Origin of the sequence: Photorhabdus kayaii, assembly GCF_025384895.1 — a bacterium.
Taxonomy (GTDB): domain Bacteria; phylum Pseudomonadota; class Gammaproteobacteria; order Enterobacterales; family Enterobacteriaceae; genus Photorhabdus; species Photorhabdus kayaii.
Window position 1 is genome coordinate 1 of sequence record NZ_JAJAFZ010000035.1, and the last position, 49,890, is coordinate 49,890.

Here is a 49,890-nt window from a genome sequence, read left to right on the forward strand (position 1 = left end):
ATAGAATATCAATGGAGCTGATTCTTTTTTTCTGTTCTGATTGCAGCAAGATCATCAGCATCAAAAATATGGTGCGTGCCACAATACTCACACGCCATATCAATGGCGCCATCTTTCTGCAAAATATGATTAACATCCTCATCGGAAAGTGTGACTAATGTGTCAGCATAACGTTGGCGAGAACAAGTACAACGGAATTCAACCGCTTGTGGTTCATATAATATGACATCCTCCTCATGATAAAGGCGGTGCAAGATCTCCTTAACTTCCAATGAAAATAACTCTTCACCTTTAATGGTTGCGGTAAGTTGCACCAGATGATCAAAAGCTTCTGCACTCCCCTGCTCCGCTGTTGGCAGAATTTGTAACAACATACCACCAGCAGCAACTCTTCCATCCTGAATGCCTGTACGGATAAATAGACGAGTGGGTAGCTGTTCAGACTGTCTGAAATAATCATCAAGGCAATCCGCCAGTGTTTCACCTTCCAACGCAACCACTCCCTGATAACGCTTACCATGAGTCGGTGTAATGGTAATAACCATATAGCCTGTACCCACCATCTGTTTCAAGCTGCTATTTTCAGTCACTAATCCATCAATACGAGCGAGACCACGCATTTGTTGCTGATGATTACCATTAATAACGGCTAATTTGACCGGGCCATCTCCCTGAATCTGAACCGTAATATCGCCATCAAATTTCAGGGTTGCAGTTAATAGACTAGTTGTTACCAACAGTTCTCCCAATAATTGCTGTACCGGCTGCGGGTAATCATGATTATCCAAAACATTCTGGTAAGTCTCACTGGCTAAAACCAGCTCACCACGTACAGAATAATTCTCAAATAAAAAGCGGTGTAATTGGTCTTGTTTAAACATATCTCTCTCTCATTCGAGCAGGTTATTCCTGCCCACTTAATTTATCGTTTTTAAACTTAATCAGCGTGCGTCTTTCTTTTTTATCCGGCCGGCGATCAGGATGAGGCATAGTTAATGCATTCATTTTTCGAGCAATTGCCATTTTTTCCCGGTTAGTAATACTCGCTTCCGTCTCTTGGTAAAGTTGTTGCGCCTCCGGCGCACCGCGCCGATGATTGCTTAGTGCAAGAACTTCAACTATACGTTCATCATTACCCTGACGCAGTTTAATTGCAGCCCCTAGTTCAACCAATTTACTCGGTTTACTTCTTTGACCATTATAGTGAACTTTACCACCGTCTATCATTTCCCGTGCAATAGCCCGTGTTTTATAAAAACGAGCCGCCCACAGCCACTTATCCAGACGGACAGCTTGATCGGAGTCTGAATTACCCTTCATTTTTCCTCTCACTATCAGCTTCGGCAAATAAAATAAATCCTAACATGCCATTGTCGATTATCGCCAATGCGTAGGCGGAAAAAGTGTATTAAAACAGTTATCGTAATATTGACTGATTTTGTTTATACGTTGTTTATTCTGCCGATTTTTCTTAATAACCAGCACAAAATTAATGATTAAGGTCGTAAAAAGAGCCAAGAATAAAATAGTGGTACCAATACAACGAGCAAGTGTCATGGTATCTAGTTCACTATGCAGCACAATCCGGCGGGTTCCATTACTATCTACGGACAATTCCATGACAATTCCCGTTGTCTCAAAGGGTGTTTGCAATACCATATCCGATAACCGCTGTAACTCACGCCATTGTTCCAACGCACTATGATCTTCCAACACACTATGGTCATAAGAGATGATGGCTGGCGTTATATATTCAACCAGTTGTTTGCCTTCATCACTGATAAGTAGAACACCGCCAGGAGAAGGGCTATTAAGCAGCATTGCAACTTTATCTATTTCCCGGTAGATAAATGATGATGTCGTCGCATCAACCAATTTCCCTAAAGCTTCAGCACCTGCCGGGCGCAATAAAACATGAATGCCATCCAGTTTGCCACTTTCTGCATTCTTTAACAAAGTTAGCCAATCAATAGCACTACCCAGGTTAACCAAAGCATTTTTCAATCGTAAACAGTCTGTTTCTTTTTCACATAGTTTTTTAGTTTTCAATACAATATCAGAGAAATCTTCCAATAAGATCATACTAGATTTGAAAATCTCCTGAGTAAGGTCTGGATTTATTACATCGTCATTTTCCTGTAAACGTAATTGTTTATTAACAGTCGCGATCAGTTTAGCTGCATTTTCTATAATTTCTGATTCTGGTATTGGCAGTGGATTAACCCTATTCCAATATATCCCCGAACAATCTAACGGAGAAAAATAGGTGTCGCCTTTACCGTTCATATTGTTTGGGGGCATATAACACATACCAATCCCTTTTGCTTTTAGGATATCCCCAACTCGCAATTCCATCCCTTCTATCATATCAACGTCAGTGATAACTTTTGTGATGCTGCCACGCAACCAAGCAAAACTGAGTTTCATCGGTACACTAACCGGCTGATAAAAATAGAGTAGTAACATAATAAGCAAGCAGCTAACGATCATCATGAGATTTTTTCCATAACGACGATAAGGGTAATTTTTCTCTTCATCATGCAAAGAGAGATAATGCCCTTGCCTGACTACCTGACCGTTAGTGTAAATATCAATATTGGTTTTCTGATCAAAATAGTGAGCAACATAGGGCTCCCAATGAGGAGGATAGATTAAATCAATCCCACCAAGAGAAATATTACTCATTTGTCCTTGTTCAAATTCGCCAAATAATCCCCATCGTTTTGGTATACCGGTAAGACAGTGAATATCCTGGCGCCTGCATATTGAAAGTGGGCAAAGTAATGGCCAAAAACTGACAACGACTAAACTACCTGCAATCAACATCAGCCACGGCAAAAGCAGTGCCGGTGAAAGTAACGCAAGAAACCAAATGAAAAATCCGAAACACAAAAATCCCCCCTCCCAAATACCCGATGAGTGATTCAACCGGTATTCCTCCAATGTCTCTTTACGAATATTTTGTAACTTTACGCTGGTTTCACCATTTTTTTGGATCGATGCCTGCTGATGAGATATATCTGAGATTACCGGAGCAGAAGGAAAATCCTGTTGAAAATCTTTCAGAAAGTGACCATTAATCGAAACAACCAGTGGTATTGTCGCAGTGTGAACAACATCAATAATATTCTGCTGTTTAATAAAAGGCTCAAGGAAAAACGGCAAATGAATTTCTGCCATATCAATATAATAACGCCAGCTATGTCGTTCATCTGAGGCAACAGAAAACCGGGTAATGGAATGACAGATAGTATAAACCATATCATTTTTACCCATCAGAATTGGCCAACTTGTTTTATTAATACGGTCTGTTACAACTGGCGGCAACACTCGATTCAAATAACATTCAATAGCCTGGTATTCATCAGCATTAAGTTTACGATAAGTTGGTTCAGCAACAGAAGGCAGATAACGGGCGCTATCATGTAGCTTCCATTTGAAAATCAGAAAGGAAGCCATGACAACCAGGCTAATTATCAAGATAGCCAATATAACGACTGTTACACTCATTTTATCCCTATACCTATGACAATCTTGCTATTGTTGTTTGCAAATTAGCAACTACACGTTAAGTTCTGAATTAGGTTATTTCTATTTATTTTTTTAATTTATTTTACAATGAGTTACATAATAACGCACTAAACTATATACAACATAGATCTATTTCCAAAGAGAATAAAGATAACAGTAACAACAATAACCAGCGATAATCACTATCATTTATCAAAATAATCGGCCATATTTAGTCAAGCTATGGAGTGTACCTAATTTCATCATAAAATCTAAGGTTAATGAAATAATTTATGACGTAATAATGCACAGGCACTCAACTCAACCAATATTAAATCATCAGGGGCAATTATGAATGACCTGAAAAACCCTAAAATCCTAAACATAGAGGACATTGCCCATTCACGTTTATTTCATATTCAGTCAGTTGATCTCGAATTTAGTAACGGCGTAAAACGCGTTTATGAACGGATGCGTCCGGCCAATCGGGAAGCTGTTCTGATAATCCCGGTCATTGGGGATGAATTGCTACTTATTCGTGAGTATGCAGTCGGCATTGAACAGTACGAATTGGGCTTTCCTAAAGGCGCGATTGACCCTGGGGAAAGTATCTTCGAAGCAGCTAACCGTGAGTTAAAAGAAGAAGTCAGCTTTGGTGCCAGAAAAATAGAACAATTAGCCAAACTCACTATGGCCCCATCCTATTTTTCCAGCAAAATGAACATTGTTATTGCCGAAAATCTCTATCCAGAAAGCCTGGAAGGGGACGAACCTGAACCACTACCACAAATACGTTGGCCGATAGCAGATATGATGTCATTACTGGATCACGCTGATTTCAACGAAGCACGCAATGTCTGCGCCCTATTTCTGGCACAAAGATACTTAACACACCGTTGAAGTTCACAGGCACAACAGCGCTTCGTTGTGCCTGTTTTATCATCAGAATAACTCCTGACTTTCACCATTCTCAATTAAAGTTGTGCCAACTTCTTGCACCGCACTCTCTGTAGGTTGAGTGCCGTCAATGAAGTATTCACTACGGGTATCTCCGCCGCCACCAGCAAGTTTACCTGTTTTACGATCTATCACGGCAGAAACAATCCCCGGAGGAGGTGTAACTTCTTTTTCAGGAACCCCCTCCAGCGCAATTTTCATAAAATCATCCCAAATTGGCTGTGCACTCTTAGCACCCGCCTCACCGCCACTGGCTGCTGTACGGCCAAGGCTTCTACGATGGTCATCAAAACCAATCCAAACCGTCGTGACAATATCTGGCCCATAACCTGAGAACCAAGCATCTTTTGAACTATTAGTTGTCCCAGTTTTGCCACCAATATCACGACGTTTCAGATCGCGTGAAGCACGCCAACCCGTACCTGACCAACCCGGCTCACCAAAGATATTGCTATTCAAAGCATCATGGATCAAAAATGCCAACTGAGTACTGATAACATGAGGAGCATATTCTTGCGCACCTTCACGGCTATCAATTACCGGAGCTCTTTCCAATTCAGGTAACGGCAATATCTCTTGTTGGCTGACATGAGATTGAGCAACATTCTCAATCGAGTTTTCAGACAGTTCGATTGAACGTACCGTATCCCCATAAATTACTGGAATATCGCACTGCGGACATGCAATTTTAGGTTTAGCCTCAAAGAGAACATCGCCATCTTCGTTTTCAATCTTAGTAATAAAGTAAGGATCGATCAGATAGCCACCATTGGACATAACAGAATACCCTCGTACCATTTGCATTGGTGTGAATGATGGCGAGCCCAAAGCCAGAGATTCCGTTCGTACTATATTTTGTGCCGGGAAACCAAACCGTTGCAGGTAATCAGCGGCATAATCGACTCCCATTGCTCGCATTGCTCGAACCATCACGACGTTCTTCGATTGCCCTAATCCCTGACGCAAACGGATTGGCCCAACATAAGTCGGTGGTGAGTTTTTCGGGCGCCAATCAGTACCGGCTCCTGCATCCCAACGGCTAATTGGTAAGTCATTCAGCAGTGAAGCCAATGTCAGCCCTTTATCCATCGCTGCGGTATAGAGAAATGGTTTAATATTAGAACCAATTTGACGTAATGACTGAGTGACACGGTTAAATTTACTCAAGTTGAAATCAAACCCACCAACCAGCGCCTTCACAGCACCATCATTCGGATCAATAGAGACCAAAGCAGCATTAGCTTCCGGCACTTGTGCCAACCACCAAATATCCTTTACTTTCCGAACCCAAACCTGTTCACCAACTTGAACCACTTCATTCACACTACGAGGAATCGCACCCTGAGCACTATCAGATTTGAACTTTCTGGCCCAACGGACACCCGCTATGGACAATTCTACACTGCTGCCATCAGGCAACATCACTATCGCCTGATCACTACCCGCTTTGGTCACTACTGCCGGCATTAACGACCCATAATTTGGTAAAGTCTTAAGCTTCTTGACAATCTGTTCTCGATCCCAAGCAGGTTCGCCCACTTTCCACAAAACTTCCTGCGCCCCACGGTAGCCATGACGCACATCATAATCAATGAGGTTATTACGAACCGCATCCACGGCAGCTAACTGAAGCTTACGGGTAATCGTGGTATAAACTTTATAACCGTCGGTATAAGCATTCTCACCATAACGCTCAATCATCTCCTGACGCACCATCTCGGACAAATAGGGCGCAGAGAAAGCAATCTGAGGTGCATGGTAATTAGCAACCAACTTTTCACTTCTAGCTTGATTATATTGCTGCTGAGTAATATAGCCCTCATTGAGCATACGGCTCAGAACCACATTACGGCGGTTAATCGCTCGGCCATAAGAATAAAGCGGGTTAAACGTAGAAGGTGCCTTTGGCAAACCAGCAATCATGGCTATTTCACTCAGTGTCAACTCATTGACACTCTTACCAAAATAAACTTGAGCCGCAGCCCCAACACCATAAGCCCGGTAACCAAGGTAAATTTTATTGAGATAGAGTTCGAGGATCTCATCTTTATTCAGCAATTGCTCAATCCTGATGGCCAGAAAAGCTTCCTTGATTTTACGCATCAACGTCTTCTCAGGAGTGAGAAAGAAATTTCTCGCCAGTTGCTGAGTAATGGTACTTGCCCCTTGTGATGCATGACCTGAACTCATCGCGACAGAGGCTGCCCGGATAATCCCTACAGGATCAACCCCGTGATGTTCATAAAAACGGCTGTCCTCCGTTGCAATGAACGCCTTCACCATAATGGATGGAATTTCGGACAGCTCAAGAGGCATACGGCGTTTTTCACCATATTGGGCAATAAGCTCGCCATCTGCACTGAACACCTGCATTGGTGTCTGTAATCGAACATCCTTTAATGTCGCCACATCAGGTAACTGAGGCTCGATATATTTGTACATACCAAAAATCGAGGCTGTTCCCAGAAAAATGCAACTCACGACAAAGACTAGAAAATACTTTACGAACTTCACCTGAAATTTCCCATGCCATGTTAGTCGGGTGGTTTATAAACAATCGGCGCGTAGTATAAAGGTTACACAGCACCTTGAATATGGTCTTTTATTAAAATTACTGATATGGAGATCGATAGTTATGTATTCACCAAAATGGTATGTCGGATTGGACATCCAAAATGGCATCCTTCGCGCCGTCGCAGCTATAAAACGCCGAGATGGCTGGCAGCTTCGCCACTGCTGGCAATATCTTTTATCTGACGCGGTCATGCCAGAGGGCCGTTTACAACGGCCAGAAATATTATGTGATATTTTAAATCAATGGCGCCAAGAATTACCTAAAAAAATCAGTTTCAGACTCGCCCTACCTGTACAACAAACATTGCAGAAGAGTCTGATTTTACCTCCAGATATCAATCTTAAAGAGCCGGAACAAGGCTGGTTTATCAACGCCAGTGCCGAGAAACAATTTCCCTTTAACACCCGAGAACTAGCGCTGGATTACCGTATTATTGAACAAAACGCCTACATCAGCGCCGCTCGCCAGAAAGATCTCAACCTCTGGCTACAATGTCTTGCACAAGCAGGAATATTTCCAGACGCCATTGATATTGCCCCCTGTGCCCTACGCTATATAGCGCAATATGCTGGCGTTCCCGCTGATAGTTGGCTGTTACACAGGCAACAATCTGGCTGGCTATGGGTATCTCCTGCCAATGTCCCCTTCGCTTATGATCTAGTATCAGCAAATACGGCTGTTTCTCCACAGCAGATTATCCGTCAATTATTTACTTCATCTATGGCTGAACAGCCTGTTTACTACAGTAGCTACCAACAAGAAGCCCTACCTGAAGGAACTTACTCTTGGGATATGTTGACAGCATTTCGTCACTATCAACCACCACTGCCAATCCAACTGATGAAATATGTGATAGCTGGTGGTTTAGCACTCAGACCGGATGATAAGTAACGATGTATCAGGTTAATTTTCTACCTTGGCGCCAAACCCGGCTAAAACATCGTTATCGTTGGTGGGCGATTCTTCTCTTATTGCAATTGATATTGTGGCTGACAATGCTCGTCTGGATGTTATTAAAACAACAGGAAACGATTAACCAGTATCAAAGACAATGGCAGCAACTCAACCAGCAACAATTATATTTGCAACAACAGATAACTCAGACAGAGGAGGCGGTTAATCTTCACAACAAACTGGCCTATAAATTAAAACAACAACAAACGTGGCTGAAACAGAACCAACAACATTGGCAATTATTCAATGAATTACCTGAATTATTACCGGAAGGAAGTTGGTTAACCGCTTTCGATGATCAGGCAGGTCAATTAAAACTGGTTGCTAATAGTCTGGATTATTCCAGTATGACGTCTCTGCTGGATAATCTTGAAAACAACGGGCAATTGTCTGAAATTCAACTAAAAAAGATGACCACTACCGAACAACAAATTAGACAATTTATTATTGACGCTAACTGGCAGACGGAGATATCCGATGATAAAAAGTGACTATCTATGGTGGTTTGCCAAACCAACCTGGCTGCTCTTTATCTGGCAGCAAGCTATTATCATGCCATTTCTGATTCTGTTTTATCTCTTCTTCTGGCAAGAAAGAGCTGAACAGCGAAGTAGCCTGACACAAAAAATAGCAGCTCAACAAATCAATACCAAAGCAGCTAATGAACGACTAAATCAGCTACCGCTATTGGAAGATATACAACAACACATCAACCAAATAGAAAATGGACTCAGTAAGCCGCGACAAAATGAGGTAAAAATTACCGCAATAAAACAATTACAACAGCCATTGATAAACTCTGGCGCACAAGTTCTTGAGTGGCAACGTAAAAAAGAAGGGGAAAAAACGCTCTGGCAAATCACAATTTATTTGAACTACGAACAGATGCTAAGTTTTCTTGAGGCGTTACAAGCGTTATATCCACCGCTGCTGATTAAACAGCTTTCCATTTCACCATCAGGTGAATCCCTAAACGTCAAAATCACCCTGTCAGAAACCTCACATGAGGAATTTTATGACTAAAAAATTTATTCTGTTTATCCTTTTTCTGCCCGCTATTGTTGTTGCAGAAATAAGAAATCCTTTTACTCCCCCGATGATAGAGACAGAAGAGCAATCGGTTGAGTTATTTGATCAATCAGTCAATGAGACCGAAATTCAGTCCCTCTCAACCGTATTACAATATGCAGATGCAGAAAGAATCGCCATGAATCTCAGGCAAAATACGCCCGCACTGATAACAAAAGAAGGTAAAGTTGATTTTGATCCTGAAACTAACAGTTTAATTTTACAGGATACCCCCATCGCCATCGCACAGATAAAAAGCTGGTTGAAAGAGATAGATACACCACAGCAGCAAGTGCAGATTACTGCACATATCGTGACCAGTAGCCGAGAAGCATTACATGAACTCGGCATTTACTGGGGTATGCCGATAGGAGAGCAGATTAATACATCAACTGGTATAAACCGACTCAATATCAACCAAGCAGCCAGCGATAACATGCATCGATTTGCGTTCAATATTGCCCGCATTCACACCAGTTTGCTGGAAATGGAGCTCAGTGCCTTAGAACAAGAAAACCAACTAGATATTATCGCTAGCCCAAGACTAACCGCCTCTCATCAACAGTTAGCCAGCATCAAGCAAGGCTCTGATATTCCTTACATCAGCCAAGAAAAAGAGAAAAGTACCGTGCAATTTAAAGAAGCCGTACTAGGAATGGAAGTCACACCCCATATACTGAGAAAAAACAAAATCAGGCTCTCTCTGAAAATCAGTCAAAACATGCCAGGGATCTCAATAAGTCAAGGAGGAGGTGAGAATTTAACCATCGACAAACAGGAAATAATAACTCAAGTTACTGTAAAAAATGGTGAAACACTTATTCTCGGTGGAATTTTTCAACAGAAAAAAGGCGAGCAAACCCAGAAGGTCCCTTATCTATCGGACATCCCACTAATCGGCTCATTATTCAACCAAAAAGGTCATAAACACAGCCGACGTGAGTTAGTCATATTTATTACACCTCAATTGATGGACATTTGATCAAAAATAAAAATATAACCGTTATATCAGTGAGTTGGATATAAAAAATTTAACTGTTCCGTATGATGATGCGCAGATTTTTCCAACTAATCCTGTTTATAGATTTGACGCTGAGTCCGATTTAGCATACAAGAGTTAACTAATTGAGTGGTCGGGTTTAACATCACAATAATCAGCCAATGAAACCAGAGCTTCCGTCACAAAAAGCTCGTCGTTGATTTATATAGTTGCAAAACTGGCTGATGTACTGAGATAATTTTGTTATCTGATCTCACATTACCGCTCATGAGGTTTCAGTTTAGGTCCCGCTGCTGATTTTGATTAGCGGGGCGGGTTATCATTAACGAATAGTCTTAGTAATACCAAAAACATGGCAGAGAAACGTAATATCTTTCTGGTTGGGCCTATGGGTGCCGGCAAAAGCACTATTGGTCGTCAGTTAGCTCAGCAACTCAATATGGAGTTTTACGACTCCGATCAAGAAATTGAGCGACGTACCGGAGCTGACGTGGGCTGGGTATTCGATGTGGAAGGCGAAGAAGGCTTCCGCGAACGCGAAGAAAAAGTGATTAACGAACTCACTGAAAAACAAGGCATTGTACTGGCGACTGGCGGAGGTTCTGTGAAATCCAGAGAAACCCGTAATCGTCTGTCTGCCCGTGGGGTCGTGGTCTACTTGGAAACCACCATTGAAAAACAGTTAGCACGCACTCAGCGCGATAAAAAACGTCCTTTACTTCAAGTTGATGCACCAGCACGTGAAGTTTTAGAAAATTTAGCAAACGAACGTAATCCTCTGTATGAGGAAATTGCTGATGTCACTATCCGTACCGATGAACAGAGCGCTAAAGTTGTCGCTAACCAAATCATTGAGTTACTGGAAAAAAACTGATTCAAGCAAGTCTGTACAGCGATAAATAATTAAGGCGAAGGCTGCTTATGGAAAAGATCACTGTCACTTTAGGGGAACGTAGTTACCCAATTACCATTGCAAAAGGGCTATTTGACGATCCTTCTGCTTTTGCACCATTGAAAGCAGGCCAGCAAGTTATGCTGGTGACGAATCAAACCCTAGCTCCGCTGTATTTGGCAAAAGTAAAAGCCACCTTGCAGCAAACCGGGATTCGGGTAGATGAAGTGGTTCTACCTGATGGTGAACAGTACAAATCTCTTTCTGTATTAAATGACGTATTTTCTGCCTTGCTGGAAAATAACCATAGCCGGGACACAACGCTTATCGCTCTCGGTGGCGGCGTAATCGGTGATTTAACTGGTTTTGCCGCTGCCTGTTATCAACGTGGTGTCCATTTTATTCAAATGCCTACCACCCTTCTTGCCCAGGTTGATTCCTCTGTCGGAGGAAAAACCGCAGTAAACCATCCCCTTGGCAAGAACATGATAGGTGCATTCTATCAACCAGTCTCTGTGATGGTCGATCTTAATTGCCTGCAAACGCTTCCAGCCCGCGAACTCTCTTCCGGTCTGGCTGAGGTCATCAAGTACGGTATCATTCTCGACAGCGTATTTTTTAGCTGGCTTGAAGATAATATGGATAAACTCCTGGCTCTTGACAGCCAAGCAATGACTTACTGCATCCGTCGTTGCTGCGAATTGAAAGCTGAAGTTGTCGCAGCAGATGAGAAAGAATCGAGTGGCTTACGTGCCCTACTGAATCTTGGTCACACCTTCGGTCACGCCATCGAAACAGAAATGGGATATGGTGTCTGGTTACATGGGGAAGCCGTTGCCGCCGGAATGGTCATGGCAGCAAGAACAGCTCAACTTGTTGATAATTTCTCTGAACAGGATATTCAACGTATTATCCGATTGTTGGAGCGGGCAAATCTGCCTGTACACGGGCCACAAAACATGCCACCAGAAGCCTACCTCCCACATATGATGCGAGATAAGAAAGTTATAGCAGGTAAATTACGACTGGTTCTTCCAACAAAAATAGGTAAAGCTGATCTCCGCTCAGATATTGAACACAACTGTGTTCTTGACGCTATCCGTCAGTGTTTACTATGAAAGTGTGTAAATTTTAAGTAAGTTGTATACTTATAGCATTAAATTAAATGTTTTTTTGCATCCATCTGGTTGTTATGTCATAAAATAACGACTCTATCAGACAAATTTCTATCTTCGTTAAGTCAGCCTGCCGGACTGACTTCAATTGCAATTGGCAGTATTGGCTCTGTTTGGAGGGCATATGGACGAATTCAAATCAGAAAATGAACAAAGAGCAAATAACGAGTTTAGGCCAGATACCTCAGATCGCCGTCCTTCACGCTCGCGTCAGCCATTAAACAAACCCAAATTTGCGGTTTCACGTCAGCAAATGATGCTTGGCATTGGGATTTTAGTGCTGCTACTGCTGATTATTGCTATCAGTTCTGCCTTAAAAGCCCCAACTGAACATGAAAAACAGCAATCGCCAAATGTTGCCAAGAAGAATATTGATTTATCAAGTTCATCATCCAACAACGATGACAATAAATCCATAACATCAGAGAATACCACTACAGAGACAATCAACAGACCACAGGAAATCAATGTTCCTCCTGTCAGTGGTACTTCAACTCAACCTCATCAGCTTCAAACTAACAATGGCGAAACCCAAAATCAGCGCATTGAATTATCAGGAAATATTCCTGATGCACTGACTCAACAACAAAGTAATATAAATCACGCAGTACAGAATCTGAATCAAACCCAACAATCACAGCCAGTAACACCACCACCGGTGGTACAGCAGAAATCAGAAAATATCCGTCCACTGAAATCAGAAACACCAGCTAAATCAAAACCATCGACAAGTCATGCTAGCAGTAAAAACAATGTGGTCAGTAGCACCAGTAGTGATCAATTAAAAACCCCGGCAAACCATTACACTTTGCAATTAAGTAGTGCCAGCCGCTCAGATACACTGACCGCTTTTGCTAAAAAGCATAATCTTACCCATTACAAAGTTTATGAAACTAAACGTAATGGAAAAGTTTGGTTTGTTTTAATTCATGGTGATTACCGTTCCGTTTCTGAAGCCAAACGGGCCGTTTCATCTCTACCAGCCGAGATTCAGGCGAAAAAACCTTGGGTTAGAACGATGCAGCAAGTGCAACAAGACCTAAGAAAATAAAACAATATTTATTAGGCGCTGATATGCTGTCCTAAACAGAGTACAATCTGCGGCTCTGGAATGATTGAGTAATTAATTGACAGCATGAAAAAAAAACGCGCTTTCTTAAAATGGGCCGGTGGAAAATACCCGTTGGTAGATGATATCAAACGTCATCTGCCAGCCGGTAGTTGTCTGATAGAGCCATTTGTTGGCGCAGGTTCTGTCTTTTTGAACACAGACTACGATTCTTATATCCTCGCTGATATCAACAGTGACCTGATTAACCTGTACAACACAGTAAAACTCAGGGCTGATGAGTTTATCGTCCACACACAGCCTCTGTTTACCCAAGAATACAATACAGCCGAACATTTTTATCAGTTACGAGAGCAATTTAACCAAAGCACTGACCCGTTCCATCGCAGCGTGTTATTCCTTTATCTCAATCGCCATTGTTACAACGGCCTCTGTCGTTATAATTCTCATGGTAAATTTAACGTACCTTTTGGCCGTTATAAAAAACCCTACTTTCCCGAAGAAGAATTACACTGGTTTGCTGAAAAAGCCCAAAATGCGACTTTTATCTGTGAGCACTACCAACACACGTTGAACGAAGCACATAAAGGCTCAGTTATCTATTGCGATCCTCCTTATGCTCCTTTGTCAGCAACAGCGAACTTTACGGCATATCACACCAATAGTTTTAACGTTGCAGATCAGGAAAATCTGGCAAATATTGCATTTAAGTTATCATCAGAACGTGCAATTCCTGTTTTGATATCCAACCACGATACGCCAATGACGCGAAAATGGTACTATCAGGCTTCACTTCATATTGTCAAAGCACGTCGTACTATCAGCAGGAATATCCTTGCCCGCAGTAAGGTAGACGAACTTTTGGCATTATATCGCTGATTTATCCACTCCCCTTTTGCCTGGCAATTAAGGGATGATAGAAACGATTTGGAGAAGATAATGAAAGACTTTCTGATTGCCCCATCCATTTTATCTGCAAATTTTGCGCGGCTGGGTGAAGATACAGCTAAGGTGCTGGCAGCAGGGGCTGACGTTGTTCACTTTGATGTGATGGACAACCATTATGTCCCTAACCTGACTATCGGGCCTATGGTCTGCCAGGCTCTAAGAGATTATGGTATCACTGCACCAATCGATGTTCATTTGATGGTAAAACCGGTTGACCGCATTATCCCTGATTTTGCCAAAGCAGGAGCAACTTACATTACCTTCCACCCAGAAACCAGCGAGCATATTGACCGCAGTTTACAACTGATCAAAGAGTATGGTTGTAAAGCTGGTTTGGTATTCAATCCTGCAACTCCATTGAGTTATCTTGATTATGTCTTGGATAAACTGGATATCATTCTATTGATGTCGGTAAATCCCGGTTTCGGTGGTCAATCTTTCATCCCTGGAACACTAGAGAAACTGCGTCAGGTTCGTAAAATCATTGATGAAAGCGGTTATGATATTCGTCTTGAAGTAGACGGTGGCATTAAAGCTAGCAACATTGCCGCGGCAGCAACCGCGGGGGCAGATATGTTTGTTGCTGGCTCAGCTATTTTCAGTCAGCCTGATTACAAAACTGTTATTGATAATATGCGTAGTGAATTGTCAAAGGTATCTCATGGTAAGTAAGGTATTAAAAGGTATTCGTGCTATCGCTTTTGATCTGGACGGCACACTGGTAGACAGCGCCGATGGTTTAGCTGATGCACTGGATCAAGCGCTGTTAGCCAAAGATCTCCCTGCTGCGGGAAAAGAGCGGGTTGCTGCTTGGGTAGGTAATGGTGCAGACATTATGGTCGAACGGGCGTTGACATGGGCCAGAGTCAAATTGACCGCGCAACTGCATAAAGAAACCCGTGAGCTATTTGATCGATTCTATGAAACAACTGTAACAACAGGCAGTCAACTGTTCCCAGAAGTCAAAGCTACATTGGCTGAACTGGCAAAACACAATTTGCCAATGGGTATCATCACCAATAAACCAACACCTTTCATTGCTCCTCTGCTGGCTTCTTTAGGCATCAGTGAATATTTCTCATTAGTGTTAGGTGGTGATGATGTTAAAGAGAAAAAGCCACATCCGGCACCTATTTATTTAACAATGGGTACATTCGGACTGCGTAAGGAAGAACTGCTCTTTGTCGGTGATTCCCGTAATGATATTTTAGCAGCACAAGCGGCTGGTTGCCCGTGTGTTGGTTTAACTTATGGATATAACTACGGTGAATCTATTGCATTAAGCAATCCAGATTGCATATTAACGAATTTTTCGGATCTGCTATCCATAATTGGACTCCCATATTTAAAACTTCAGGAAGCATAATAAAATGAATAAACCCACTGTATCTGAAACACTAAACTCCCAAAAACCTATTGTATTCAGCGGCGCACAGCCTTCCGGTGAATTAACCATCGGTAACTATATGGGGGCGTTACGTCAGTGGGTTAAAATGCAGGATGATTATGACTGCATCTATTGCATTGTTGACCAACATGCAATTACAGTCCGCCAGGACTCAAAAGAGTTGAGAAAACGCACTCTGGATACACTAGCTCTCTACTTGGCTTGTGGCATTGACCCAGAGAAAAGTACTATTTTTGTCCAATCTCATGTCCCACAACACGCTCAGTTAAGCTGGGTTCTAAACTGTTATACCTATTTCGGTGAACTCAGCCGCATGACTCAGTTTAAAGACAAATCAGCCCGTCATGCCGAAAACATCAATGCAGGCTTGTTTGACTATCCTGTACTGATGGCGGCGGATATTTTGGTATACCAAACAAATCAGGTTCCTGTAGGTATCGATCAGAAACAACATCTTGAATTGAGCCGTGATATTGCTCAACGATTTAATGCCATCTACGGCAATATCTTCTCTTTACCAGAGCCGTTTATCCCAACCGGTGGTGCCCGTGTTATGGCCCTTCAAGACCCAGAAAAGAAAATGTCCAAGTCAGATGATAACCGTAACAACGTTATCGCTCTGTTGGAAGATCCAAAATCAGCCGCTAAAAAGATAAAACGCGCAGTCACAGATTCAGAAGAACCTCCTCGTGTTCGCTATGATCTGGAACAAAAACCGGGTGTTTCCAATTTATTAGATATCCTCGCGGGTGTTACTGACAAAACCATTCCTGAACTGGAAGCAGAATTTGAAGGCCAGATGTATGGTCATTTAAAAAGTGCTGTTGCTGATGCAGTTTCCGGTATGTTGACTGAGTTACAAGAGCGTTTCCACTATTTCCGTAATGATGAAATCCTGCTGAACAAAATCATGGCAGAAGGTGCAGCGAAGGCAAAAGCCCGCGCTCAGATTACGCTAGATAAAGTGTATGAAGCTGTTGGCTTTATTGCTCATCCTTAATAATTAACCTGCATTCTGTTTAAGCCGTCATTGGAAAATCTTCTCCTGAGTAGAAAACTTTCAGTGATGGTTTCTTCCATTTAAGGCAGTAAGCAATCACACCACCTGAATTACGGCGAAATGTACCGATATGGTGAGCCGATTGCTTCTTCATTTGTTGAATCGACGATCAATGAAGTCATCGCTAAACGCATGGTGAAAAGCAGCAGATGCAATGGAGCCAACAAAGTGTGCATTACTAACTCCAGACATGCGCAGCGGTACTCAATGATAATTTAAAAGCCCGATTCGAGCATTGGTATCCGGGCATAAAATTATGTGAAGAAACGGATCATAATTTAACAGAGGTGGTTACCGCATAAGTGCCCCTGACTTTTTTATGTTCTCCTTAACAATAACCAATTGCCATTATTTTTTGGTAGCGTTCCGCCAGTAATGTTTCAATATCGAGCTTTTTCAATGCTGACAAATCGGCGAGTAGCTGTTGTTTTAAATTTTCACCCGCGATCAGATAATCACGATGAGCACCACCAAGTGGTTCTGGGATAATAGTATCGATAATACCAAGCTCTTTAAGTCGTTTCGCCGTCATTCCCATCGCTTCAGCGGCAACCTGAGCTTTTTGTGCATCTTTCCAAAGAATAGATGCGCAACCTTCCGGTGAAATTGCCGCATAGGTACTGTATTCCAACATATTAATGCGATCGCCAACCCCTATCGCTAACGCGCCACCAGAGCAACCTTCTCCTGTGATCACACAGACGATTGGTGTTTTTAAGCAAGACATTTCCATAATGTTTCGCGCAATCGCTTCGGCTTGTCCCCGCTCTTCAGCACCAATACCTGGATAAGCGCCCGCAGAATCAATAAGAGTCACCACTGGTATATGGAAACGCTCGGCCATTTTCATTAAGCGTAATGCTTTGCGATAACCCTCAGGGGAAGGCATGCCAAAGTTGCGCATCACTTTTTCTTTCGTGGTACGGCCTTTTTGCTGCCCTATTACCATCACAGGTTGGTCATCAAGACGAGCTAAACCGCCAACAAGGGCTTTATCATCTGCAAATGCTCGGTCACCCGCTAGCTCTTGAAACTCAGTAAAGATCAAAGAAACATAGTCGAGGGTGTAAGGTCTCATGGGGTGTCTGGCAAGTTGGACGATTTCCCAAGCGCCAAGTTGAGAAAAAATGGTTTTCGTTAATGAAAGACATTTCTTCTCAAGTAATTTGATTTCCTCGTCGATCTTAATATCCGACAGATGGCTATTTTCTTTAAAGGTCACTAAAGCGTCGATTTTTTCATTCAATTCGACGATTGGTTTTTCAAATGCGAGAAAATGAGTAGACATAGAATCCTTAACATGGTAACCATCCCATTTTTAATGGAGGTTATTAGCAGTAGAATTTTTGTTTTGTGACAGCGTCAATTTTTGAATAGGGGTTATTCCCCGCTAATCCCATGTTAGGGAGTTCGTGATTATAAGTCTATAACCATCGCGTTGTTTTATCTTGGTGACCATAGATTTTATGCTCTCGTATAGGTATACAGAGTGAAGTTTGTTATTTATTTCTGACCTTTTCATTCATCACATAAGCCCAGTCTTTCACCAACTCACTCCGATGGTAACCGGCTCCGTCAAGGATAATATGCACCTTCTGACTGACCGGATAGGTTTCACGAATGGCAATGAAGAATTCGGCGATATGATTAACTGTCGATACGGTCATACTCGCGTCCCCCCGTTTTACTGATATCGGCCAGATTCAGGGCGCCCATAAGGTTCAGACGGGGACGGTTTCCCGTTGTTTTCACCGCGGTTTTCTGGCTTTTGCACATCCAGCCATAAGCGAGTTTCGTCCCCTGCGTGGGATGGAGGTATTCAAGTTCGGCTTTTTGTTCATCGGTAATGAATATAGCAAGAAATAATGACGAAAATAGTAGTAAATGGTTAGTAGCGGGATATGGTGCGTCAAGTGACGCTTATCATGAAACATCACCAGAGCCAAATGGGGCAGGAGCCATACAGGCCATTGATGCAGCTCTATTTGCCGCTGACCTTAGTAGAAAAGATATAGATTTAATTTCTGCTCATGCTACAGGCACAAGCGCAAACGATGTACCAGAATCGCAAGCTTACGAGAGGCTGTTTGGTAACGATATTCCCGTGAGCGTAATGAAACCTTTTTACGGTCATACATTAGGAGCCTCGGGAATTATAGAACTCATCAGTATTTTGTCTCTTCTGGACGCCGGTATTACGCCAGAAAATAATCATGTATTAAAACTCAGAGAAGATTGTAGTTCTATAAATCTTAATTACAAAAACTACCCTAGCCAGAAAATTAAGACTATATTGGCAAACAGTTTTGGCTTTGGTGGAAGTAACAGTGCACTAATCGTAACCAAAAACAGTTGTAATCGAAAGGTTAAATATGAAAAAACAGCTATACCTATAATAAAAGCGAGCTCTAATGATGGTGAATTAAAAAAAATAATAAAACCCGAAGGAAGTGTTTTTGGGGAAAAGTGTAGGATTAATCAACAAAATAAAAGATTTAAACGGGATTCACCGGAGATAAAATTCTGCATAGAATCTGTAGGAGATGTGATTGATGGTTTCGAGGATGTAATACAAAGTAGTCCTAGAGCCGGATTAATTACTGGGAACTCACAAAGACCGCAAAAATGTTTAGAAACTTATTTAAAGTCTATCTATGAAGGTGATCCCAAGTTTGCGAGTGCTCGTCATTTTCCTGGGCATATCGTTAGCGCAATCTGTGGTCAGGTGTCTATCGCGCATAAAATTAGTGGACATTGCACGGTATTATGCAGTCCAACAGCTGCTTTCGAATATAGTGTAGATCTTTTAAGGAGCAATACTCAAGATTATATGATTGCTTGTTCAAGTGATGAAGTAACGCCTGCACAAGAAAGTGTTATAAACCATTTGTTTAAAGATGCCGAATGTAACCTTACTAATGGGAGTGCAGCTATTCTATTGTCCAATAGAGAAAATCTAAATAAGACTAATGGCAAACCAATAGCGTGGGTACGAAGTATACTTCATTCTTCTTATAACGGACTAGTGTTAAGGAATGACATGAAGTTCCATAGTCTTTTGGAACGTCTCATTCTTGATTCTTGTGAAGAAGCATGTATAAGCTATGAAGAAATTGACCATTGTATTTTATCTAGCTCATTGATTGATAATGATATATATGATGGTGCTCGAAGTGTGTTGACCAAATACAACTCAAATTTACTCGTTGAGATTCAGAATGAGAAAAGGCTTTCATCTGACTTTATGACCAATATTGTGGAAGCAACCGAGAAGATATCAAACAATTCTAAAAAAACCGTTTTGGTGATATCGATAGATTTATCTTCAAATATCGGTGTTTGTATTATCTCTAAAGAAGAGAGATTGTCATAACCAGATATCTTTAAATAGGTCAAAAGTAAGTAAAATTAAAAGAAATAATCACTTCTTATGTGGGTGTTGCGTTACGATAAATTTTCATTAATCATTGATAAAATTTATATCCACCCACTTTATTATTTTAAAAATAATAATTATACTCCGGAGATAACTTATTTTGAATAAAAAAAACAGTCATGGAGCTATTGTTGAAACTATTTCGAGTGAATCTTTTTCCATACTATTCCCTCATAGTTGTTCATTTTTTAATGGACATTTCCCAAACAATCCTATTGTCCCTGGTGTGCTGCTATTGGATACAATATATGACAACCTTGTCAAAATAGGTGTGCTAAATATTAATGGCATAGATAACGCTCGTTTCTATAATACTGTTCAGCCAAATGAAAAAATAACAGTTAAGTTAAATAATTTATCGAATAAGGTTGTTTGCACAGCAAAAAGTGAAAAAGGTAAGGTGTTAAAAGCTAGTTTTATGAAAAGGCTTTAATATGATAGATTATTCAACACAATCATATAATACGACACTGGGTGATTCTTTCCTTAGTATTAATACGATTAATAGTTCTCCTCTAAGTTTAGCGAGAAACTGTAGGAATATTATAGAGCATCAGAGTGGCGTCAACGCTCATAAGATCCCCTTAGCTAGACATAAGGATTATGAGCTTCGTACAGCTTCAGAAGTTCTTAAAGAGGCATATAAACGAGGTCTTAACTTAAACTCTGAAAATCCTTTTGAAAAAAAAATAATTGGAAATTGTCAAACAATTTCACTGTTATGTATAGGAATTATGCGTGAATTGGGAATTCCTTCGAGATATCGATTTTGCTTGTGTACATATTTTGAACCAGGCTCATATGTTGAACACATCGTAATTGAGTATTGGTGTTTTTCAAATAACACGTGGAAGGTTTTAGATCCAACAGTCACTCATGAGATTATTGAAAAAAACAAGACTTCTATTGATTTTGATTTTGATAATATACCTAAAGAGAAATCTAATATATTTACAGATCTATGGAAGAATTACAGACGAGGCGATTTAGATATTGATGAGTTACATCATAAATCATACAAAAAAATTGTTGGATTTGAACGATTCGTGTGGAGAACATTACAGGATATCTTAGCTTTAAATAAAGTAGAGTTGTTTTATTGGGATTACTTCGATTTTAGAAAGTATGTGAATGATCCCACGTTAGTTGATGTGCTAATTGATAATATAGATGAAAACAAGAAAGAGATCTCTAATATTAATATTAACTTTGACGGCTTTACTAATTTACACCCCTACCAAAGAGATTATAAATAATGCAAGATTTTATTAAAGGTGCACATGCTGAACCTTTTTCCTTTGTTCACTCAGTTGAGTCTATCTCTAAAGATGAAGTAACTGCACGATCTCATTTTTCTACTGAGAGTACATATAGAGAGTGCTGTCAAAATTCTTGGCATTTAATTGTAGAATCCTTAGCTCAGGCAGCGGGGATACATATAAAAAATCAACTTGATATTAACTACAATGGATATTTAGTAGGCGTGGATGATTTAAATATTGAGAATGCCAATGTACTTATGGAAGATTACTTCTTGGTGGCTAGAATGATAAGTAATATTGATAATAAGTACTTGTATCATTGTGAGGCCATGGGTGATATGCATCGCCCTATCTTAACCTGTAGGATTTTACTGTCCAACTCAAATTAAATTACAGAGTGAATAAAGTTTTCCTTATTTTTAGTTGGTTTCTTTCTCCGGTTCAGTAAATTCAAAAAAGGAGAGGTTTTTTATGGCAAAGTCTATTTTGGCTCTGATCACCTCCCTCTCTGTCAGGATTGTTTCTATCTGACGATTTACTCCTACTTTTAACCATGTTCTATTTTTAAACTGCCTTCGGTTATGAGCTAGTTTATTATTCGATTAAGTTTCATGGGCATTATTTACGCTCAGTATAAATCATTAATGGATAAAAAAATGAAAACAAAAGATAGAGTTATTAACGAACCCGTAAATAGTGATGAAGAAAACTTAGCTTCATTGAGCTTGAAAAGTTTCCATATAAAATTTAATAAGGAAACTTCCCTTGAAGATATTTCATACGCAGCTATAAATCATTTGCCAGTGACCCTAGATGATGAGGTGATCGCTAGAGTCGAAAAGTCACGTCATATTTTAGAAAGTATGGTAGAGGAAGACCGAGTTATTTATGGTGTAAATACAAGCATGGGGGGTTTTGTCAATTATATTGTTCCTATTGATAAGGCGAGTGAGTTGCAAAACAATTTAATTAACGCAGTTGCTACTAATGTAGGAAAATTTTTTGACGATACGACCGTCAGAGCAACAATGTTGGCGCGAATTGTGTCGTTGTCTCGTGGTAACTCCGCTATTTCTGTGACTAACCTCTGTAAGCTGATTGACGTTTATAACAAAGGGGTTGTCCCTTGCGTTCCTGAAAAGGGGTCTTTGGGCACCAGTGGTGATCTTGGGCCATTGGCAGCGATTGCTCTTGTTTGCACAGGCCAATGGAAAGCACGATATCAGGGGGAGCAAATGAGTGGTATCGAGGCGCTTGAAAAAGCAGGTATCTCCCCAATGGTACTGAGCTTTAAAGAAGGGCTAGCGCTGATCAATGGAACCTCAGCGATGGTAGGTTTGGGGTCGTTATTATATGACGAAGTGCAGCAGGTGTTTGATACTTACCTTACTATCAGTGCGCTGTCTATTGAAGGACTACATGGTAAAACCAAACCATTTGACCCAGCCGTACACAAACTTAAGCCACACAAAGGGCAACTCGAAGTCGCAACTGCCATATGGAATATATTAGCTGAGTCGTCTCTGGCGGTGAATGAACATGATATAGAAAAAATAATTTCTCAAGAAATGGATGGTTTGGTCAAGCCAAGCTGCCATCAGATAGAGGATGCTTACTCTATTCGTTGTACGCCGCAAATTCTTGGGCCTATTGCTGATAATCTCAAGAATATTCAACAAACTTTAAAGAATGAGCTGAATTCATCTAGCGATAACCCGTTGATTGATCAAAACACTGAGGAAGTATTCCATAACGGTCACTTTCATGGTCAATATATCGCAATGGCGATGGATCATCTGAATATTGCACTTGTCACGATAATGAATTTATCAAACCGTCGGATTGATAGATTTATGGATAAATCCAACAGCAATGGTTTACCTGCATTTTTATGTGCAGAAAATGCAGGATTAAGATTAGGCTTAATGGGTGGACAATTTATGACTGCGTCAATAACCGCCGAATCCCGAGCATCGTGTATGCCTATGTCTATTCAGTCCCTTAGCAGCACCGGTGACTTTCAGGATATTGTTTCGTTAGGTTTAGTGTCTGCTAGACGAGTCAGAGAACAGTTGAAGAACTTAAAGTATGTTATGGCTTTTGAGTTATTATGTGCTTGTCAGGCAGTCGATATTCGTGGTAACGCTGGCTTGAGTAAAGCTACCCGAGCTCTCTATGAAAAAACGCGTAATCAAGTCCCCTATTTAAACGAAGATAAAACAATCACGGACTATATTGAATTTATTGTGAAAAACGTGCTAACAAAAAATTCTGACATTTAATTGATATATATAAAGTGTCCAAGCCATAATTATCTATTAAATAGACCTATTCGGTTTTTATGAAATTCTCAAGCGAAGTAATGCTGAGTGATCTTGTAGAATTCTGGTTTAATAATAGGTTTATCTAATTTTGATGTTTTCTATGTGTATTGTTTTACCACGCTAATTACCATGTTATCTAATAATATAAATTCGCATGATTATACAGTTATATCTATATACTCAAGATACTTCAAAGTGCATGTTTGAAAAACGATTATGTTATTTAATTTAAATGTTTTTATATCTGACGACTCAAGCATCTTGAAGTTCATTCTGTATATAATAATATATTTTAAATCACTACAAATATATAATTTGGAGATTGTAAAGTGGAAAAATCGACGATTGAAAAAGAGCTTAAAAATGAAATTGACAAAATATGCAATTATAATATAAGCACTGAAATTTCAGGAGATACAAAACTAAAAAGCCATCTAGATTCAGTTGATATTCTTCGATTCATACACAAAATTAACACAGATTACAATTTGAATTTTGGTAGTAAAATAGAAGATGAGAAATACTTAGATACATTTGATTCGATTGTTTCTTGGGTTCATAGTTCTATAAATAAATAAGATAAAAATGAAAAAAAACAATTTAATATTAATGATAAAACGTTTTGAAAATAATCATAACGTGGCTTATTACGATCATAACAATGGAAAAACATTTTCAGATATTTATTCGGAAATAAAATCCATATTAAATTACTTTGATTTTAAAGGAATTACCAAAGGGAAAAAAGTAATATCATTTATGGATAAGGCGTTTTCAGAGTTTTCGCTTTTTTATGCATGTTTATTAAAAGGAGTGGCTTTTTGCCCTCTGGATAATAATATACCATCAAACAGGCTATCAATGATAATATCAGATGTTAATCCTGATTTAATTGTAGCTGATAATTTTTATATTGGTGATGAAAGTTCATTTCGAGAAGATCTGTTAATTCATAAAGATTGTATAGTCTCTAATGGGGAATTTATTTCTCCGCTAGAACATGATATATACTATGAAGATAGCTTAATCACGGATTACACTGATACTGTCGCGTATATTATTTTTACATCTGGATCTACAGGTAAGCCAAAAGGCGTTCAAATTACTCATGATAACTTCAATTCATTCATAGACGCATTATATCCTCAATACGTAAGTGAAAAACCTGAGAAATATTTATCTATTGGTCCTTTGTATTTTGACATGACCATTTTGGATAGTATTCTACCTCCACTATATGAGCATTCTGTATATTTATATAAACCACCATTTATACCCAGTATTTTCGCTAACATTATTGAAAGATATAATATAACTAGATTTAGTTGTGTCCCGTCTGTACTAAAAATTTTGCTCCCACAACTCAGTGAGGGTGGGGTATTTAATCAATTCAAATCGTTAAATCTAATTTTACTTGGTGCTGAAAAACCCAATGAACAATCGATTAAAACTTTATTGGAAAACATTCCTCAGCTTAAAGTCATAAATGCATATGGTCCTACAGAAGGTACTATGTGCTGCTTCTCCTCCGAAATTACTAGCGATAATATGACTAGAGATATAAGTATTGGCAAGCCCTTTAGAGGATTAGAATATATTTTAGAAACAAGTTATGGATATTCAAAATTTGGAGAAGGGAAGCTTTTAATCTCAGGAAATCAAATAATGAAGGGGTACATAAATCATTCGCAATGTGATGATCCATTTATTTTTCACAATGGTGTTAAATACTATGATACAAATGATATTGTTAAGGTTAGCGATGATGGTATCTTCTACTTTATAGGTAGATCAGATGATGAAGTCAAACTAAATGGATTCAGGGTACACCTTCAAGACGTTGAAATGAACATAAAGAAATTACTTAATGTTGGTAATATATTTTTGCATAAATACAGCACCAATAGTAAAGATTACTTAGTTCTATCATACGAGGAAAATTCGATAGTAGACCCGAATGAATGTTTCATTAATTTAGAAAAATTGTTACCAAAATACATGGTTCCTAATATTTTTTTAGTTTTCAAGTCATTGCCAAGGCTTCGAAATTCGAAATTGGATAGAAGTAAAATTCAATCAATAGCAAATGAAAAAATCGAATCCTCAAATAAAACTTTACCCTCTAGTAAGTTTATTACTCTAAAAATACAGTAGTTTTTATTATCTTAATGGTGTTGCTCTAATGCTTCGCCAATTATGCAGTGCCCGGCATAATTGTTGTTATCACATAGTAATCTAAAAATCATTTGGATCACTTTTACGTTTAAATATACCTTACAGAGTATTTAAAACTTAAGCTGTTTGTGATTTTTCTGGCTTATTATGCTTCGATATAATTTTTAATCAGGTGATTGTTTTGATTGATTTTAAATTTATTGTAAGTTAAATAAAGGGAAACTTAATGAAAGATGCTAACCTAAAGGATGCACTTCGTGCTGTAAGAGAGCGTTATGCAAGGAAAACTGCCATCGTATCGAATGGAGTGGTATATTCATATAGCGAGTTGAATAAATTAATCAAAATTTGTAAAAAGGCCATAGCACGTAGTGATACGACAGTTCTGATAAATGTCGATGATAGGCTGAAAGCAATAATTCTTATTTTGTCAGCAATTGATTGTGATGTAACTTTTATTCCTGTCGATAATGATCGGCCCGATTCATTTTTAAAAAATATCACAGATAACTTTGCTAAGATTCGTATAATCAATGACGTATGTCTGGAAACTGGTGAACTCTTTTTGCAAACTATAGAGCACCATGATCACACGGATTTGCCTAGGTGCTTAGGCGATGAGGGAGTGATGTCGATAATGTATACTTCAGGCTCCACTGGCAAACCAAAAGGTGTGTTGGTAAGGTCTAACTCCGTGTTTAATTTGCTGTATCGTCCTTCGTTCATCTCGCTCAGTGATGAAGATGTCGTTGCATCCTACTCCTCGTTATCATTCGATGCTTCAACGTTTGAAATTTTTAGCCCCTTATTAGCAGGTGGTACTCTAGTTTTGTTGGACAAAATGACAGTGCTTGACGAAGAGATGCTTGTCCAATTCATTGAACGATATAATATATCTTGCATGTGGATGACAGCTGGCTTGTTTAGGAATCACATGTTGTCAGGTTACTGTAGGGCGTTGACTAAGCTCAAACACCTGATTACTGGCGGGGATAGAGTCGACCACCAAGCCGCGGTTGCATTTCTTGAAAGTACATCTTTTACAAAGCTCTACCATGCTTATGGCCCCACCGAAAACACAGTGTTCACGACGATATCTGAGTTAAAACTCAGCAATATAAGAGAAGAGAAACGCCTTCCAATTGGAAAACTTGTACAAGGTGTCGACTACTTACTGTACGACGAAGATACTGGGCATTATCTTAAAACTGGAGTGGGTCATCTGTATGTCTCTGGAAAGGGACTCTCTGCCGGCTATCATAATAATCCTACCGAAACAAATAAGGCGTTCTGTACCATCGGCAACACCCGATATTACGATACGGGTGATGTCGTGGAATATACGGAGAATGGTGAATTTTACTTTTTAGGTCGGCAGGACCGCCAGGTTAAGTTAAATGGGCATCGAGTAGAACTCGATGATATTGAGAAAAATCTGGAGAATGATGAGCTGATAGTTAAAGCGTTATGCTTTATGTGGCAAGAGCACCTTGTTGCCTTGATAGAGAGCAAAAATAAAGAGTTTGAATTAGAGTCTCTGATATCACGAGCGCGTTCTCAACTGAGAGCCTATGCCATCCCCGACTTTTTTATCGAAAATAATGAATGGCCACTCAGTAAAAATAATAAAGTTGACACAAAGTATTTAATCAATAATACCATCAAGATATTGGAAAATCGTCAAAATAGATCTACTAGCAATTCGGTAAAAAGTATCGCCGAAGAGATACTAGGGAAATGTATTAATCATCGTAGCATCGGCTTATTTGATATTGGATTTGATTCTCTATCAATGCTCACATTAAGTCATAACCTAAGTAAATCATTTGATATAAAAATTACCTTACTTGACCTTTACTCTTCAGGGACATTGGAAGAAGTAGAAAATTTGGTTATGTCTAAAAAATAAAAATAGCCAGAAGCCAGTTCTATATTTCATGAGTTACTCACATCAACCTTTAGACCTTCGAATAACGATATCACTTCCTTTCGCTAACCAGTGATTTAGTGACTTTTGTCGTCGGCATATTCTTCTCAGACAATGAACGCAAGATATTTATTACTTCACCTATGAGCGTGTGGATTGACGTTACAAAAGCTATTTCATCTATCAAAAAAATAAATGCCTATTTCTATACGTCCGAGACGAGTAAATAGCAAAAACAATCAACTGATAAAAGGAGTCACATTATGCACAACTATAATGAAATTGAATTGAAAAACATTGAAATCGTGAAATCCCTGTACACGGATGTGTTTGATACTGGCAACTGTCCAGTGGTCAATAATTACTACCATGATGATGCAAAGTGTCATTTAAAAGGTAAAACACTGCTCGTTGAACAAATGAAAGGTGGGATGGCGGAGTTTGTCGAAAAGCACACATCGATTTCAACCTCGATTGAGTCGCTCTTTGCCGTCGGGGACCGTACCTATGCACGTTTGAATCGTCAGGCGACATTGAAAGGTGAAGAACGGGCTCGTGACATTGAAATTATGGTGGAGAAACGATTTGTTGACGGAAAAGTTGCCGAATTGTGGTTCATGGTTGATGACGAAATATACAGCAATATTTGGCTAAATCAGCTCTCAGCATAACCCCCAAAATCTGGGCATGGAGATCTCCCTTCATGCCTATTACATAGGTAAAAAGAAAATGGATATAGCAATTACTGGCTTCTCCTTTCGCCTTCCTGGTGCAGGTAACATTTTAGAATTAGAAGCGTTGTTGGAGTCAGGTCAAGATGCTCTTACCTTTCCTTCCTATACCCCTAACGACCGCGACGGTTGGGTCAGCCGGGCGGGCTATTTGACCGACGCTGATCAATTTGATTACGAGTTATTTGGCATTTCCCTTCGCGATAGCTATGTAATAGATCCTCAGCAGCGGATGTTCATTCAATGTGCATGGCGGGCTTTAGAACAGGCAGGTTATAACCCGAAGCGCTGTGAGCAGACTGTTGGTGTCTATTCCTCATCTTCTGACAGTCATTACCCTTCCTATCTCGCTGACAGCGAATTAGCGTTGGATAAATATGATCCCTTCGAGATAGAGATTGGCGCGAACAAAGAGCAGCAATCGTTGCGTTGTGCTTATTTATTTGATCTGAAAGGACCGGCAGTAGGCATCCAATCGGCATGTTCGAGTGGTTTGCTTTCTATCCATATGGCAATGCAAGGGATCGCAAGTGGTGATTGTGACATGGCTATCGCCGGTGGCGCCTGCCTCCCTTACCCACTCCATTCAGGTTATCAGTATCAGCCAGGTATGAACCTATCGCAAAGCGGCGTGCTGGCATCCTACTCTAGCAGTGCTGATGGCATGGTTCCGGGGTTTGGCTGCGTGGTGTTTGTCCTCAAGGCACTCGACAAAGCGCGCAATGATAAAGACACCATTTTCGGCGTGTTGTCGGCGAGTAGTATTAATAATGATGGTCGGGCTAAGTCTAGTTATATGGCGCCCTCCATTAAGGGTATTGCAAGAAACATTCAAAATGTACTGGCGAAATCTGCATTGGATGTCCATGAAATAGATTTTGTCGAAGGGCATGGCTCGGGCACCAAAATCGGTGATGTGTTAGAAACCGCAGCGTTGAAAAAAGCCTTTGAAAATAGTGGATTAGAGATTAACAGAATTGCATTGTCTTCGGTTAAAGCCAATGTTGGGCATCTTGACGTCGCAGCGGGTCATGCGGGTCTATTAAAGTCGGTGCTGCAAGTGTGGAACAGCAAGCTGTACCCTGCGGCCAATTTCTCAACACTCAATCCGAACTTGAATTTGGAGCTATCCCCCTTCTATATTCCAACGAAAGTCCATGAAAAAAATAACTTAACGGGGATAGTTAACTCATTGGGTATCGGTGGGACGAATTGCGCCATAGTGATTCGTAGTGAAGAGTTTCGTTTATCGGTGCTGCCGACGACATCGGAGCCAGTGGAAGTGCTGATTGGCGCAGAGAATGACGAGCGCCTGAAAACGTTGCTGCGCCAGTTGCAAGCGGAAATAAAAAGAGATCATCTGTCACTAGAAGATGTGACCTACACCTTAGCGAGACGTTCGATGGGGAAAGCGTGTATGGTGAAGTTTTCTGTTGAATCTCTCTCCGAACTCCATGAGCAAATCGCAGACTCAATTCGCTTAGGTATTGCCAGTCACCATTGGCCAATTTGTCTGAACGAGTACGTTGGAAAAGCAGTGTTAATTGAAGCAAGCGAAATCGATCCTGATTCTGTCGTGAAAGTCGAGTCCCACGCAATGATGCAGGAGAACGCCGAACTTGAAAAAAGGGACAGCGCCCGATCTGAACCGGCTGTTCGTCATGAAATCTTACGCACCATTTGGCTTGATAACTTGATGTTGAACGATGTTGAAGAGGAAGACAGTTTTTCAGATCTGGGCGGTCACTCGATACTAGCACTTTCGTTGGTCACGGACATTAACGCTGCTTTTGACCTCACTTTGACTTTAGATTGGGTGGAAAAATTTGACGTCTTCTCTGCACAACTGCAAGAACTTCAAAGGCTAACAAGCAGAACAAAGCAGTTTTCGTTAGTGAAACCTTTATTTTTTCCTGACCCCGCCAAACGAGCCACGCTTATCTTGATCCACGCTTCTATTTCAGGAGTGGAAATGTACAAAAATCTGTCGAAGAATATTTCTGATGTAACCGAAGTGATAGGGATAGATTCATATAATTTATACAACAAAAACAAAGTGGTTTCGATAGATAAACTCGCTGCCATCTATGCGGACGACATTTTGGGGCACGTAACAGATAAGACGACTCCAATCTTTATTGGAGGCTGGTCATTGGGCGGGTTATTGGCCAGGAAAATCACCGCTCTCTTGACGGGAAAACTACCAGTAAAGGGCAATATCTTATTAGATTCTGTCAAATATTCCCCTTGCAGCGCGCCACTGTTTTCGGATGAGAATCTGTCATATTTCATGGCCCTGGACCACTTTTCTAACACGCTTAGCTGTGACGACAGAGCGAGAGAAAATCTCAAAACAATATTTGAAATAGAAAGGCGTATGGTCAAGGACTTTCAAGATCCAGAGATCAATTTGCCAATACTTAATGTTGTCGCAACACGTTCTCTAACAAAGATAGAGAATGACAAGGTTTCGGCAACATTTGAGTCGTTGAAAAGGAACCACAATAACTGGCAAGTAAATGAATTGATGACGGTTCGCAATATTCACACTGACCATGTCGGGCTGGTTGCAGATTCAAATATCAATGAAGTGTCAAACTGTATTCGAGGATTCTTATATCAATATGTATAAACATATCATTTTATTTAAGTTTAGTGCGTCGCTGTCAACAACTGATGCACTGGACTTGCTTCGTCAGCTGGGTGAATTAAAAGCCAAGATACCCGAGATAAAAAAGTACAGCTATGGTCTCAATGACAGTGACAACCTCAATAATCAGGGTTATCAGTACGCCTTTGTAATGGAATTTGATTCAAAACAAGATCGGGACGCTTATCAAATCAACACACATCATCAAGCGTTTATCAATGAGAAACTCAATTCAGTTATCTCAGAGGCAATTGTCTTCGATATGGTTACAGCTTAGGGGGAATGATGGAACATAAAATTGCAGTTACAGGTATGTCAGGACTATTTCCAGAGGCCAGAGATTACAACGAATTTTGGGATAATCTTTGCAGCGGTCGAGTGTCATACCATGCATATACCGATGAAGAAGGGCACGTGAGATCTAAGGGAAGATGTCCCGATCCGGAAACATTCGATGCTCATCGCTATCGGCTTTCAGAAAAGGAAGCGATGGTTATGGACCCCCAAATAAGAAAATTCATTGAACTGATAGACTCGGCACTTATTGACGGCGATCACCTCGATCGTGGCGCGTTAGGTACTGTCGCGGTAATTGCTACACAAGGCAGCAACCATACTTACCATGATCAATTGCAAATAAACGTAACCAAAGGGCTCACCGAGCCGCCCAATGACCTACTCCTGAATCTGAACAAGGGCACGGACTTCATGGCCACTCGCGCTGCCCATATATTTAACTTTCAGGGACCGTGTTTCAATTTACAATCGGCGTGCTCGTCTTCACTGACAGCCATTGTTGAAGCCTGTTGGATGCTGCAAACAAAACGTTGTGATACCGTAATTTGCGGCGGAGTACATATCTCCTATCCTTTAGAAGTCGGATATAAGTATGAACCTGGATCGATCTATTCAAAAACGGGTGTGTGTCGACCATTTGATAATCATGCAGATGGTACTGTCTCTGCGGATGGGGGAGGCGTGGTTATCCTTAGGCGCCTTCAGGATGCCGAAAATAATGGGGATAATATCCACGCGGTTATCTCCAATGCGTTGAGCAACAATGATGGGTCCAAAAAAACCAGCTACGCCGCTCCCTCTGTGAATGGTCAACACCAACTGCTTGCTCAAGTGTATCGCTCTTCCAAGATAAACCCTCGCAACCTACAGTTCATCGAGTGTCACGCCACGGGGACGATAGTGGGCGATCCGCTGGAAGTTCAGGCCATCAGTCAATTAATGGACAGTTATGGGGTAGATCACGCTTTATCTCCGGTGGTTATTGGTTCTGTCAAAGGCAATATCGGGCATCTCTTTTGGGCGTCGGGGATCGCTTCCATGATCAAGTCAGTCCTGTCGCTTAAGCAAGGTATCTACCCAGGGACGTCAAATTTGACGCAACTTAATGAACTGCTTAGCGATACGGTGCAACATAATCTGTTGTATACAGCGGACAATGTTCCCTTAGATCCAGATAAGCCAGCCATCGCGGCAATCAGCTCTATGGGGGTTGGGGGCACGAATGCCCATCTTGTTATTGAGGGCTATAACACTGGACATCCTATGAAGCCTAAGAAGGCTGATAACAAGGGGGCTCAGAACAGCATCTACTCGTTCTTTACTCAGACCAAAAGCCCGGACGACTCCTCCCATGTCAGCAACCAAGTTAAGGAGAAAGACAGCATTCAACAGAACGTGTTGACCAAAGCGTCCTTATTACCCTATATACTGTCCTTCTATAAGCAGGTTCTCGGGGAAAGTGAGGTCAGCCCGGACAGTGACTACTTCGATCTTTACGGCGACTCTGTTACTGCAGTTGAGCTCATCGCCTTATTTAAATCTGAGCTTGGCATTGAAGTGACCTCAAAAAGCATCTATGACTATTCGACTCCCGAAGCATTAGCCAGTGCCATAGTCACAGCACAGTCGTCAAAGACAGGGCAAGAAGCGGATAGCCAACAGGCGAATAATCGTACGCGTCAGGATGGATTGCTTTCCCCATATCAGCAACGATTTTATTTGTTGGAAAAACTACAGCGCAGTGAGGCGAGCCAATACAATGTACCTTTGTGCTTTGAGATCCCAAAGGGCTTCCCAACAGAGCGGTTCACGCAAACTTTACATGAGATACTTACGCAGTTACCTCAGTTCAGCCAGCAATACAAAATAACGAGAGAGGGGCTTACGTTGGCGACCAGACGAGCGCAGTTGATTGAAATGACTGCGGTCGAGCTGACGCTGGAAAGTTCGCTGGAAGCGTCTTTAAAGGCAGCGTTTGAACAACGATTTGATTTGGAAAGTGGGGCTTTGTGCCGTGTGACGACTCTGACGCACAACGGACAGACATTCCTCACCCTCAACTTTCACCATATTGCGATAGATGGGATGGGTCTGCATAATTTACTGAACGCATTATCCGCTGTTAGTGAGGGGAGCTCAGCACTGAACAGGATATATATCCCCCAGCAAGCGGATCCGGAGATTTCGGATAGCAGTCGTTCATTCTGGCGAGATACGCTGAGTCATGTCCCACGCACGGTGTTATCGAGTGGCTCTAAAATTTCAGCAGGTTCAAAGGGATTGGCACCTGGTCTTCTTGTCTCCCAACTTTCTTCTGATCTGGTTGTTAGGGTTCAGAATGTGGCGCGTAGTCATAGAGTCACGCCGTTCGTCGTCTATTACGCTTTATTCAATTCTACGCTGGCAAATTTCCTGGATACCTCTGTTGTATGTACGGGCACGACACTCGCCAACAGAACAGAATCAGATAGAGAAGCCATTGACTGTCGAATTAATAATATTCCTGTTGTAGTGAATTGTGGAACGGGACCGATTCGCGCGATCCTAAGTGAGACTGACCGAGCATTAAAAACCTGTATGCCTCATGCTCATGTGCCGCTAGATGTGATTTCGTCATTAGCTACAAGTCAAGGTCAAGGACTGTATGACATTCTCTTTATGTATCAGAACCAAAATAGAGGGAACCTCTTAAGATACCGAAAATTCTCTATTCCTGAGTATGCCACTCGATATCAACCAGTCTATTGCAATTTAACGGTCAACCTGGTGCCAGAACAGGAGGGGTTAGCCATCGAAATGATGTTCAACCAGACGAATTATCCCAAGGAGATTGTGGCGAGTTTTATGTCGATGTTTCTGTCCAATATAAACAATTATTTACTAAATCCAGAAAGCCAAAACTGAACGGAGGGATGATGAATTCTACATTTATTCAAAAATTTGAGTCCTCTGCGGAAATGTTGCCTAACAACATTGCACTCATTACAGCAAACCATTCAATGACCTATTCTCAGCTGCATCAAATGGCAAAACGTATTGCTGTGGGTATTCATACTGCAATGAGTGACGATGTGGAGGGTATAGTGCTCTGTTTGCAGAGAAATGAGTCGCTCATAGCAACAATTTTGGCGTGTCATTATCTTGGTATACCTTATATCCCCGTTGATCCCAGAACGGCCAAAGAGAAAATAAACCACATCCTCTCTCAATCTCGTTATTTGTACATCAGTAATGTGCAGAAGAGTGCATGTCAGAAAACGTATTGTGTTACTGAGATCCTGAATGCTGGCTCGCAGTTTGATGGAGAAACGATGGCGCGTCCATCTAAAGAGGCCTACCGTATCTATACGTCAGGCTCGACAGGAGAGCCTAAAGGAGTGATGGTCAGTCATGTTGGGTGTTCCAACTTAATTGAGTATTTTTGCTCGTTGCTGGAATCTAAGCCAGAACACACTTGGTTATCTTCAACCTCAATCTCATTTGATATTTTCTTCCTGGAATATGCGGCCCCTCTGTCTAGCGGCGGGACGTTGATCTTACTGGCGGATAACCAGATTGCTTCACCGCAGCAGGTGGCGAGTCAATTGATACACTGGTCTCCTTCAGTCTATCAAGCCACGCCTTCTATGTTTAAAGGGCTTCTGGCTTATCTGGATAAGAGTTGGCGCTTCCAAAACGTTCTGGTAGGGGGAGAAGCGTTGTCGCAACAATTGTCCTCTTTACTATTTGAAAAAAGTGACTGGCTGTGCAACGTCTATGGTCCGACAGAAACAACGGTATGGTCCAGCGCGCATGTAATTAAACAAGCTGGTGATATGCGTATTGGGCAACCGATACGTCATACCCAGCTGTTAGTATTGAATGAGCAGCAACAAATGTGTAAATCAGGAGAGTTGGGACGCATTCATATTGGTGGAGACGGTTTGTCTATGGGCTATTTTAATAACCCTGAACTTACAGCGAGAAAATTCATTGAGGTGTGCATCGGCGGGCAGATCCAAACGCTATACGATACAGATGACATTGGGTATGTTGATGATGAGGGAATTGTCAATTTTCTCCATAGGGATGGGGGATTCATTAAGAATAATGGACATCGAATTGAACCTAGTGAAATAACGGATGCCTTTGAATCGATAGAGGGTGTCACTGGCTCCGCTGTAATTCAAATTAATGACGAAAGTTTAGACTCTTCAAAATTGATCGGATGGGTTGAATGCTCTCATATAACGGAGACGATGCTAAGGTCAGAGCTAGAGTCTAAATTGAGCTACTACTTGATCCCTCATCATATTTTCACTACCCCAAAACTGCCTTACACACTGAGCGGTAAAGTGGACTCAAACACGCTTGAAGCGATGAGCTTAGTGCAACTGACGAAACCCGCATCAGGCGTCGACACTGCTCCTGCGGGGCTGTGCCCCGAACTCTCTTCCCATCCGGCGGGTAAGATCTTGGGTCGATACTTGGATATCACTCTGATGTCAAAGGACGACAACTTTTTTGAACAAGGGTTAACGTCCATGCAAGCTATCTCTCTTCATATCGATATGCTCGACCTTTACCCCAACTTAGAGTTACATGAACTCTTCGAACGACCATCTTTCCAGACACTTATCGCTGAGCTTGAATCCGCGTAATTGTTACCCTCCTTGGTAATCTTTACCGCTTTTATGGTGTTTACGGCGACTCGAACCATTGCAGCATCTTAATATGTGAATCCAAGGCTACATTTTATTGTTCGTTAAGAAATTGTTTTATAAATAAGGTGATAATTTTGATATCTGAACATATTAAAAGATTATATACTAATCGATTGAAAACCAATTATGATTATTTTTATGAAGAAATTCCGGATTCTCTCGATGAGATATTTAAAACTGCAAGAAATATAGTAGAGCATTATAAAGGTATAAATAAATATCGGATAAGCCCTGAAAGATATCGAGATATTGATATAAGTCAACCTAATATTATACTTGAGAGATTGTATCAAGCTGATGTTACGTCACTAATGAGTCCGATTTCTTTTGAAAATAAGCTGATCGGTCACTGCTTGACCATATCAATTGTTGCACTTGATATTATGCGGTATAAAAAAATTCCATCGAGAATGAGGTATGCATATTGCACTTACTTTATCGAAGATATATTTCCTGAACAAATATTGATTGAATATTGGTGCTTTGATAGAAAAGAGTGGATTTTGGGTGATCCGTCCATAAACCAAGCAATACTTGACTATAATGGTATTTCTGAACGCTTTAATTTTTTTGATGTCGATAAAACACACTCCCAACCTGTCTATTTGGTCTGGAATAGATTGAGAAAAGGAGAACTGGATTTTAATATGTACCGTGGCATTAATAACGTTGATGACCATAATGATGTATTAAAGGAAGTAGCTCGAATTCTTATTAATGATTTAGCAATGATTAATAACTTAGTATTATCTGTTTATGACTATGTTATATCCCCTTATGAATCCGGCAACTTGAGTGATAGCTTATACTGTTTTTTAGATGAAGTTTCGGAAAAAATGATGGATTCCCAGCATTGTCTTATTAGTTATGATGACTCTAATCCCATAATGTGTAAACCGCGAGCGGTTATTCGAAAAAGTATATTTCAGAAAAGTGAACAATGCTTCAACGTATAGTCTTTCTTGACCCTGCTGTGCTTTAATAGGGGAAGTAAGCCAGAATCCCAGATTTTTCCATCACCCTAACTTCAGATCTGCGATAAGCTCATCCAGATCAATGAGTTTATTGCTGCTTTGAAAAGTGTAATGGCCATTTCAGCAAAATGTGCCACCAAGCTACCGGTGATATCCGGATGAGCACTTCAAGCGCTTTGGTATTACCCTGTGCTTCAAACTTCTGCTGCAATCGTGACAGGATGGCCGAGTTGTAATAAATGATCGCATTGGCGATCAATCGGCCGCACTGGTTGCTGATTTCGATTTCAATGTCAGTTTTTCCGGTTAATTCCTTCTTTCCACCCACTCTGGCAACGGCTGATCGTAACTGGTGATAAGGCTCAACCCGATTCTGGGAACGGTGTACGTTTCGCTTATTATGTGAATCCAAGAGGTAAAATTTACTTTTCATTTAAATAACTCCTAACTAATCTAAACCCAACATCTGGCATCACGTATCCTGAACTATGGTTATCACAATTGGACAAGCTGTTTGAATGGGAAAGATAACTTCCACCACAAAAATAATACAATTTAACTTTACCAAGCTCATAACTATCATAGACCCATTCAGAAACATTTCCACTCATATCGTATAAACCTAAGTCGTTTGGAGATAATTTACCTACAACCTGTGTTCCAAAATTACTTGTATTAAACTCTGGATACCACGCCACCTTCTTAGAATCATTGCTCCCAGAGTGATAGTACTGTCATTCCGCAGCTATATCTGTAATATACTGATTTAAAATCGTTTGTATAAAATTTATGCATTTATTAATTCTTAATTAAAACAACAAATTATGAATGCGGTGCGGAATGTCGGATAGTATCCATATCTTCCTAATCGTAAGGCAGGTTTTCCCCCCCTTGCTCTGAGGGATCCCCACAAATCGGTGCTAATAAACCAGCACCATATTTCGGTAGATTCTTGTTAAGTGGTTAAGAGCATCATTCAGTGATATTTGCTTTAAAATCAGTGGGGAGTGTCGTAAGACGTTCTCCGCTAACGTCAGATATGAGATGACCCGCCGTGATTTGATACTGTTGGCCTGATATCTCAGATGTAATCCCTTATTCTCCACGTGATAACCAATCAGCCACAGGACGATTGTGCTCAGGGTTGCCAGTAAGCTCAGTACCCGCATTCTACCCGCAGAGCGACTGTGGCTGGCACGAAGACCAAATCCGAAACGCTCACTTTTTTCATCGCGGAAGTTTTGCTCTATCTGCATGCGACGACTGTCTAACTTGATGATCTCCCGTGGCTTTAAATCATCTATACTACTGAAAATAAGCCAGGCTTCTTTTGCTGACTGCCGATACTCGTTGTCTGTTTTAGTATACATTGGCCTGCCTTTTGAACGTTTACTTTTCCGCCCTTTAGGTAATTTCTTGTATGTATAAAAATGACCATTAATACGGTTTTTCTTTTCTTTGACCAGCGTTCCCGCCCCCATGTATTTCGGCGTTATTGTTCCGGGACAGTCAGAGAGTTTCAGCCATATTTCAGGACTATCTGCCAGGTGAAATTGAACGTTATTCCTGATCCGCCCAATAAAATCCCAGCCTAATGAGGCAATATGTCGAAACCATGGACTCTTAAATCCTGCGTCTGTGACGATGATGACTCTGGCATCGGAAGAGACGGCTTTAGCGAGGGAATCAAGAAACTGATTTTGTATTAAGGTGTTATTTTGTTTTTCCGAGGATACAACCCAACTCAATAACGGAATTGCCCGACCGTCGCAAAGAAGGCTGGCACGAAGCACATGATACTCCTGCGATGGATAACCGCTCCAGTCCACAGCAATAACACAAAGAGGCAACTGACGAGTTATCATGGCAGTAATATTATTAAAAATCGCAGGAATATCGTTGTGAAGAGCGGTGTTTCCTAACAGGCGATCAACCCTTTTTATCTTGTTTTTGACCTGAGCCTGTCCGGGCAAAAAACGTCCAATACTGGTTAGCGTAAGAGAAGCGCCATTAATCAAAGCCATAGTGGCATCGATTAATGCATTCTGGCGATATTTATGAAACGGTGCTAAGGCATCTTTGAAGAAGTTGTGACATACTTTACGTGCAGGCATAGCAGTGACCTTATTGACTTGGTGGAACAATCAGTAGATCACACAACGCTATGCCTGTCTATTTTCTGGGGATTCCTCAGCCCCCTTGCTGCAACATGCCATTCGTTTAAGGTAGGTAAACGATAGCCATTAGCCTTTGTATTTATAAAAACCTCTAAGCTTTTGTCTTTTTTTCTAATAATTTTATTTCCTTTTTGAAAATATACTGGAGTGAGTTTTAATTTCTCACTTAATGCATTTGAAAAAAGAACGGTATCTAGCCATTTAATATTCGTCACAGGGTGCCTGCCTTCATCCTGTTCAGGGGAAAGACAATCTTCATAATATTCCCCATTACATCCATCATCAAAATCATAACCATTTAAATAAGATTCTAAAATAGCACTACATCTTATACCACTCATAATTCCATATATAACAATGGGTTGAAGAAGGCCATGTGTAGCAGAATTATGAAACGCTATTTAATATAGCCCATTCATATACCTCTTTATATTCTGAATAAGTAACTTCATTCTTCATGATATAAAAAGAATTTAATTTAACATTAGAATGAGATTCATAATTTTGAGTACCAAATACACTACCAACGTAAAAATCACCACCTTCAACAAAGCTAAGTTAAAGGTGTCTGAAACCACTGCCGTAAAATCCCTTGTTGAGTTCTACTAAGCTAATATAACCCAAATTCTGTTTAAGCCGTCATTGAAAAATCTTCTTCTGAGTAGAAAACTTTCAGTGACGGCTTCTTCCATTTAAGACAGTAAGCAATCAGTCCACCTTAAACGATCTCGCTGACCGTCGTTCGGTAGGGAAAAATTCGGCTAGCGAGAGGGTTACCAGCCTATCCTGTCGACACAGCCCTGACATACGGCTGTGGATGTGAGCATTCCATCACTTTTCTTGTACAGACCAATATCTGATTCACAAAAATAAGTCATTAAAAATCAGTTAACTATAAAAAATCATTTTTTTCTCATATTCACTGTAAGAAATTGATGTGCGGTGCGACTAATCGAGTGAAGCAAATGCTCGTTTCAGCGAAGCAGTAATTCACCTTCTACACCAATATAAAAGGAACGTTCTATGACTAAACAAACGACAAAAGCATTACTGGCCTTGGCTTTAGGCAGCGCACTGATTACGGTAGGCACTTCAGCAATGGCGGATTCCGGCAGCAAAATGGAGAAATGCTATGGCGTTTCTCTGAAAGGGAAAAACGACTGTAAAGCAGGTGCAGGCACCACCTGTGCTGGTACCTCAAAAAAGGATTATCAGGGTAATGCCTGGAAAATGGTACCGGCGGGTTCCTGCGTAAAAATGAAGTCTCCGACCTCCCCAACTGGTTTTGGTCAACTGGACGCATTTAAAGAAGCGTAATTCTGGCATCAGGCAGGAGCTCATACGATGACAATTTCTTTACCCTCACATAGCGTCTCTCGTGATGCTCCTGACTGTCTCATGCTAAATAGGCTTCCGACCAGAGCAGGGATCGGGTTAAAGCCGGAGCATTTTCGCGCTATCCTGCGCGATAAACCCGACATTGGTTTTTTTGAAATTCACGCGGAAAATTATTTGGTTGTGGGAGGTCCGTTTCATCAAGCACTAACCGCCATTCGCCAAGATTATCCGCTCTCTATTCATGGTGTGGGCATGTCCATCGGAGGAGAAAGTCCTCTGAATCAGACTTATTTACAACGTGTTGCTGCGCTGGTTGAACGCTACCAGCCAGCCGTTTTTTCTGAACACCTTGCCTGGTCGACGCACAACGATCTATTTCTCAATGATCTGCTACCGCTGCCTTATACCGACGTCACGCTGACGCGGGTCTGCGAACACATCGATCAGGTACAAAATGCGCTGCGTCGCCCCATTCTGCTGGAAAACCCATCTACTTACATCGAGTTCAGTGCCTCAACCATGAGCGAGACTGACTTTATCTCCGAGGTGATACGCCGCACCGGATGCGGACTACTGCTGGATGTGAACAATCTCTATATTAGTGGCGTCAACCATAATCGCTGTCCACAGCAGATGCTATTCGAACTGCCACTTCACCGTGTCGGTGAAATTCATCTGGCAGGCTATACGGAAAGCCGCGATGGGGCAAACGACCTGCTGTTGATTGATTCACACGACAGTCATGTGACCGAGCCTGTCTGGGATCTTTATAACGAGACCCTGAGTGAAACAGGGCCGATCGCCACCCTGATCGAATGGGACAGCAATATCCCACCATTAGACGTGTTACTAAACGAAGCCGGCCATGCCCAGCGTTACATTACGGAGAGCACGAAAAATGCAACAACAACTGTATCAAGCACTTCTTGACCCCGACCTCACAGTACCAGAGGGACTGACAGTCTGGAACGATAGCGATCCAGCGGTACGTTTTGCGGTTTATCGTAATAATGTCATGGCGTCTCTGATCGACGCACTGGCCGAAAACTGCCCTGTCCTTCTCGCCCAGCTCGGAGAGTGCTTTTTTCGTGCGATGGCGGCGGAGTTTATACGTCAACAACCGCCACCCTCTCCTGTTTTGGCAAACTATGGCGCACAATTGCCGGACTGGATTGCGACATTTCAGCCGTTGGCAGACTGGCCTTGGCTGAGCGATCTCACCCGGCTGGAAATGTTGTTTATCGAATCACTGCATGCAGCAGACCCTGCCGAACAGACGGCAGAAGCGGCCCCCGTTGACGATCCCGCACAGTTGCTGATGGTGCTCCATCCTTCGGTACGGCTCTTCAGTTCGGATTATGCCGTCTTCAGCCTATGGGCCTCACACCAACAAAGTGAAAACGAGATGCTGCTGAACCCATTCCAGCCGGAACATATGCTACTGTGCCGCGTTGACGACGACGTACGAATAATGTTGCTCAGCCGTGCGGAAATGCAGTTTATTACCATGCTCCAGTCCGGTCGATGTCTTACCGAAGCCTTAGAGATCGCCGCCGGAGAGGATGCAACTTTTGAACCTCAGTCGGTTTTACAACGCATGCAGCACTATGGACTGATCCTTTCTCTATACAGCAACACGGAGCGCTAAAATGGCATTACTCAAAATGTTAGCGTTAAAAGGACAACACATTGCGCAGGAAAGTGTTATTCCCCTTCTGGCGCGCATTAGCCTTGCCGCAACATTCTGGCTGTCAGGTCAAAGCAAAGTGGTGGGATTAAACATAGATATTCTGGAGACACGCACACCCTGGCAATTAGGGATTCCGCGCGTTACCGATAGCTCCGTGTCACTCTTTACCAGCGAGTACAAACTTCCTCTGCTGCCACCCGATGTTGCTGCCGTCATGGCCGCGACCGCAGAACACTTGTTTCCGCTGCTGCTGATTGTCGGATTAGCGACACGTTTCTCCGCGCTAGCATTAATGGTGATGACGCTGGTGATTCAGATATTTGTTTATCCGGATGCCTGGCCTGTTCACGCTACCTGGCTGACGGCTCAGTTGTATCTGGTGACTTATGGCGGTGGGAGGTTTTCGCTTGATCGCCTGATTTACCGCCATCGTACCTGATCCTCCCTACGTTACTTTATTTTGATTCTCATTTTCGCCACGAGCGAATGCGGAAGTGATAGTGCGCAGGTCGGCAAGCTGTTGTCTGAAGTTTCGGCACCCGTCGCATATTTTCAAATGCAGCATTAGCTGAACATGTTGAGAAAGCACGATTTTTTCATCTAGCGCCTGAGACATCAGGCGTGTAGCTTGGTAACAACTAAGCATATTAATCCTCCTGGGAAAACCAGCGTTGTGACAAACATTCTCGTAAACGCATACGCGCACGCCAGAGCATCACATTCAGGTTGCTGACAGAGAGCGCCATCTCCTGACAGATCTCCTGAGTCTCAAGACCAATAAATTCGCGCATCATAAACGCCCGTGCGTTTTGCGTTGGCAACTGTGTCAGACAAAGCTCGAAAACCGTCCAAAATTGCTCCTGCTCGGCTGCCTCATCCGGTAAATGCCAGCGCTGAGGATGCTCGTTTCGTGGCCAGTGACCAGACTCATCAAACAGCGCTTCGAAATTTTGCTCATCAACATCATCAGTCAGTTGCACGCTGCTGTGCCGATAACGCATACGCAAGGCGTCCGAGATTTTGTTGCGCAGGATCGTAAACACCCAGCTCTTCCAGGCAGCTCGTCCGGCAAAAGAAGCGGCATTCTTCATCGCCCCTTCCAGAGCCTCTTGGACAACATCTTCCGCCTGATGAAAATCATTCAACTGCAAGCTGGCAAACTGCAACATCTGTTTATGCAGCATGGAAAAAAACTGCGGATCCCGCAGCAGATTATTGATATCGGACATCTTAGTTTCTATCTCAACAGGATTATTCGGGATAACCGGGTATTACTGGCGGAATCGTTTAAATTCACTCACATGACTTAGGGACCGTTTGGGGAACGGGGACAATTCTAAATTAAATCTGTTTTTTGTACAGCAGGGGACGTGTCTTTTCCCCAGCGCCACCTATTTTTCGTTCAACTTCACTTCATAGCGTCATGGAGAAGTAAATCTGACCAGTTCTGCCGAGAGAGTGACCATGCAGATAATAGCTGCAATGGCAGAGTTTAAACAAGACTTATTGATAGAGCGCACTCATTCTGGTATTACACGAGCTAAAGCAGTAGGAAAACACATGGGACGCCGTTCGGTACTTAATGAGGAACAACAACGAGTGGTGATTGAACATCTGAAAGTAGGAAGTAGGAAGTAGGAAGTAGGAAGTAATGTCAATGCTAATGTGCACGTTCACCACGTGCACATTTTATTATTTCCCGAACAACCTACGGTTAAAATCCTCAATCTTTCCAAACATCACCCGCTTTTGCATAGTCAGGCTCCAACTGGCAGATAACCCAGCGGCACTCATCAACCGACGATATTGCTCTTCATCAAATGGCATATTAAAAGCAATCGCTACCGCTTCTTTAACCAAAACATCACTATTACGGGAAACAAGAACAAAAGGCTCATCCGGGCTAACATTTCCCGCTGCAATAATTCGGTAAAGCCAACCACAGCGGCCACTCCCCTGCATAATGGCAGAAAAATTACTAATACCGGAATGAGAATTGAGTTTGTAACAAGGCGAACGAGGCTGAGTTACCTGAAGCATGGCCTCTCCCCAACTGAAAATATCACCGATACAAACATTTTCTTCAGTCAACCCCGTTGTGGAAATATTTTCGCCAAACGCGGGAGCAATAAAGAAATCTTCCTGATCAGGAAATTGATGTTTCCAGAAATCGTAGTGTTCACGGGGATAATGGCAAAGCGCACGATCAGGGCCACCATGGAAACGGGTTTCGGCCTGTTCATCACCTTCTAATCCTAGAGAAGTCAGACGCAGGCTACCATCAACCATCCGTTTGTTAATTGCGCTGGCAGAAAGTTTTCCTGATATTTCAATTTTACCCGTATATACCTGCGGACAATACATAATTCACTTTCCTTATTGAAATCAGTCTGACATCACCATCATAAACCAACATTCAACCAATAAAAATGCCGGCAGTCATATCAGCCGGCATAGCAGAAAAGACAAATTATTCAGAAAGTTATTTCACTTTTTCCTGATAACGTATCGCTGCTTCATCCCAGTTAACAACGCTCCAGAATGCTTTAATATAGTCAGGACGACGGTTTTGGTACTGTAAGTAATAAGCATGTTCCCAAACATCCAGACCAATAATCGGATAACCAGATGCACCAGAAATCGCTTCACCCATTAATGGGCTATCTTGGTTAGCAGTCGATACAACCGCCAGTTTGCCATCATCTTTCAGTACTAGCCACGCCCAACCAGAACCAAAGCGGGTAGCCGCTGCCTGCTCAAATTTCTCTTTAAAAGAATCTATACTACCGAAATCGCGTTCAATAGCTTCTTTTAATGGACCTTGCAGAGTTGTGCCTAATTTCAGACCTTTCCAAAACAAGCTATGGTTAGCGTGCCCACCAGCATTATTACGAACAAAAGTACGTTTATCAGCAGGTATCTTATCTAATTGCTGAATCAGATCATCAATATCCAGTCCTGCCAGCTCAGGGAAGGCTTCCAGGGCGCTATTGGTATTATTAACGTAAGTCTGATGATGCTTGGTATGGTGGATTTCCATCGTCTGCTTATCAAAATGAGGTTCCAGAGCTTCATAAGAATAAGGAAGAGAAGGTAATGAATAGCTCATATCATGTACTCCAGTCATATAAGAATGGTTCAAAGTCCACACCTTGTGAACAACGTGATCATTATAGTTAATTAAATATTATTGGAAATGCTTATCAACACCATATTCTCATTATGGTTTTATCATACAACTGTGTTTCAGTGACTTATCAGTCAATTTGTCTATATTAAACATTATTATTGGATTAGGATTTTGAATTACTATTTTTGATTAGCAATTAAACCTAAATAAACCCGCCACACTAAATGACAATCACGTGAAAAATATTCTTTTTATTGCGTGATCTTCCGCGCAAAAAAAAAACAAAAATTCTCTTTACACTTTAGTTAACTTTGATTTGACATAATATTAACATTCGTAAGGAGAATATTATATGACCAAAATAATGAAGCACCCTATTCCTATCGCCATTGCAGAACATGCCCTGATGAATGAGCAACAATATCAACAAGACTACCAATTATCGTTGCAAGATCCCGACAGGTTCTGGGGTGAAAAAGGAAAAATTGTTGACTGGATTAAGCCTTACACCAAGGTAAAGAATACCTCTTTTGATCCTGGACATATCAATATCCGCTGGTTTGAAGATGGAACACTAAACTTAAGCGCAAATTGTCTCGATCGTCATCTAAAAGAACGTGGTGAGCAAACCGCTATTATCTGGGAAGGTGATGATCCAACAGAATCCAAAGCAATAACCTATCGTGAACTACACCATGATGTATGTCAGTTTTCCAATGTATTGAAAAATATGGGTATTAAAAAAGGCGATGTTGTTGCTATTTACATGCCGATGGTGCCAGAAGCAGCGGTTGCCATGTTAGCATGTGCCCGCATTGGTGCTATTCACTCTGTTATTTTCGCAGGTTTTTCTCCTGATGCTGTATCCGGGCGTATCATCGATTCAAACACCAAATTGGTCATTACCGCCGATGAAGGATTGAGAGCAGGACGTACAATCCCCCTGAAAAAGAATGTTGATGACGCATTAAATAATGCAGCCGTTGTCAATGTATCCAATGTGATCGTTTTTAAACGTACTGGAAATATTGGTCACTGGCAATCTGGCCGCGACCTTTGGTGGCATGAATTGGTAGCAGACGCGAGTGCTGACTGTCCAGTTGAAGAGATAAATGCAGAAGACCCACTGTTTATTCTCTATACCTCAGGCTCTACCGGTAAACCCAAAGGGGTACTGCACACCACTGGAGGTTACCTTGTATATGCATCTCTAACATTTAAATATGTATTCGATTATCAGCCGGGGGAAGTTTATTGGTGCACAGCCGATGTGGGATGGGTTACCGGACATAGCTACCTGCTCTACGGCCCCCTTTCCTGTGGCGCTATTACCCTAATGTTTGAAGGTGTACCAAACTATCCTGCGGTTAACCGTCTAAGTCAGGTTATTGATAAACATCAGGTAAATATCCTGTATACAGCACCCACAGCGATTCGTGCCCTGATGGCAGAAGGTGACAAAGCTATTGAAGGAACGAAACGTACTTCTCTGCGTATTATGGGATCAGTTGGCGAACCGATTAACCCGGAAGCTTGGGAATGGTATTACCAGAAAATTGGTAACAGCAAATGCCCGATTGTTGATACTTGGTGGCAAACAGAAACTGGTGGCTTCATGATCACACCACTGCCAGGCGCAACCGAACTAAAAGCAGGTTCCGCAACGCTACCTTTCTTCGGTGTTCAGCCCGCATTGGTTGATAATCTTGGTGAACTACTAGAAGGTGTTTGTGAAGGAAACCTGGTTATTACCGATTCCTGGCCAGGACAAGCACGCTCACTATTTGGCGATCATGACCGTTTCGAACAAACCTATTTCTCTATCTTTAAGGGAATGTATTTTAGTGGTGATGGCGCACGCCGTGATGAAGATGGCTACTATTGGATAACTGGCCGTGTTGATGATGTGCTGAATATTTCCGGCCACCGTCTAGGTACTGCTGAAATTGAATCTGCTTTGGTCTCTCATCCTAAAATTGCAGAAGCTGCTGTCGTAGGTACCCCACATAATATTAAAGGGCAGGCAATTTATGCCTATGTCACCTTAAATCACGGTGAAGAACCCTCTCCAGAACTCTATACAGAAGTCCGTAATTGGGTACGTAAAGAAATCGGTCCGATTGCTACACCAGATATCCTACACTGGACAGACTCCTTACCAAAAACCCGTTCAGGAAAAATTATGCGTCGTATCCTGCGCAAAATAGCCTCCGGCGATACCAACAATCTAGGAGACATTTCAACACTAGCAGATCCAGGAGTAGTAGAAAAATTGTTAGAAGAAAAACAAACAATGAGTATTTCGTGACAGATCATGCCGCCTTATGGCGGCTGTAATCAAAATATAATAAATATAAGAGGATATACTCCGATGAATGACGACATTTACCAAGGGATCGAGAATAACCCGCGTTTCAAAGAATTGGTTGAAAAGCGGGGACGTTTTGCATGGTTGCTATCAATAATCACATTAATTCTGTATGTCGGTTTTATTTTTCTCATTGCATTTGCCCCAGAATGGTTAGGTACTCCCCTTTATAATGATTCCAGTATTACCCGTGGAATACCGGTTGGTATTGGTTTAATTGTTATTTCATTCATCTTAACCGGCTTATATGTAATCAGAGCCAATAGCGAGTTTGATCACCTTACCTCACAAATTCTCTGTGAGGTAAAGAAATGAAAAAGTTCCTGTTATTAGCAATAGTGCTATTTCCTCATCTCACCTGGGCTAACGCAATCTCTGAAACTGGAGAAAGGCAACCTATCAACATTCAGGCCATTATCATGTTTGTCCTGTTTGTTGGTTTTACACTCTATATCACTTACTGGGCCTCAAAAAAAACACGCTCCCGTACTGATTACTACACGGCGGGGGGACGTATTACTGGTTTCCAAAATGGAATGGCAATTGCGGGAGATTTTATGTCCGCAGCATCATTCCTCGGCATTTCCGCTTTAGTCTATACGTCTGGTTATGATGGACTAATTTATTCTATCGGCTTCTTGATTGGCTGGCCTATTATCCTATTTCTGATTGCCGAAAGATTAAGAAACCTTGGACGCTATACTTTTGCCGATGTCGCTTCTTACCGGTTACAGCAACGCCCAATCCGTACGTTATCTGCAATTGGCTCGCTGTTTGTTGTCGCCCTTTATCTTATTGCTCAGATGGTTGGCGCAGGCAAACTTATCGAATTGCTTTTTGGGCTCAATTACCATGTAGCGGTCGTATTGGTTGGTATCCTGATGGTACTTTATGTTTTGTTTGGCGGTATGCTAGCAACGACCTGGGTACAAATTATCAAAGCTATCCTATTACTAGCTGGTGCCACCTTTATGGCCCTTATGGTCATGAAAATAGTAAACTTCAATTTCAATACGTTGTTCAAAGAAGCCATTGCTGTCCACTCAAGAGGTGAAGCCATCATGAGTCCAGGAGGGTTGGTATCTGACCCAATATCCGCACTTTCTCTTGGTTTGGCATTGATGTTTGGTACCGCTGGTTTACCTCATATTATCATGCGTTTCTTTACTGTAAGTGATGCAAAAGAGGCCCGAAAGAGCGTTTTCTACGCTACTGGCTTTATTGGTTATTTTTACATTCTGACTTTTATCATCGGCTTCGGTGCTATTTTACTGGTTAGTCCAAACCCTTCCTTTAAAGATGCTACCGGCACACTCATCGGTGGTACTAACATGGCAGCCGTTCACCTCGCTAGTGCAGTTGGAGGCAACTTGTTTCTGGGTTTTATCTCTGCTGTCGCCTTTGCCACAATTCTAGCCGTTGTTGCGGGGCTAACGCTGGCTGGTGCATCAGCAGTATCACATGACCTATATGCAAACGCCATTAAACGCGGTAAAGCCAATGAACGAGATGAACTGAGAGTATCAAAAATAACAGTTGTGATACTTGGGTTTATCACAATCGGATTAGGTATTCTATTTGAGAACCAGAACATAGCTTTCATGGTTGGATTAGCATTTTCTATTGCTGCAAGCTGTAACTTCCCAACCATTCTTTTGTCTATGTACTGGCGTAAACTCACTACCCGTGGTGCGTTAACCGGAGGTTGGCTAGGATTAATTACAGCAGTAGTTTTAATGATTCTCGGTCCAACAATTTGGGTCAGCATTCTCGGTCATGAGAAACCAATCTATCCTTATGAATATCCCGCATTATTCTCAATGATTATCGCTTTTATTGGTTCATGGCTATTTTCTATCACCGATAATTCACAACAAGGTATGCAGGAAAGAGAACAATTTAGAATCCAGTTTATTCGATCACAAACAGGACTTGATATCGCACAAGGAAAAACACACTAATTACGTTTTTATGTCCAGCCTCTCCTTCGGGAGAGGTATTTTCATTAGAAGCCGCCTGAATTCAGAGCTATTTCACAAGTTAACCTCTTATTTTAATCCTAGGTTAATGATTAACTCTTTCATTTCAATTT

At 41.5% G+C, this 49,890-nt stretch carries 45 protein-coding genes and 6 pseudogenes; 35 read left to right on the plus strand and 16 right to left on the minus strand.

Annotation, left to right across the window (positions count from 1 at the left end; genetic code table 11):
* Positions 1–8: 8 nt before the first annotated feature.
* The 3 genes from hslO to LGZ98_RS13730 are packed head-to-tail and all read right to left on the minus strand — an operon-like array spanning position 9 to position 3,510.
* Positions 9–881 carry an Hsp33 family molecular chaperone HslO gene (hslO, locus tag LGZ98_RS13720; RefSeq protein WP_113042793.1) on the minus strand — a complete coding sequence of 291 codons (873 nt, stop codon included), beginning with the start codon at positions 879–881 and terminating at the stop codon, positions 9–11.
* Between the two features lie 22 nt (positions 882–903).
* Positions 904–1,320 carry a ribosome-associated heat shock protein Hsp15 gene (hslR, locus tag LGZ98_RS13725; RefSeq protein WP_113042791.1) on the minus strand — a complete coding sequence of 139 codons (417 nt, stop codon included), beginning with the start codon at positions 1,318–1,320 and terminating at the stop codon, positions 904–906.
* 57 nt (positions 1,321–1,377) lie between these two features.
* Positions 1,378–3,510: an intracellular growth attenuator family protein gene (locus LGZ98_RS13730; RefSeq protein ID WP_113042789.1), complete on the minus strand. Its 2,133-nt coding sequence runs from the start codon at positions 3,508–3,510 to the stop codon at positions 1,378–1,380.
* Between the two features lie 351 nt (positions 3,511–3,861).
* Here LGZ98_RS13730 and nudE point away from each other — a divergent pair, with 351 nt between their 5' ends.
* A complete protein-coding gene (gene nudE / locus LGZ98_RS13735; RefSeq protein ID WP_113042787.1) occupies positions 3,862–4,410 on the plus strand; it encodes an ADP compounds hydrolase NudE in 549 nt (182 codons plus the stop codon).
* A 42-nt stretch (positions 4,411–4,452) separates the two neighbouring features.
* Here nudE and mrcA read toward each other — a convergent pair whose 3' ends face one another.
* Positions 4,453–6,981, minus strand: a complete 2,529-nt coding sequence (gene mrcA / locus LGZ98_RS13740) for a peptidoglycan glycosyltransferase/peptidoglycan DD-transpeptidase MrcA (RefSeq protein ID WP_113042785.1) — start codon at positions 6,979–6,981, stop codon at positions 4,453–4,455.
* 121 nt (positions 6,982–7,102) lie between these two features.
* Here mrcA and pilM point away from each other — a divergent pair, with 121 nt between their 5' ends.
* From pilM to trpS, 11 genes are all read left to right on the plus strand, one after another.
* Entirely contained in the window at positions 7,103–7,933 is an 831-nt protein-coding gene (gene pilM, locus LGZ98_RS13745; protein ID WP_113042783.1) for a pilus assembly protein PilM, read from the plus strand.
* A 2-nt stretch (positions 7,934–7,935) separates the two neighbouring features.
* The gene (locus LGZ98_RS13750; protein WP_113042781.1) at positions 7,936–8,487 is read left to right on the plus strand and encodes a PilN domain-containing protein; all 552 of its coding nucleotides are present in this window, start codon (positions 7,936–7,938) and stop codon (positions 8,485–8,487) included.
* Positions 8,474–9,019, plus strand: a complete 546-nt coding sequence (locus tag LGZ98_RS13755) for a hypothetical protein (protein ID WP_113042779.1) — start codon at positions 8,474–8,476, stop codon at positions 9,017–9,019. The genes LGZ98_RS13750 and LGZ98_RS13755 overlap by 14 nt, the downstream gene beginning before the upstream one ends.
* Positions 9,012–10,046 carry a type IV pilus secretin PilQ gene (pilQ, locus tag LGZ98_RS13760; protein WP_113042777.1) on the plus strand — a complete coding sequence of 345 codons (1,035 nt, stop codon included), beginning with the start codon at positions 9,012–9,014 and terminating at the stop codon, positions 10,044–10,046. Before LGZ98_RS13755 ends, pilQ begins: the two co-directional genes overlap by 8 nt.
* A gap of 370 nt (positions 10,047–10,416) precedes the next feature.
* Positions 10,417–10,938 carry a shikimate kinase AroK gene (aroK, locus tag LGZ98_RS13765; RefSeq protein ID WP_011144496.1) on the plus strand — a complete coding sequence of 174 codons (522 nt, stop codon included), beginning with the start codon at positions 10,417–10,419 and terminating at the stop codon, positions 10,936–10,938.
* A gap of 47 nt (positions 10,939–10,985) precedes the next feature.
* The gene (aroB, locus tag LGZ98_RS13770; protein ID WP_113042775.1) at positions 10,986–12,074 is read left to right on the plus strand and encodes a 3-dehydroquinate synthase; all 1,089 of its coding nucleotides are present in this window, start codon (positions 10,986–10,988) and stop codon (positions 12,072–12,074) included.
* Between the two features lie 181 nt (positions 12,075–12,255).
* Positions 12,256–13,182, plus strand: a complete 927-nt coding sequence (locus tag LGZ98_RS13775; RefSeq protein WP_113042773.1) for an SPOR domain-containing protein — start codon at positions 12,256–12,258, stop codon at positions 13,180–13,182.
* Positions 13,183–13,266: 84 nt separating this feature from the next.
* Positions 13,267–14,079 carry an adenine-specific DNA-methyltransferase gene (dam, locus tag LGZ98_RS13780; RefSeq protein WP_112878414.1) on the plus strand — a complete coding sequence of 271 codons (813 nt, stop codon included), beginning with the start codon at positions 13,267–13,269 and terminating at the stop codon, positions 14,077–14,079.
* 60 nt (positions 14,080–14,139) lie between these two features.
* Complete coding sequence (gene rpe / locus LGZ98_RS13785) at positions 14,140–14,820, plus strand: ribulose-phosphate 3-epimerase (RefSeq protein WP_113042772.1); 681 nt, start codon at positions 14,140–14,142, stop codon at positions 14,818–14,820.
* Positions 14,810–15,514, plus strand: coding sequence for a phosphoglycolate phosphatase (locus LGZ98_RS13790; protein WP_113042770.1), 705 nt, complete (start codon positions 14,810–14,812; stop codon positions 15,512–15,514). The genes rpe and LGZ98_RS13790 overlap by 11 nt, the downstream gene beginning before the upstream one ends.
* Positions 15,515–15,518: 4 nt before the next feature.
* Positions 15,519–16,556 (plus strand): tryptophan--tRNA ligase, encoded by a 1,038-nt coding sequence (trpS, locus tag LGZ98_RS13795; protein ID WP_113042768.1) that lies wholly within the window; start codon positions 15,519–15,521, stop codon positions 16,554–16,556.
* Positions 16,557–16,575: 19 nt separating this feature from the next.
* Here trpS and LGZ98_RS13800 read toward each other — a convergent pair whose 3' ends face one another.
* Positions 16,576–16,710 (minus strand): hypothetical protein, encoded by a 135-nt coding sequence (locus LGZ98_RS13800; protein WP_262405155.1) that lies wholly within the window; start codon positions 16,708–16,710, stop codon positions 16,576–16,578.
* Between LGZ98_RS13800 and LGZ98_RS13805 the strand changes: the two are divergent.
* Positions 16,665–16,918 (plus strand): annotated as a pseudogene (locus tag LGZ98_RS13805) (ISKra4 family transposase); the annotation flags it as partial. The gene LGZ98_RS13800 and the pseudogene LGZ98_RS13805 overlap by 46 nt on opposite strands.
* A gap of 26 nt (positions 16,919–16,944) precedes the next feature.
* Here LGZ98_RS13805 and accA read toward each other — a convergent pair.
* Complete coding sequence (gene accA, locus LGZ98_RS13810; RefSeq protein WP_113042766.1) at positions 16,945–17,904, minus strand: acetyl-CoA carboxylase carboxyl transferase subunit alpha; 960 nt, start codon at positions 17,902–17,904, stop codon at positions 16,945–16,947.
* A gap of 232 nt (positions 17,905–18,136) precedes the next feature.
* Positions 18,137–18,440: pseudogene (locus tag LGZ98_RS13815) on the minus strand (transposase); the annotation flags it as partial.
* A 22-nt stretch (positions 18,441–18,462) separates the two neighbouring features.
* On the opposite strand from LGZ98_RS13815, the gene LGZ98_RS13820 reads away from it, so the two are divergent.
* The 14 genes from LGZ98_RS13820 (at position 18,463) to LGZ98_RS13885 (ending at position 37,077) form a co-directional block, all read left to right on the plus strand.
* Positions 18,463–19,989, plus strand: coding sequence for a beta-ketoacyl-[acyl-carrier-protein] synthase family protein (locus LGZ98_RS13820; protein ID WP_262978191.1), 1,527 nt, complete (start codon positions 18,463–18,465; stop codon positions 19,987–19,989).
* Between the two features lie 163 nt (positions 19,990–20,152).
* Complete coding sequence (locus LGZ98_RS13825; protein WP_158536572.1) at positions 20,153–20,485, plus strand: ApeI family dehydratase; 333 nt, start codon at positions 20,153–20,155, stop codon at positions 20,483–20,485.
* 1 nt (position 20,486) lies between these two features.
* Entirely contained in the window at positions 20,487–21,308 is an 822-nt protein-coding gene (locus tag LGZ98_RS13830) for a transglutaminase-like domain-containing protein (RefSeq protein ID WP_113042755.1), read from the plus strand.
* Positions 21,308–21,703: a hotdog family protein gene (locus LGZ98_RS13835; protein WP_113042753.1), complete on the plus strand. Its 396-nt coding sequence runs from the start codon at positions 21,308–21,310 to the stop codon at positions 21,701–21,703. The genes LGZ98_RS13830 and LGZ98_RS13835 overlap by 1 nt, the downstream gene beginning before the upstream one ends.
* Before the next feature lie 267 nt (positions 21,704–21,970).
* On the plus strand, positions 21,971–23,596 hold the full coding sequence (locus LGZ98_RS13840; RefSeq protein WP_191214870.1) for a phenylalanine aminomutase (D-beta-phenylalanine forming): 1,626 nt from the start codon (positions 21,971–21,973) through the stop codon (positions 23,594–23,596).
* A 371-nt stretch (positions 23,597–23,967) separates the two neighbouring features.
* Positions 23,968–24,216 carry a hypothetical protein gene (locus LGZ98_RS13845; RefSeq protein ID WP_113042752.1) on the plus strand — a complete coding sequence of 83 codons (249 nt, stop codon included), beginning with the start codon at positions 23,968–23,970 and terminating at the stop codon, positions 24,214–24,216.
* 7 nt (positions 24,217–24,223) lie between these two features.
* Positions 24,224–25,792, plus strand: a complete 1,569-nt coding sequence (locus tag LGZ98_RS13850) for an AMP-binding protein (RefSeq protein WP_262978192.1) — start codon at positions 24,224–24,226, stop codon at positions 25,790–25,792.
* Positions 25,793–26,039: 247 nt separating this feature from the next.
* On the plus strand, positions 26,040–27,722 hold the full coding sequence (locus LGZ98_RS13855; RefSeq protein ID WP_113042749.1) for a non-ribosomal peptide synthetase: 1,683 nt from the start codon (positions 26,040–26,042) through the stop codon (positions 27,720–27,722).
* A gap of 281 nt (positions 27,723–28,003) precedes the next feature.
* Positions 28,004–28,411 (plus strand): ester cyclase, encoded by a 408-nt coding sequence (locus LGZ98_RS13860; RefSeq protein ID WP_113042747.1) that lies wholly within the window; start codon positions 28,004–28,006, stop codon positions 28,409–28,411.
* A 58-nt stretch (positions 28,412–28,469) separates the two neighbouring features.
* Positions 28,470–31,103 (plus strand): polyketide synthase, encoded by a 2,634-nt coding sequence (locus LGZ98_RS13865; RefSeq protein WP_158536571.1) that lies wholly within the window; start codon positions 28,470–28,472, stop codon positions 31,101–31,103.
* Positions 31,096–31,398, plus strand: a complete 303-nt coding sequence (locus tag LGZ98_RS13870; RefSeq protein ID WP_158536570.1) for a Dabb family protein — start codon at positions 31,096–31,098, stop codon at positions 31,396–31,398. Before LGZ98_RS13865 ends, LGZ98_RS13870 begins: the two co-directional genes overlap by 8 nt.
* Before the next feature lie 8 nt (positions 31,399–31,406).
* Positions 31,407–34,322: a beta-ketoacyl synthase N-terminal-like domain-containing protein gene (locus LGZ98_RS13875; protein ID WP_158536569.1), complete on the plus strand. Its 2,916-nt coding sequence runs from the start codon at positions 31,407–31,409 to the stop codon at positions 34,320–34,322.
* Positions 34,323–34,333: 11 nt separating this feature from the next.
* Positions 34,334–36,058, plus strand: a complete 1,725-nt coding sequence (locus tag LGZ98_RS13880) for an AMP-binding protein (RefSeq protein WP_158536568.1) — start codon at positions 34,334–34,336, stop codon at positions 36,056–36,058.
* Positions 36,059–36,195: 137 nt separating this feature from the next.
* Positions 36,196–37,077, plus strand: a complete 882-nt coding sequence (locus LGZ98_RS13885) for a hypothetical protein (protein WP_113042738.1) — start codon at positions 36,196–36,198, stop codon at positions 37,075–37,077.
* 60 nt (positions 37,078–37,137) lie between these two features.
* Here the strand turns inward: LGZ98_RS13885 and LGZ98_RS13890 are convergent.
* The 5 genes and pseudogenes from LGZ98_RS13890 to LGZ98_RS24295 all read right to left on the minus strand — a co-directional run.
* Positions 37,138–37,513 (minus strand): annotated as a pseudogene (locus tag LGZ98_RS13890) (Tn3 family transposase); the annotation flags it as partial.
* A 4-nt stretch (positions 37,514–37,517) separates the two neighbouring features.
* Positions 37,518–37,826 (minus strand): annotated as a pseudogene (locus tag LGZ98_RS13895) (formylglycine-generating enzyme family protein); the annotation flags it as partial.
* A 189-nt stretch (positions 37,827–38,015) separates the two neighbouring features.
* Positions 38,016–39,209, minus strand: a complete 1,194-nt coding sequence (locus tag LGZ98_RS13900; RefSeq protein ID WP_262978193.1) for an IS4 family transposase — start codon at positions 39,207–39,209, stop codon at positions 38,016–38,018.
* Between the two features lie 38 nt (positions 39,210–39,247).
* Positions 39,248–39,613 (minus strand): SUMF1/EgtB/PvdO family nonheme iron enzyme, encoded by a 366-nt coding sequence (locus LGZ98_RS13905; RefSeq protein WP_262978194.1) that lies wholly within the window; start codon positions 39,611–39,613, stop codon positions 39,248–39,250.
* 61 nt (positions 39,614–39,674) lie between these two features.
* Positions 39,675–39,830 (minus strand): annotated as a pseudogene (locus LGZ98_RS24295) (SUMF1/EgtB/PvdO family nonheme iron enzyme); the annotation flags it as partial.
* Positions 39,831–40,295: 465 nt separating this feature from the next.
* On the opposite strand from LGZ98_RS24295, the gene LGZ98_RS13915 reads away from it, so the two are divergent.
* The 4 genes from LGZ98_RS13915 to LGZ98_RS13930 are packed head-to-tail and all read left to right on the plus strand — an operon-like array spanning position 40,296 to position 42,739.
* Positions 40,296–40,589, plus strand: coding sequence for a BufA1 family periplasmic bufferin-type metallophore (locus tag LGZ98_RS13915; protein WP_113042734.1), 294 nt, complete (start codon positions 40,296–40,298; stop codon positions 40,587–40,589).
* A gap of 27 nt (positions 40,590–40,616) precedes the next feature.
* Complete coding sequence (bufB, locus tag LGZ98_RS13920) at positions 40,617–41,540, plus strand: MNIO family bufferin maturase (RefSeq protein ID WP_113042733.1); 924 nt, start codon at positions 40,617–40,619, stop codon at positions 41,538–41,540.
* The gene (locus LGZ98_RS13925; RefSeq protein WP_113042731.1) at positions 41,509–42,258 is read left to right on the plus strand and encodes an HvfC/BufC N-terminal domain-containing protein; all 750 of its coding nucleotides are present in this window, start codon (positions 41,509–41,511) and stop codon (positions 42,256–42,258) included. Before bufB ends, LGZ98_RS13925 begins: the two co-directional genes overlap by 32 nt.
* Before the next feature lies 1 nt (position 42,259).
* Positions 42,260–42,739 (plus strand): DoxX family protein, encoded by a 480-nt coding sequence (locus LGZ98_RS13930; protein ID WP_112878431.1) that lies wholly within the window; start codon positions 42,260–42,262, stop codon positions 42,737–42,739.
* Between the two features lie 6 nt (positions 42,740–42,745).
* Here the strand turns inward: LGZ98_RS13930 and LGZ98_RS13935 are convergent, their stop codons facing one another.
* A complete protein-coding gene (locus LGZ98_RS13935; protein WP_112878422.1) occupies positions 42,746–42,946 on the minus strand; it encodes an anti-sigma factor family protein in 201 nt (66 codons plus the stop codon).
* Position 42,947: 1 nt separating this feature from the next.
* Positions 42,948–43,529, minus strand: a complete 582-nt coding sequence (locus LGZ98_RS13940; RefSeq protein WP_113042729.1) for an RNA polymerase factor sigma-70 — start codon at positions 43,527–43,529, stop codon at positions 42,948–42,950.
* A 196-nt stretch (positions 43,530–43,725) separates the two neighbouring features.
* Between LGZ98_RS13940 and LGZ98_RS13945 the strand changes: the two are divergent.
* A pseudogene (locus LGZ98_RS13945) lies at positions 43,726–43,926 on the plus strand (recombinase family protein); the annotation flags it as partial.
* A gap of 66 nt (positions 43,927–43,992) precedes the next feature.
* Here LGZ98_RS13945 and yiiM read toward each other — a convergent pair.
* Positions 43,993–44,664: a 6-hydroxyaminopurine reductase gene (yiiM, locus tag LGZ98_RS13950; protein ID WP_112878425.1), complete on the minus strand. Its 672-nt coding sequence runs from the start codon at positions 44,662–44,664 to the stop codon at positions 43,993–43,995.
* A 118-nt stretch (positions 44,665–44,782) separates the two neighbouring features.
* Positions 44,783–45,409 carry a superoxide dismutase [Mn] gene (sodA, locus tag LGZ98_RS13955; protein WP_112878426.1) on the minus strand — a complete coding sequence of 209 codons (627 nt, stop codon included), beginning with the start codon at positions 45,407–45,409 and terminating at the stop codon, positions 44,783–44,785.
* Between the two features lie 373 nt (positions 45,410–45,782).
* Here sodA and acs point away from each other — a divergent pair, with 373 nt between their 5' ends.
* The 3 genes from acs to actP all read left to right on the plus strand — a co-directional run bounded on the left by acs (position 45,783) and on the right by actP (position 49,759).
* Positions 45,783–47,738, plus strand: coding sequence for an acetate--CoA ligase (gene acs, locus LGZ98_RS13960; protein ID WP_113042726.1), 1,956 nt, complete (start codon positions 45,783–45,785; stop codon positions 47,736–47,738).
* A gap of 63 nt (positions 47,739–47,801) precedes the next feature.
* The gene (locus LGZ98_RS13965; RefSeq protein ID WP_112878428.1) at positions 47,802–48,113 is read left to right on the plus strand and encodes a DUF485 domain-containing protein; all 312 of its coding nucleotides are present in this window, start codon (positions 47,802–47,804) and stop codon (positions 48,111–48,113) included.
* Positions 48,110–49,759 (plus strand): cation/acetate symporter ActP, encoded by a 1,650-nt coding sequence (actP, locus tag LGZ98_RS13970; RefSeq protein WP_113042724.1) that lies wholly within the window; start codon positions 48,110–48,112, stop codon positions 49,757–49,759. Before LGZ98_RS13965 ends, actP begins: the two co-directional genes overlap by 4 nt.
* Positions 49,760–49,890 lie beyond the last annotated feature (131 nt).

Excerpts from the sequence above, each read along its gene's own strand:
- LGZ98_RS13835 (WP_113042753.1), top strand. The coding sequence starts at position 21,308 with ATGCAAGATTTTATTAAAGGTGCACATGCTGAACCTTTTTCCTTTGTT.
- rpe (WP_113042772.1), top strand. The coding sequence starts at position 14,140 with ATGAAAGACTTTCTGATTGCCCCATCCATTTTATCTGCAAATTTTGCG.
- LGZ98_RS13880 (WP_158536568.1), top strand. The coding sequence starts at position 34,334 with ATGAATTCTACATTTATTCAAAAATTTGAGTCCTCTGCGGAAATGTTG.
- nudE (WP_113042787.1), top strand. The coding sequence starts at position 3,862 with ATGAATGACCTGAAAAACCCTAAAATCCTAAACATAGAGGACATTGCC.
- LGZ98_RS13775 (WP_113042773.1), top strand. The coding sequence starts at position 12,256 with ATGGACGAATTCAAATCAGAAAATGAACAAAGAGCAAATAACGAGTTT.
- LGZ98_RS13755 (WP_113042779.1), top strand. The coding sequence starts at position 8,474 with ATGATAAAAAGTGACTATCTATGGTGGTTTGCCAAACCAACCTGGCTG.
- LGZ98_RS13915 (WP_113042734.1), top strand. The coding sequence starts at position 40,296 with ATGACTAAACAAACGACAAAAGCATTACTGGCCTTGGCTTTAGGCAGC.
- LGZ98_RS13930 (WP_112878431.1), top strand. The coding sequence starts at position 42,260 with ATGGCATTACTCAAAATGTTAGCGTTAAAAGGACAACACATTGCGCAG.
- LGZ98_RS13860 (WP_113042747.1), top strand. The coding sequence starts at position 28,004 with ATGCACAACTATAATGAAATTGAATTGAAAAACATTGAAATCGTGAAA.
- LGZ98_RS13850 (WP_262978192.1), top strand. The coding sequence starts at position 24,224 with ATGAAAAAAAACAATTTAATATTAATGATAAAACGTTTTGAAAATAAT.
- LGZ98_RS13840 (WP_191214870.1), top strand. The coding sequence starts at position 21,971 with ATGAAAACAAAAGATAGAGTTATTAACGAACCCGTAAATAGTGATGAA.
- LGZ98_RS13965 (WP_112878428.1), top strand. The coding sequence starts at position 47,802 with ATGAATGACGACATTTACCAAGGGATCGAGAATAACCCGCGTTTCAAA.
- aroK (WP_011144496.1), top strand. The coding sequence starts at position 10,417 with ATGGCAGAGAAACGTAATATCTTTCTGGTTGGGCCTATGGGTGCCGGC.
- aroB (WP_113042775.1), top strand. The coding sequence starts at position 10,986 with ATGGAAAAGATCACTGTCACTTTAGGGGAACGTAGTTACCCAATTACC.
- LGZ98_RS13750 (WP_113042781.1), top strand. The coding sequence starts at position 7,936 with ATGTATCAGGTTAATTTTCTACCTTGGCGCCAAACCCGGCTAAAACAT.
- LGZ98_RS13800 (WP_262405155.1), bottom strand. The coding sequence starts at position 16,710 with ATGAAGAAGCAATCGGCTCACCATATCGGTACATTTCGCCGTAATTCA.
- trpS (WP_113042768.1), top strand. The coding sequence starts at position 15,519 with ATGAATAAACCCACTGTATCTGAAACACTAAACTCCCAAAAACCTATT.
- actP (WP_113042724.1), top strand. The coding sequence starts at position 48,110 with ATGAAAAAGTTCCTGTTATTAGCAATAGTGCTATTTCCTCATCTCACC.
- pilM (WP_113042783.1), top strand. The coding sequence starts at position 7,103 with ATGTATTCACCAAAATGGTATGTCGGATTGGACATCCAAAATGGCATC.
- LGZ98_RS13820 (WP_262978191.1), top strand. The coding sequence starts at position 18,463 with ATGAATATAGCAAGAAATAATGACGAAAATAGTAGTAAATGGTTAGTA.
- pilQ (WP_113042777.1), top strand. The coding sequence starts at position 9,012 with ATGACTAAAAAATTTATTCTGTTTATCCTTTTTCTGCCCGCTATTGTT.
- LGZ98_RS13875 (WP_158536569.1), top strand. The coding sequence starts at position 31,407 with ATGGAACATAAAATTGCAGTTACAGGTATGTCAGGACTATTTCCAGAG.
- LGZ98_RS13865 (WP_158536571.1), top strand. The coding sequence starts at position 28,470 with ATGGATATAGCAATTACTGGCTTCTCCTTTCGCCTTCCTGGTGCAGGT.
- LGZ98_RS13830 (WP_113042755.1), top strand. The coding sequence starts at position 20,487 with ATGATAGATTATTCAACACAATCATATAATACGACACTGGGTGATTCT.
- bufB (WP_113042733.1), top strand. The coding sequence starts at position 40,617 with ATGACAATTTCTTTACCCTCACATAGCGTCTCTCGTGATGCTCCTGAC.
- dam (WP_112878414.1), top strand. The coding sequence starts at position 13,267 with ATGAAAAAAAAACGCGCTTTCTTAAAATGGGCCGGTGGAAAATACCCG.
- LGZ98_RS13790 (WP_113042770.1), top strand. The coding sequence starts at position 14,810 with ATGGTAAGTAAGGTATTAAAAGGTATTCGTGCTATCGCTTTTGATCTG.
- accA (WP_113042766.1), bottom strand. The coding sequence starts at position 17,904 with ATGTCTACTCATTTTCTCGCATTTGAAAAACCAATCGTCGAATTGAAT.
- acs (WP_113042726.1), top strand. The coding sequence starts at position 45,783 with ATGACCAAAATAATGAAGCACCCTATTCCTATCGCCATTGCAGAACAT.
- sodA (WP_112878426.1), bottom strand. The coding sequence starts at position 45,409 with ATGAGCTATTCATTACCTTCTCTTCCTTATTCTTATGAAGCTCTGGAA.
- LGZ98_RS13730 (WP_113042789.1), bottom strand. The coding sequence starts at position 3,510 with ATGAGTGTAACAGTCGTTATATTGGCTATCTTGATAATTAGCCTGGTT.
- LGZ98_RS13905 (WP_262978194.1), bottom strand. The coding sequence starts at position 39,613 with ATGAGTGGTATAAGATGTAGTGCTATTTTAGAATCTTATTTAAATGGT.
- LGZ98_RS13940 (WP_113042729.1), bottom strand. The coding sequence starts at position 43,529 with ATGTCCGATATCAATAATCTGCTGCGGGATCCGCAGTTTTTTTCCATG.
- LGZ98_RS13925 (WP_113042731.1), top strand. The coding sequence starts at position 41,509 with ATGCAACAACAACTGTATCAAGCACTTCTTGACCCCGACCTCACAGTA.
- LGZ98_RS13935 (WP_112878422.1), bottom strand. The coding sequence starts at position 42,946 with ATGCTTAGTTGTTACCAAGCTACACGCCTGATGTCTCAGGCGCTAGAT.
- hslO (WP_113042793.1), bottom strand. The coding sequence starts at position 881 with ATGTTTAAACAAGACCAATTACACCGCTTTTTATTTGAGAATTATTCT.
- hslR (WP_113042791.1), bottom strand. The coding sequence starts at position 1,320 with ATGAAGGGTAATTCAGACTCCGATCAAGCTGTCCGTCTGGATAAGTGG.
- LGZ98_RS13900 (WP_262978193.1), bottom strand. The coding sequence starts at position 39,209 with ATGCCTGCACGTAAAGTATGTCACAACTTCTTCAAAGATGCCTTAGCA.
- yiiM (WP_112878425.1), bottom strand. The coding sequence starts at position 44,664 with ATGTATTGTCCGCAGGTATATACGGGTAAAATTGAAATATCAGGAAAA.
- LGZ98_RS13870 (WP_158536570.1), top strand. The coding sequence starts at position 31,096 with ATGTATAAACATATCATTTTATTTAAGTTTAGTGCGTCGCTGTCAACA.
- LGZ98_RS13855 (WP_113042749.1), top strand. The coding sequence starts at position 26,040 with ATGAAAGATGCTAACCTAAAGGATGCACTTCGTGCTGTAAGAGAGCGT.